The organism is Burkholderia sp. BE17, from assembly GCF_009362305.1.
Classification (GTDB): domain Bacteria; phylum Pseudomonadota; class Gammaproteobacteria; order Burkholderiales; family Burkholderiaceae; genus Burkholderia; species Burkholderia pyrrocinia_C.
In genome coordinates this window covers 57,672-115,342 of record NZ_WHNU01000028.1, presented here as the reverse complement: position 1 = coordinate 115,342, position 57,671 = coordinate 57,672, and the positions used below count along the sequence as shown (strand labels likewise).

Below are 57,671 nucleotides of genomic sequence, written 5' to 3'. Positions count from 1 at the left end.
CGTTCGACGGACTCGGCCCGCTCGCGATCGGTCCGGCTCGCCGGCTCGGTCACGATCAGGTCCGCCGCTGAACCGGCGTGCGCGCCGGCGGGCGCGTCAGGCTCGTCGAGGTCCGAAGACGCGCCGGGCTCGGCGCCCAGCAGCGGATCGACGGGTTGGCTGGCGCCCGGGACCGTCTGGTCGATCGAGCCGATCTCGAACGCGTTGCGCTCGGCCCAATCGTTCAATTCCGCCGACGTGGACAGCGCGGAGCGCAACCCGACCTGCCGCTGGGCCGCCTCGATCGCGCGTTCGTACTGGTTCTGCACCCAGCGCAGCGCCCCGTCGTCGATGCGCTGCTGCGCGGCCGCGCGTTCGATCACCGCCAGCAGCAAGCCCCATTGCGCGACCGAGCCGAGCCAGTAATTGACCCAGACGGCGGCGTGTGCGGCGCCGTCGAGTTTCGCCGCGTTGGCTAGCCCGTCTTGCGACAGCTGCTCGCCCAGTTCGCGCAGCTCCCTGGCCAGCACGCCGGCGCCGAGCGCGCTTTCCAGGTAGCGCAGCAAGTCGTCGCTGCCGTTGAGCAGACGGCTGCCCAGGTGGACCAGCAGCGTTTCGGTCGGCCCCTCGAAGATGCGGGTCAGGCGCGCGTCCCGGAAGATCTGCGGCGCCAGGTTGGTTTCGATATAGCCGCGGCCGCCGAGGAACTGCATCATCTCGTCGGCCGATTGCGACAGCAGCTCGGAGCCGAGGATCTTCGAGATCAGCAGGCAGTCCTCGGGCACCGCGACCCCGAGGTCCAGCTCGGCGGCCAGGTGCTCGACCAGCGCATCGAGCCCGTCGATACGGTGCCGCAGCTCGCCCAGGCGCAGGCGGCTCAGCGGATTGTCCAGCAGCAGGCTGGCGCCGATCCGCCGCCGCGCGCCGTAGCGATGCATCAGCTGCGCACAGCGCTTCATGCCACCCAGGCAGACGGCCGCGATGCCCAGGCGCGCAATGTTCATCGCCTGCTGCGCGACGGACATCCCCTGCCCGATGCCGCCGAGCCGGTAAGCATCGCTGATCCGCGCCCGGTCCAGGTGCAGCGAATTCTGGATCATGCCGCGCACGCCCATCGTCAGCTCCTCGGCGCCGATCCGCACGCCCGGCGTGCCGGGACGCACCGCCAGGCCGACCATCCCGGTGCCGTCGGCCTGCCTGGCGAACACGTTGACGATCCCCGCCCACGCGGACGAGCCGCTCCAGCGCTTGTTTCCGGAGACCAGCCAGTCGCCGGTGTCGAGGCGCTGCGCGCGGGACGTGATCGCGCGCGGATGGGAACCCGCGGCCGATTCGCTCATCGCGAACGCGGCGAGCATCCGGCCGCTCGCGAGGCTCGGCAACAATTCGTCGCGCAACGGCGTCTGCGCATGCTGCATGATCGGCACGATCCCGAGCGTGTTGTTCAGGCCGACGAAGAAAGCCAGCGTCGAATCGATCGCGCCCAATTGCGCGATCACGCGCAACGTATCGCGATGCGTGAGGCCAAGGCCGCCATACGAACGGTCGATCGGCATGCCGAGGAGGCCCTGGTTCCCGAAATCGAGCACGACGTGCGGCGGAATGGTGCGACGCTCGTCGATCGTGCGCGAATCGATCCGCGTGCGTGCGTAATGCCTGAGCCAGTCGTTCAGTGCGTCGACGGTGGCGTCGTCATGCCGCCGGTGCGCGCCGGCCAGCGGCACGTGGGCGGCGGCGGCCGGGCGCGCGGGTGGCGGGCCATCCGGCCGCCCGCGCTCCTGCTGCGGCTGCGGCGTGTGCGCGCCGGCATCGACGTCCCACTGCGCGAGGATCGTCAGCTCGCCGTCGTGCAACTGCGTACGGCACGTGCTGCGGCGCACCTTGCCGCTCGACGTTTTCGGCACGCTGCCGGGCGACACCAGCACGATCGCGCTCGGGCCGATGTCGAGGCGATTCCAGATCGCCTGGCGAATCGCGTCGATGAAGCCGTCGAGATTGCCCTTGCGCTGCGTGCGCTCGACCTCCGCCACGACGATCAGGCGCTCCGTATCGACCCGGTCGTCCATGAAGGCCGCGCAGCCGTTCGGCACCAGTTCCGGCACGCCGACGATCAGCGCGTACTCGATGTCTTCCGAGTAGTAGTTGCGGCCGGCGAGGATGACCATGTCCTTGAGCCGGCCGGTGACGTAGAGCTCGCCGCCCAGCATGAAGCCGAGATCGCCGGTCCGCATGAACGCCTGATCCGGATCGCCCGCCAGCGTGTGCTGGAAGGTCGATTGCGTCTGCTCGTCCAGTTGCCAGTATCCGGCGGCGACGCTCGGCCCGGCCACGCAGATTTCGCCGATGGCCCCGTCGACGCAACCGTCGTTCGTCTGCAGGTCGCGCACGATCACGCGCTGGTCGCCGGCAGGACGGCCCACGCTGACCAGCACCCGTTCGCCCGGGCGATCGAGCGAAGCCGGCGAGACACCCGAGCACTCGCCGCGGATCACCACGGATTGCCGCTGGAGCGCGGCCTGGTCGACGCACACCGTCCGGATCGGCTGCTGCGCCGCGCGGCCGGCGACGAACAACGTCCCCTCTGCCAGCCCGTAGCACGGCCGGAAACTGCCGGCGGCAAAACCCGCGGTGGCGAAGCGTTTGGCGAAGTCCGACAGCGTGCTGGCGCGCACGGATTCGGCGCCGTTATAGGCGGTCCGGAGACACGACAGGTCGAGCGTCGCCAGTTGTTCGTCGGAGATTCGCCGGCAGGCCATCCGGTAGGCAAAGTCCGGCGCCCCCGTCAGATCCGCGCGATATTGGCTGATCGCGCGCAACCACAGGTACGGATGCTGGATGAAGCGTTCCGGGGCCATCAGCACGCACCGGAAGCCGCCGTAGAGCGACGTCAGGATCACGCCGATCAGGCCCATGTCGTGATACGGCGGCAGCCAGCTGACCATCGTGCTCCGCTCGTCGTAGCCGAACCATTCGCGCAGCATCCCGAGGTTGTGCATCAGGTTGCCGTGCGACACCATCACGCCCTTGGGCGTGCCGGTGGTCCCCGACGTGTATTGCAGAAAGGCGGTGTGCGACGGCGGCACGCTGGCCAGCGCGGGCAGGAACGCGATCGCTTCGGCGGCCCCGACGTCGAGCAGCGTGCTGCCGGATGCTTCGGTATCGGCGATCCAGGTCGTGCACCGTTCGAGGTCGTCGGGCGAGCACAGAATCGTGTTCGCGCCGGCATTCCTGACGATGCCGGCGATCCGCACCATATGCTGCCTGTTGCGCGGCGGGTACGCGGGCACCGCGACGGCGCCCGCGTACAGGCACCCCATGAAGGCGCTGACGTAGTCGAGCCCCGGCCGGCACAGAAGCAGGACCCGGTCGCCGATGTCGACCGCATTCTGCTGCAGCAGCGCGGCGACCCGGCGGGCGCGTCGGTCGAGTTCCGCGAAGGTCATCGACAAGGCCTGTTCCTGTTCGGGCGGGCCGCTCAGGAACACGTAGGCGGTTTGGTCGCCGAGTGTGGCGGCCCGGTTCTGGAGCAATTCGCTCAGCGTGGTCGGCAAGGTCGCAGTGGTCATGATGTCGTCGGAAGAAGAATGAAAAAAGCGCGCGGCGGCCCGGCGCCGGCCGGCGCCCATGCGTTGCTGCGGCAGGAATCCCGATGCGGCTATTCGGCGCGATGGAACAGATCGATCATGCGCACCATGCTGTTGAGATGCAGCGCGCGCGGCACCACTCTTTCGCTCCGTGCCGCGTAACGCGCGGTCCATGCGTGGGCCAGCTCGTGCGCGGCGGCGGCATGGCCGCGCACGGCGCGCGCATCGTCCTGACGCGCGTCGAGGCAGGCGCGCGCATGCCGCACGGCCGATCGGGCGAGCTCGCCCGTGAGGATGCCGTGGTGCCCCAGCGCGAGCCGCGATGCCTCCCGCTGCTCGATGACGTCCAGCGAGTGCCGGTACGCGAACAGGTCCTGAAAGACCAGCGGCAACCAGGTGGTGGCGCCGTGAAACTCGCCGAGGGCATCCGACACGAAACCGATGTCCAGTTGCGGGCAGTAGTAGCCGAACTGGCAGCGGCTGTGGCCCGGGAGCGCGATCGCCTCGATCTCCATGCCGCCGCCGATGTCGAGCCGCTTGCCCGGATTGACGGGATAGAACGGCAGCTCGGGCAACGCGGTGAAATCGCCGTCGTCGGGGGGATCCCAGGACTGCGATGCGTGCGCGTCGAGCTGCCGGATGGTTCGGCAGGCCGACAGACTCTGGAACGCATCGAAGGTGTCGGGCGAACCCGATACGTGGACCCACGGCATGCGCGACTTGAGCGTCGTGAGCAGGCTGCAATGGTCGTAGTGCGAGTGTGTGACGAACCAGTAGCGCAGATGCCGGATGCCGCCGAAGTCGCGCAGCACATCGTGAAGCTGCCGCCACACGAGCGCCGTCATGCCGCTCAGGCCGCCCTCGATCAGCGTCGCGGCCTCGTCGTTGACGATCACGTACAGCGGCACGTCCGCCGTGCCGACGAGCGCCAGCCGCGCATCGATCCACCCGGGGGAATCGTTCAGCATGTCGTTCAGCTCCGATAGAGGGCGCAGGCCCAGGTCGCGCCCGCGCCGTAGGTCACCAGCAGGTTGAGCTGCCCGGCCGGCATGCGGCCTTGCTCGCGCGCGAGCGACAACGCGACCGGAAACGCCGCGCTCGCCATGTTGCCCAGCTGGTCGACGGAAATCATGCAGCGCTCGCGGGGCAGCCCGAGTTGCCCGATGACCGCGTCGAGGATGCGCAGGTTCGGCTGGTGCGGCACGACCAGGCCGATATCCGCGATCGTCAGCCGGTGCTTGTCGAGCATCTGCCTGCACGCGTCGACAATCCGCCGCGTCGCGTCTTCGAACATCGGCCCGCCCTTCATCCGGAAATGGTGCCGGCCGGCCGCGATGTCGTCGCCGTCGATGAAGCGCGGGCGGCGCGCACCGGGCGCCTCGGTGATCAGCAGGTCGAACTGGGTGCCGTCGGCGCCGAGCGACAGGTCGACCAGCCCGCGCGCCGGGTCGTTCGTCGCCTGCAGCAGCAGCGCGGCGGCGCCGTCGCTCAGCAGGATCGACAGGTTGCGGCCGGCGTTGCTGGTGTCGATCCGCCGCGACAGGGCCTCGGCACAAATCAGCAGCACGTTGCGATACTGGCCGCTCGCGAGGAAATGGCGCGCGATCTCGATCCCGTAGAGCCCGCCGCTGCATTGCGCGCGGATGTCGAAGCACGGCACCTCCCGCAAGCCGAGCCGGGGCTGGATGTAGCACGCTTGCGACGGATCGTGATGATCCGGCGACAGCGTGTTGACGATCAGCAGGTCGACGTCGTGCGCCGTCACGCCTGCATCGGCCATCGCCCGTTGCGCGGCCGGGCACGCGAGATCCGCCAGGTGCTGACCGGGGGCGAGGTAGCGCCGCGCCACGACGCCGGTGCGCTCGCGAATGAACGCGTCGCTGGTGTCGATCATGCCGGCGACTTCGTCGTTGCCGACGATCCGGTCCGGCAGCGCGTGGCCCATGCCGGCGATCACGAGTCGGGTGCTCATGCGCGCACCTCCTGTTCGGTCAGGGCGGCGACGGCGTCGTCTGCATCGGTCACGACGGTTTCGCCCCAGCGCCACAGTTGCGCGCCGAAGCCCCAGCCGGCGCCCGCGCCCGCGAGCACCACCATCGATCCCGGCCGAATCACGCCCTGCCGGATCGACTCGTAGAGCGCAAACGGCACGGCGGCCGACACGAGGCACGCGCAATCGGCCACGCGTATCACGTACTGGTCCGGCTTGAGCCCGAGCCGCTGCGCCCATGAGCGCACCAGCAGCGCCGACGGCTGGTGGAACACCATCGCATCGACGTCGGCGACGCCGATCCCGCTCCGGTGCAACAGCCGCTCGACGATATCGGGAATGGCGACGGGCATGAAACGCGAGATCGCCTCCTGCGCCTCGGGCTTGAGCGTGAAATACGCACCGAACGGGTTGTCGGCGTCGCTCGCCGCGTCGTCGTCCGCCGTGGCCCGGGCGTGGCGCCACTGGATCGTCGCGAGGTCGTAGCGCGTTCCATCGCTGTGATACGCGGCATCCAGCCAGTCGGCGCCGTCGGGATCGGCCGGCTCGGCGACGAGCACGGCCGCGGCCGCGCCGTCGCCGAAGTTCGTCGACGACTTGGTGGTGTAGTCGACCACTGCCGACATGCGCTCCGACGAGCACACCAGCGCGCGCTTCACCCGCCCCTGCTTGATGAGGTTGGCGGCGAGCTGCAGTTGCAGCACGAAGCTCGCGCATTCCATCTCGACGTCGGCGTCGAGTGCGCGCGTGGCGCCGAGCCGGTCGCGCAGCGCACGCGCCAGCCGTGGCGCGAAACGGCGCCGGCCGTCGGCGTGCGTGACGAACGGCGACGTCATGTTGAACAGCACCAGGTCGAGTTCGGCGGGCGCCACGCCGGCGCGGGCGAGCGCGTCGCGCGCCGTGCGCTCGGCCAGCGCGAGCTCGGATTCGCCGGCATCGGCATCGATCATGTAGCGCGATTCGATGCCCCAGAATTGCCACCATTGCGCCGGAATGGGCTCGACGCCCGCGAACACGGGATCGTCGTTGCGGACCTGGCGTGCCGGCAGACGGCAGGCGAGACTTGCGATTCGGACATTGTGTGCCATCAGACCTCCATCGTGCTGCAGGCGATGCGCGGCCTGAACGGATCCAGCGTCATGGCGACCACCGTCCGTTCATCGTCACGCAACGACATCGAATCCGCGACGCGCGACGCGAGCCACGCGGGCAGCTGGAACGCGTTCGGGATGTCCGCGGTGCCCGTCGGACCGGCGCCGACCTCGACGCGCAGATCGCCCGCCGCGCCGGCGGCGATCGCCGGCCATCCGCTCATCCACGATTCGCAAAACAGCCTGGCGGCGGGCCGGTCGATGCGGCTTTGCACCTCATCGACCATCGCGCGCACCGCGGCGGCCGCATTGACCGGTTCGACGTCGAATCGACCGGTGGCGGGATCGAACCGGCTCTCGAACCGGGCCAGCGACAGCGCGCCGTTCACGCGCCGCGCGGGCAGCGCGTCGAGCGTCGCGAACGGGGGCGAGTCGAGGTCCGCATAGCGGCTGAAATAGCCGCGGTCGCGGCCGGAAGGCGTCAGGACGATCGCCCCCGCGCCGTCGGCGAAGCCGCTCGCGGCGACCTGCTCGACATCCGCGAGCGCTTCCGCGCGAACGACGAGCGCGCGTCGATAGCCGAGCTGCCGGCAATGGCTCTGCGCAAGATCGAGGGCGAGTGTCCAATCCGCGTCGAGCAGGTCGAACACGGCCGCATGGCGCGCGCGCAGGTCGCGTTGCACCGGGTGCGCCAGCCGCGGCCCGGCGATCTCCGGCGCGTCCGCCATCCGGCTGGGCGAAATCGACAGGCTGACGATCAGATCCAGTTCCGACGGCAGGCAACCGGCTTGCAGCAGCGCCTGCCGGGCGGCCTTGACCGCGTAATCGTTGGCAAAGGGTCGTGCTGCGGTCGCTGCGCCCGGCAGCGCCACCGCGGCTCCAAGAATTTTCATAGGGTGATGAGCTCGTTTCGGTCGGTGTGATTCGGCGCACGCAGCGCGCCATTGGGCTCGTGCCTGAGTGCGGCGCGCTGCAACTTGCCCGATCCGTTGCGCGGCAGGCCGCCGGCGTGGTACACGACGCGATGCGGGCATTTGTACGACGCGATCACGCCCTTGACGTGCTGCTGCAACTGCGTCGTCAACGCGTCCGAGCCCTCGATGCCCGGTTGCAGCACGACGTGCGCGCAGATCAGCGTGCCGCCCCATTCGTCGATCTGCCCGACGACCGCGCATTCGGCGACATCGGGATGGCGCAGCAGCGCTTGCTCCACTTCGCCGGGCGACACCGTGTAGCCGGAGGTGATGATCATGTCGTCCGCGCGGGCCTGATAGAACAGATAGCCCTCCTCGTCCAGGTAGGCGGCGTCCCCCGTCAGGTTCCAGCCGTGCTTGACGTAGTCGCGTTGCCGCGCGTCGTTCAGGTAGCGGCACCCGGTCGGCCCCTGCACGGCCAGCAAGCCGATCTGATTGGGCGGCAGGCATCGGCCCTGCTCATCCAGGATCGCCAGGCGGTAGCCGGGCACCGCCTGGCCGAGCGTGCCGGCCTTCGACGCGGTGTCGCCGGTCGACGCGAAGATATGCAGCATCTCGGTCGCCCCGATCCCGTCGATCAGGTGCATGCCGGTCCGCGCGTGCCATGCGTCGCGCGTCCGGGGCGGCAGCGCTTCGCCGGCCGCCACGCATTTGCGCAGCGACGACACGTCGTGGTCGTCGAGATGGTCGAGCATGACCCGATAGGCCGCCGGCGCCGTAAACAGGATGCTGACCCGGTGCCGGGCGACGGCCGCCAGCAGGCGTTCCGGGTTCGCCTTCGGCAACAGCACGACGCTCGCGCCGACGCTGACCGGAAACAGCAGCAGCGCGCCGAGGCCGAACGTGAACGCGAGCGGCGGCGACCCGCAGAAGACGTCGTCGGCGGTGGGCTTGAGCACGTGCTGCGGGAAGCAGTGGCAGGCGGCCATCACGTCGCGATGGAAATGGACGGTTGCCTTCGGCTCCCCGGTCGTTCCCGACGTGAACGCGATGAGGCACGGATCGTCCGCGCGCGTCTCGGCGGCCGTGAAGGCGGCGGGATAGGCGTCGAGCCAGCGGGCACCCGGATCAGTGTCCTGCGTGTCGTAGCGCCGCACCTCCCCACGCCATTGCATGCGCGTGATCGCGGCGTCGAGTTCGGCCGCCAGCGCGGCTTCGCAGATCGCGTGCGTGACCTTGGCCCGGTCGATGACGGTCGATAGTTCACCCGCGCGCAGCTTCGGCATCGTCGTGACGACCACGCCGCCCGCCTTGACGACGCCGAACCACGCCGCCGCGAGCAACGGGTGGTTGGTGCCGTGCAGCAGCACCCGGTTGCCGGCCACGAGGCCGGCATCGTGGACCAGCATGTTGGCGATCCGGTTGCTCGTATCGCGCAATTCGCGATACGACCATGTCACACCCGATTCGGTCCTGATCGCGACGCGATCCGCCCAGCCGCGTTCCTCGACTGCGGCATCCAGCAGCGCGGCGGCGCAATTGAGAAATGGCGGAAACTGCAGCCCCGGTAAATCAAGGAGGAATGTCGGCCAATCCTCGCTCGGGGGCAAGTTCGCGCGGCAAAAGTCGTCCATTGTCAGCGCTCGCAAAAGTGTGAATTCAAAGTTCGCGATCACGGCATGGCACCGGCCGGGCACGATGCCCGCCCCCGTCCCGTGCAGCCTGAATCGCGATGGCAAAAGGGTGTCGTCGAAGCGGCAGGCGTGTGTCATCGACGCGCGACGCAGCGCGCGCCCGGTCGATCACATGACGGCCCGTTGATTCAACTGCAGGTATTCCGGCGCACTTTTCTCGAAAGGCAAACAGGCACGAGGAAAGCCATTCAATCAATTCATCCAAACGAAATAAACTAAGTATTTCGAATTATTTATTAAACAATTTCCAAATCGAAGTAATCGTCTGGAAATCTTGGTGGCATTCTAAATGCACGCCGCGCGCGAAGCTAGATGGATCGTTAAAATCTTTGCGTGAAACCAATACCATTTAAATAAAAGAATTTACAAATTGCACTACTGAATTAAATTATTTATAAATACCGAAACAAAGATCGATCGCTCGGCCGTTTCGCAGGATTCTTCTCATCTACTGCACATGGTCTTGTGACACGGCAAGGCCGGGCGCGCGCTTGCCGTGAGCGTCGCGCTCGTCCGGATGGTCCGCGCCTTCACGCCCCCCTCCATGCGCCCCGTCGCCGGCACGCGACGCGAGCCGCCGAGCAAGCCGCGCCTGCAGCGCATCGAGCAGCACGAACGCGACGGGCACGAGCAGCAGGCTCAGCGCGGTCGACGTGACGAGGCCGCCGATCACGGTGATCGCCATCGTCGAGCGGAACACGTCGCCCTGTGCGTCGAACGCGAGCGGCAACAGCCCGCCCATCATCGCGAACGTCGTCATCACGATCGGCCGCGCGCGCTTGCGGCAGGCGTCGACGATCGCGTCGATGCGCGACAGCCGCTGCCGCTCGCGCGCGACGAGCACGTACTGCACGAGCAGGATCGAGTTCTTCGTGCACAGGCCCATCAGCATCAGCAGGCCGACGAGCGACGCCAGCGACAGGCTGAGCCCGCTCAGCGCGAGCGTCGCGGCCGCGCCGCCGAGCGACAGCGGCAGCGCGACGAGCACCGTCGCCGGCAGCGCGAAGCCGCCGAACAGCAGCACGAGGATGCCGTACACGCACGCGAGGCCGAACAGCATCGCGTAATAGAAGCCGCCGAACAGCTCGTCGAGCGATTCCGCGTCGCCGCTCGCGCTGCGGCGCACGCCGACCGGCAGGTCGCGCAGCGCCGGCAGCCGGTCGACCTGCGCGATCACGTCGCCGAGCGGTCGGTCGGCGAGCCCGACATCGAGCGTCACGTAGCGTTCGCCGTCGCGACGGTCGATCTGCGCGGGCTCGCTGTCCTCGACCAGGCGCGCGACGCTCGCCAGCGGCACGCTGCCGTCGCGCCCCGGCACCGACAGCCGGGACAGCCAGTCGCCCGTGCCGTCCGCCGCATGCACGCGCACCGGCACCTGCCTGCCGCCGACGTCGAGCCGCGGCAGGCGCTCGGGCGTGTCGCCCGCGGTCGCCACCCGCAGCGCGTCGGCCGCCGCGTCGCGCGTGACGCCGAGCGCGGCGGCGCGCGGCCCGTCGAGCACGACGGCGAGCGCCGGCCGGCGCGAAGCCGCCGTCGAGGCGACCGCGCCGAGCCCGGGCGCCGCGCGCAGCGCGCGCTCGACACGGCGCGCGGTGTCGTCGAGCAGGCCGCCGTCGCGGCTCGACAGCACGATCGACACCACCTTGTCCGTCTGCTTGTCGCCGACCGTGAAGCGCACGCCCGGCACCGCGGCGAAGCGGCGCGCGAGCTCGGCCTCGACCTGCGCCTGCGAGCGCGCACGCGACGCGGGCGGTGTCAGCGCGAACGTCAGCACGGCCGCATCGGTTGCGTCGCCCGCCGCGCCGCGCTCGCCGATCGTCGTGTACACCGACGCGATCTCGGCCATGCCCACGGCTGCGCGCCGCGCGGCCTCGGCGGCGGCGCGCGTCGCGTCGAGATCGCTGCCGGGCGGCGCCTGCACGCCGACGACGATCTCCGCGCGATCCTGCGCCGGCAGGAACGCCTTCGGCAGCGCCGCGAGCGCCACCAGCGACGCGCAGACGAACGCCGCACCGACCAGCAGGCAGCGCCACGGCCGCGCGACGCACCACCGCACGCACGCGAGATAGCCGCGCATCGCGCGGCCGTCGTCGTGCGACGGCGGCGCGCGGCGCAGCCCGTACGCGGCCATCATCGGCGTGAGCATCCGCGCGACCGCCAGCGATGCGAGCACGGCCGCCGCCGCGGTCCAGCCGAACTGCTTGAAGTAGCGGCCGATCGCACCGCTCATGAACGCGGTCGGCAGGAACACCGCGACGAGCGTGAGCGACGTCGCGATCACCGCGACGCCGATTTCGCGGGCGCCGTCGAGCGCCGCGACGCGCGGCGGCTTGCCGTCGCCGAGGTGGCGCGCGATGTTCTCGACTTCGACGATCGCGTCGTCGACGAGCACACCGATCACGAGAATCAGCGCGAGCATCGTGAGCTGGTTGAGCGAGAAACCGAGCCATGCCATCGCGAGAAACGCGGGCAGAATCGACAGCGGCAACGCCGACGCCGACACGAGCGTCGCGCGCCAGTCGCGCAGGAACAGCCACACGATCACGACGGCCAGCACGCAGCCCTCGTACAGCGCGGACATCGCGCCGTCGAACACGCGCTGGATCGGCTCGACGTAGTCCGCCACGGCGCGCACCTCGACGCCCGGGTGCGCGCGCCGCAGCCGCTCGATCGCGTCGCGCACGCCCTGCGCGACGCGCACTTCGTCCGCGCCTGGCGCCTGCATCACCTGCACGCCGATCACCGGCCGGCCGTCGAGGAGCGCTGCCTGCGTCGGGTTCGCGGTCGCGTCGCGGATCGTCGCGAGATCGGCGAGCGTCGCGCGCCGGCCGTCGCCCAGCGCCAGGTCGAACGCACCGAGCGCCGCGACGCCCGAGGCCGCCTGCGCCATCCGCACCGACTGCGCACGGCCGTCGATATCGACGCGCGCGGCGGGCGCATCCGCGAGCCGCGCGCGCACCTGCTTCGCGACGTCGCCCGCATCGATGCGCAACCCCTGCAGCGCGACGGGATTCAACGCGACGTCGATCTGCCGGTCAACGCCGCCTTGCCGCACGACCCGCGCGACACCCGGCACCGCGCGCAGCGCCTTGCTGAGCGTCGAATCGACGAACCATGACAGATCCACCGGATCGAGCCGCGCCGACGACACCGCATAGACGAGCAGCACGCGCTCCATGCGCTCTTGCGCGACGACCGGTTCCGGCAGGTCCGGCGGCAGCTGGCCGCGCACGCGGCCGACGGCGGCGCGCACGCGCTCGAGCGCGTCGCGCGGATCGGCCTCGAGCGCGAACTGGACCGTCGTGTGCGAGCGGCCGTCCGTCACGCGCGACAGCACGCGCTTGACCGCGCCGAGCCCGGCCACGCCCTGCTCGATCGGCCGCGTCACGTCGCGCTCGAGCTGCGACGGCGTCGCGCCGGGCAGGCTCGCGTCGATCGCGATGACGGGCGCATCGACGCTCGGCAGCTCGGCGACCGGCAACGCGCGAAAGCCCAGCGCGCCGCCGATGCACAGCAGCGCGAACAGCAGGATCGTCGGCAGCGGCCGGCGCACCGACCATTCGAGAAAGTTCATCGCGCGCCCTCGTTTCCTGCGACGCGCACGGGTGCAGATGCCGATGCAGATGCAGATGCAGATGGGGGCCGCTTTGCAGCGGCCGGCTCACCGTGCTGGCCGGCGTCGCCGCCCGCGACAATCGTCACCGCGTCGCCTTCGTCGAGCAGGCCCGCGCCCGACGCGACGACGCGCGTGTCCGGCCGCAAGCCCGCGAGCACCTCGACGCGGCCATCCTGCGCACGGCCGCGCACGAGCTTGACCGGGTGGACGCGCTGGCGCGCGTCGACCGTCCACGCGTAATGAAAGCCGTCGCGCGCGACCACCGCCGCGTCGGGCAGCGTGAGCGCGCGCGTGCGCCCCGTCACGATCGCGCCGGACGCGAAGCCGCCCGCCTGCAAGCCGGCGTCCGCCGGCAAGTCGACGTAGACGATGCCCGCGAGCGTCGCCTTGTCGAGCACGGGCGCCACCTGGCGCACGACGCCGCGCGCGGTGCCGCCGCCTGCGCGAGCGAGTTCGACGGGCTGCCCCGGGCGAACCGCGGCAAGCGCGCTCGCGCCCAGTTGCGCACGCCACTCGAGCCGGCCGCCGCGGATCAGCGTGAACAGCGTCGCGCCGGCGGCGGGCACCGCGCCCTCGATCGCCTTGCTGGCCGCGATCACGCCGTCGTCGGGCGCGCGCACGATCGCGCGGCGCAATTGCAGCTCGACGCCCGCGAGACGTGCACGCGCGCCGGCCAGTTGGGCGACGCTCACCTTCTGCTGCGTCTGGGCCTTGATCAGCTCCTGCCGGCTGATCGAGCCGGTTTCGTCCAGTGTCCTCGCGCCGTCGAGCTGCGCGCTCGCCTGCGCGAGCCGCGCATTCGCCTCGGCGACGGCCGCGTCGGCGTCGGCACGCTTCACCGCGAGGCCGGCCGTGTCGAACCGCGCGAGCACCTGTCCCTTGCGGACCCGGTCGCCGACGCGCGCATCGACGGCCGCGAGCGGCAGCTCGCCGGGCGCCGTCAGCTCGATCTCGTCATAGGCGGCAATGGCGCCGCTCGCCTCTTCGCGCGTCTCCCAGTCCCGCACGTCGGGCGCGACGAGGCGCACGCCGAGCGCGGCGTGACCGGCGGTGGCGGCATCGGATGAATCGCCGGTTCGGGGCGTGGCCGCGTTTGTGCCCGCGTTAGCGGCCGAATCGGCCGACGGCGCGCTCGGCTGCGACGGTCCGCATCCGCCCGCGAGCATCGCGGCAACGATCGCCAGCGCCGCCGCGCGTGTGGTGTGCCGGCCGTTCATCGCGACGCCTCGCTCGCGACCCGCGTGCCGCTCGCCGTGCGCCCGGCGCTCGCAACGGGCGCCTCGCCCGTCGCCTGCCCATCCTTCGCCACCGGCGCAGCGTGCGCCGCATCCGTCCGGGCGTGTCCATCGTCCGCTGCGCCGACCGCCTGCCAACCGCCGCCGACCGCGCGGTACAACGCCACCCATGCCTGTGCGCGCTCGAGCCGCGCGGACGCGACCGACTGCCGGCTCGTCACGTACTGCCGGCGCGCGGTCTCGACTTCGAGCACGTCGCTCGAGCCCACGCGAAACCGCCGCTCGACGGTCTGCGCGTAGCGCTTGTAGTTCTCCTGCGCGACGAGCGCGGCCCGTTCACGCCCGACCGATGCCTCGACCCGCACCAACGCGTTTTCGACTTCCATCACCGCCTGCCTGACCTTTCGTTTGTAGTTTGCGAGCGCCTCGTCGTAGCGCCCGCGCGCACCTTCGACGCGCGCCGCGCCGGTGCCGCCGTCGAACAGCGGCAGCGTGAGCGTCGGGCCGAACATCCACGGCCGCAGCGTCAACGACTGGCCTCCGCCGGCCTGATAGCGGTCGATCTCGATCGAGCCGGACAGCGACACCGACGGCAGGCGCGCCGCGATCGCCGCGCCGATCTCCGCATTGGCCGCCGCCAGCGTGCGCTCCGACGCACGCACGTCGGGCCGCTGCTCGATCGTGCGCGCCGGCAGCGCGTCGAGCGCACCGCCGCGCGGCTCGGGCACCGTCGCGTAGCCCGCCGCGAGCCGCGTGTCGAGCGCATCGCGCGACAGGCCGGTCAACGCGACGAGCTCGTTGCGGTCCGCCTCGCACTCGGCGCGCTGGCGCGCCAGCACGTCTTCGCCTTCCGCGAGCGACGCCTGCGGCAGCGTCGCATCCGCCGGCGACAGGAAGCCGGCCGTGACGCGCTGCCGCGTCACCGCGTCCGTCGCGGCGCGCGAGCGCTGCTCGTCCTCGTGCGCCGCGACGAGCGATTCGCACGCGCGCGTGCGGAAATACGCGTCGGCCACGTCGGCCGCGACGCTCACGCGCGCGTCATGCCATTCGCCGACGCGCGAGGCGACGCGCGCATCGTCGGCCTGCAGCCCGCGCCGCGCCTTGCCGAACAGATCGAGTTCCCACGACGCTTGTAGGCCCGCGCGCGACGTGTCGAGCTCGCCGCTCTGCACCGACGTCGACTGGCTGACGTCGTTCGACGTCACCGCCTGCGTATTCGCGTTCGACCGGTTGAACGACGCGATGCCGTCGAGTTTCGGCAGCAGGCCGGCCACGCTGGTCGCGCGGCTCGCCCGCGCCTGCCGTATCCGCGCGAGCGCCGCGTCGATCGTCGGGCTGTCCGCCTGCGCCGCGTCGATCAGCGCCGTCAGCGCCGGATCGTCGAACTGCCGCCACCAGTGCGCGAGCGCGACGACGCTGCCGTCATGCGGCAGCGTCGCGTGCCACGCGGCAGGGATCTTCAGCGACGCCGCGTCGGGCGGCCGGTACGTCGGCCCGAGCATGCAGCCGGGCAGGATGACGAGCAGCGCAACGAGCGACGCACACGACGTTAAGCGCATCAGGAAGCCTGAACCGGCGCATCGTCGCGACGCGACCGGATGAAGCCCGCGAGCGCCGCGGCCGTCGCGCCGCGCTGGAGCGCGCCGAGCTCGAACTCGACGCCATAACGCGATTTCAGTTCGACGAACGAGCGAATCAGCGCGAGCGACGTGCCGCCGAACCCGAAGAAATCGTCGTCCGGCCCGATGCCCTTGAGCCCGATCCGCTCGCGCCACACCTGCAGCACGGCGGCCAGCTCGTCGGTGCGCGGCGCGTCCGCGTCCGGTTGCGCGGCCGGCGCCCACGCCGCCGTTTCGGGCGCGGGCAGCGCGCGCTTGTCGATCTTGCCGTGCGCGGTCAGCGGCAACGCGGCCAGCACGACGTAGGCCGACGGCCGCATGTGATCCGGCAGATGCGCGGCCGCGCGCGCCTTCAGGCCGGCTATCGTCGCGTCGGTCGTGCGCTGCGCATCGTGCGCCGGCGCGACGTACGCGACCAGTCGACAATCGCCTTCGCCGTAGTCGTGGCCGCCCACGTGGCACGCATCTAGCCACCCACCCTGCATCAGCGTCGCCTCGATCTCGCCGGGCTCGATCCGGAAGCCGCGAATCTTCAGTTGCTCGTCGGCGCGGCCGACGTACACGTATTCGCCGTCCTCGTCGCGCCGTGCGAGGTCGCCCGTCCGGTACGCACGCACCGGCTCGCCCGTTAGCGGGCAGCGCAGTTGCACGAAGCGCGCCGCGGTCAGTTCGGGCCGGTTCAGGTAGCCGCGTGCGACGCCGTCGCCCTCGACGTAGATCTCGCCCGTCGCGCCGTCGGCGACGGGCCGCCCGTGCGCGTCGAGCAGGTGCAGCCGCAGGTGCGGCAGCGGCAGGCCGATCGGGCTTGCCGCCGCCTGCGTGTCGCGTGGCGTGATCCGCTTGAACGACACGTGCACGGTCGTCTCGGTGATGCCGTACATGTTGATGAGCTGCGCACGCGCGTCGCCGTGGCGCGCGAGCCACGGCGCGACCAGCGACGGCGGCAGCGCTTCGCCGCCGAAGATCACGTAGCGCAGCGCGAGCGGCACGGACGCGCCGCGATCGACCGCATCGAGTTGCCGGAACGCCGACGGGGTCTGGTTGAGGATCGTCACGCGGTGGTGCGCGAGCCAGCGGTGGAATGCGGCCGGCTCCCGCGACACCGCGTACGGCACGACGGCGACCTGCGCGCCGGTCAGCCACGCGCCCCACACTTCCCACACCGAGAAGTCGAAGCCGATCGAGTGGAACAGCGACCACACGTCGGACGCGTCGAATTCGAACCACGCGCGGGCCTGCTCGACCAGGTGCAGCACGTTGCGATGCTCGACCATCACGCCCTTCGGCTGGCCGGTCGAGCCCGACGTGTAGATCACGTACGCGAGATCGTCCGGGCTCGATTCCGGATCGACGTAGCCGTCCTCGGACGCACTCGCCGCGAGCGCGGGCAGCATCGCGTCGAGCGCGAGCGCGCGCACGTTCGCCAGGTTCTCGCCGGGCAGCCGCTCGAGCGTGTCGGACGTGCAGACGACGACTTCGACGCCGCTGTCCGCGACGACGTGCGCGATGCGTTCGCGCGGATAGGCCGGATCGATCGGCAGATAGGCGCCGCCCGCCTTCAGGATGCCGAGCAGCGCGACGAGCATGTCGACGCCGCGCGTCATGTAGAGGCCGACGAGCGCGCCGCGCGCGACGCCCCGTTCGCGCAGCTCGCGCGCGAACGCCGACGCCAGGTGGTCGAGCTCCGCATAGGTCAGCCGTCGCGTCTCGTCGGACGCCGCGATGCGCGCCGGGAATTCGCGCGCACGCTGGGCGAACGCGTGATGCAGCGAGCGGCCGTCCGGACGACGGCGCTCCGTCACGCGAGGGTCGCCTCGGGTCGATTCGGAAACGTGCACTGCAATCCCCCTTTTCAACGAACGGCGGAGCGCCCGGACGGGCGACCGCATCAGGCACCGGATACGCCGATTGAAACATCGGCACATCGCGCTGTCTGTCGCAGAAAAGTGGGACAGTTGCCCGCGGCGGAGCCGTCGTCCCCGCGCCGGCGGCACGGCGGCCATCCAGCGCGTGTCCCGGCTATCCGTTACAGACGCCGCTGCGGCCGGGTGTTTAAATCACGTCGGCATCCGCGGGCCCGTTCGCGCTCGTCACGCACGTTCGCCCGGCGTTCGATCCATCCATCGCGGAGCGGGCCGCCGCCAGGACCGCGTGCCGTGCCATGCTCGTTGCGAACAGGCCCCGGCGCGCAAGCGCCGGTTCAACGTCACCAGGAATTTTTCATGGAGTTCAGCAGACTGTTCACCCACATCGGCGAAGCGATCTCGAGCAGCGGCAGCCGACGCTTTCCCCGGATGATGTACAGCCTGATCTTCGCGGCGGTCCCCATCGACGGGATCCGCCTGTCGGCGCTCGCGGTCGACGGCGATCTCAAGGTGCGCAGCATCGGCGCCGTCGGCGAGACGCTCGCGCCCACCGGTCCGTCGCGCGCCGGCGCAGGCCGGCCGTCAGCGGCACGGACGGCTTCGGGCGGCAGCCATCTGTATGTCGACGACACGCTAGCTTGCCCCGCCCAGACCCACGCGCTGCTCGAGCGCTTCTTCGATACGCACGACGCGATCGCGCCGCCGCCCGGCCCGCAATTCCATCTCGCGAGCGGCCAGCACGACCACTGCTACCTGATCTCGCTGTATCGCGCGAATGCGTTCGACGATTTCTCGCCGCAGGAGCGGACCTTCCTCAAGGACTTCTCGCGCGTGCTGTTCCCGATCGTCGCGAGCCACGTCGCGGCGCTCGATGCCGATACACCGGCCGCCCGTTCCACCGCCGACGCGGCCGCGGCGACGCAAACCGGCCGGGAGCGCCTCGCGCGACGGTTCGCCGAGCGCCTGCGGCAAGCGGGCGTCAAGTTGTCGACGCGGGAGATCGAGGCATGCACCGCGCTGCTCTCCGGCGACACGGTGTCCGCCATCGCCCGGCGCTTCGCGCTGCGCGAAAGCACCGTCGAGACCTACCTGAAGCGCGCGGCGGTCAAGCTCGGCTTCGGCGGGCGTCACGGGCTCACCCGTTGGATGCTCGATGAGGCAGGCGACGGCGGCCCGCCCCGGCTCGAGCGCGCGTCGCCGCTGATCGGCGTCTGACAGGACGTTTCAACAGGCTTCACGGCGATGTTGGCCGGGCGTCGTGCCTGTCGACTTCGACCGATGTGACCTGCGCGACGGGTTGGTCAAGCTCGCCGACGGTCCGGCGTGCCGGCGGCCCCTACCACGTTCGGATTCCGAAGTTCGCGCCGAACCACCGGCACGTGCGCGCGCCGTGGCGCTTCGCGCATCACTCGTGACCCGCGAAAAACTGCAGCGCGCGCGACGCCGACGGCGCCGCCGCGCGGAACAGCTTCGGATGACTGCCGCCGACCTCGACCTCGAGTCGCGCGCCCGGGATCCTGCCGGCGACGAACACCGATCCGCCGCAATGCGCGACCTCGTCGTCGTCGCCCGCGACGACGAAGGTCGGCACGCCGACGCGCGGCAGCAGCGCAAGCATGTCGACCTTGTTGAGCGCATCGCTCAGCTTCGCATACCGGTACATCAGTTCCGCATTCGCATACGGATAGAGCGCCGCGTGCGCGATCTCGGCCGGCACGGTCACGAGCGTCGACGGATCGGCGAACATGCGCTGCAGATCCTGCGCGACGTCGCGCCCTTGCGCGGCGGCTTCCATCAGCCACGCGTAGTTGCGCTGATGTTTCGTGCGCAGCACGTCGTCCGACAGGTTGTAGTCGCCATACCACAGGCTCAGCGACGCCGTCCGCGCCGGCTGCGCGAGCGCCGCCTGCAACGCGACGACGGCGCCGCCGCAGATGCCCATCAGGTGCGCCCGGCCGACGTCGAAACGATCCATCACCGCGAACAGGTCGTCGACCTGCGCATCGACGTCGGTGCGCGCCGCGTCGAACGCGTCGCATGCGCCGAACAGCGTGCGCGTCTCCCAGGTCAGCACGAAGTGGCGCTCGGCGAGCGCATCGAACCAGCGCTGGCACAGGTCGAGCGGCATCCCGCACGGCAACGCGAGCACGACCGCGGACCGGTCGCGCCGTGCGCCCGCATACGCGGACAGCGCGACGCCCGGTTCGCGTGCGATCCGCACGCGCTCGACACCGGCGCCCAGCGCATCGAAATCGAAGTCGTCCACGGCGCGCTGCGCATCGGCCAGCCGTTCCGGCGTGTCGAAGTGGTCGTACCGGTAGTCGAACGCGGCGCTGATGCGCCGGCTCATCAGCAGTTCGAACGACGAAAGACGCGTGGCGCCGTCGGGATCGAACCGCACGTCGCGCGCGCCGATGCAGGCGAACGCGTGCGCGACGATGCGCTGCGCGTCGTGTGCGCCCGACGCCGGGCGATCCGACGGATCGTCGAACAGACACAGGCGAACGGGCCCCGGCAGGCTCGCGGCGAGATGCCGGAACGCGCGGATCGTGCCAGGCACGCGCACGTCGAGGGTCGAGTCGTCCAGTACGGCGGCGGTCGAGTGTTGCATGAAGGGATTCCAGGCGATCGATGACGGAAGAGACGTACCGGCGCTCAGGCCGACACGTCGATTGAAGCACCGCTGCGCGGCGCTGTCTGCAACGGAAAGCCGGGACAACCGCGCGCATTCGGAGCGGCGGCTGCCGCGGCGGCGCGCCCGGCCGGCGCGCGTGCGCCGCCGTCCGTCAGGCGGCCGACGCGTACGGCACGTAATCGTCGAAATCGTCGATCATCCATTTCCTGAGCCCGTGCCGTCCGCTGATGCCGAGCTTGACCGCCGCGCGCTTGATGTAGGTTTCGATCGTGCTTTCCTTCACGCCGAGCGCGTCGGCCATCTCGCGCAGCATCTTGCCCGCCAGCAGCCCGAGGCACACTTCGCTTTCGCGCGCCGACAGCACGACCGACGCGCGCGCGAGCCGCGCCTCGAACTCGCGGCGCAGCGTCTCGCTCCCCTTTGCACCGGTCGCCGGATCACGCGGCGCCCCGCACGCCGGCGCGCCATGCCGCCGCGTCGACGCATGCCACTCGACGAGCGGCAGCAGCGTATCGGCGAAGTTTTTCAGGAACGACATCTCCTGCAGCGAAAAGTCGCGATGCGACAACGTGCGATGCAGCGAGATCACGTAGCGGCGATTGTCCTTGCGCGACACGAGATGGCACTGGAATCCCGCGCCCGTGCCGCGCGGCGGCGTCGCGTCACCGCGCCGCGCGAGCGGGTCGATGTGAATCAACTGCCGATCGCTGGCGGACACGATCCAGCTCACCAGCGGATGCCCGGCCGGGTCGCGCTCGACCTGCTCCGCGGGCGGCACCATCCGCAGGCCGTCGCGGGGCGTGCCGGACGCGCCGAGCGATTGCACGTCGACGACCTTGCCCGCCGGCTCGTTGAGCGTCCATTCGGTGATCCCGGTGATCGCGAGCGGAACCGACCCGGCCAGCAGCGCGTGCATGTCGGATGCGAACCGCTCACTGCCCGCGCTCGAAATCACCTTGCCGAGCTTCGCGAAGACTTCGACCATCTGACTCTCCTTGTAATGCGTGCTTGAAGGCGGCGACGCGACGCCGGCGCGGCTCACGCCGCGCCCGTTGCATCGCCACGCTTGGGGTTCCCGTCAGCTCGACGCCAGGTCGTGCGCGGGCCCGACGGCGGCCTCGGCCTCGGCTGTTTCGCCGCGCACCGCCTGTTGCCACCACTGCGCGAAGCGCTCGACAGACGGCGGCCGGATCATCGTGTAGTGATTGCCGGGACAGCGCCACAGGGCCATCCGCGGCGCGAAGCGCCGCCAGCCGGACAGCACTTCATCGGGCACGAGACTGCGCGCCGGGTCGTCGCAGTCGGCGGCGAGCACCAGCTTCGCGCGCCCGGCATAGACGTCGGCCGGCCGGTACGCGGTGCGCAGCGCCGTCCCGTAGGTGCGCACGATGCCTTGCACGTCGCGCGGCCCGGAGCCGCCGCGGATGATACGGGCGTCGACCATCCCGCGATGGAGCATCGCCCACTGCCCGCGCCGGTCCGCGCGAAACAACGCGTCGCGCTCGATGCCGAGCGGGCGGCCGGTCGCCTGTTCGAGCGCATGCACGAGATTCCACACAACGCTCGCGAACGTGTACTGACGACCCAGCCGGCCGACCGACGCCGGCGCCTCGGTGTCGACGATCGTCAGCGACGCGGGCGGGCGGCCGCCCGCCTGCAGCCGGCACGCGATTTCCAGCGCGACCCAGCCGCCGAACGAGTGGCCGATCAGGTGCACCGGCTCGCGCGCGTCGGCCGCCAGTCGTTCGACGACCGGCAGGTAAGCCGCCGCCGCCGCGGCGACGCTCACGTGCGGCGCAAGCACGCCGTCGAGGCCGCGCGGCTGAAGGCCGTGCATCGGCCAGCCCCGCTCCACCGCGATCGTGAACGGCAGGAACGTCGCGACGTTGTCGCCCGCCCCCGGAATCAGCACGACGGGCGCGTAACCGGGCGTCCCGCGCTGGATCGGCAGGTGTGGGAGATAGCCCGTCTGCGGCGGGTGGGCGGTGCGTTCGCCGCCGCCGTCGGCCGCCGCGGCACGCGCGTCCTCCAACGCATGCGCGATCGCACGGCCGAGCGCCGGCGCGACGCCGCCCGCCGCCGGGTACCGCGCCGGCACGTCGACGACGCGGCACACGCCGGGCTCGAGCCGTGCCGCCCAGCCGTCGGCGCGAGCCGGCAACGTCGCGGCATCCGCGCCGGCACTGTGCAGCGCGAACCAGTGAACGGGCAGCGACAGCGAAAACGGCTCGTAATGCGCGAAGGCGTGATCGAGCGCTGCCCAGCGGTCGAGCCAGCGCTGCAACTGCCCATCGTTCAGGCCGCGCAACGCGGACGGCAGCAGCCCCGCGTCGCGGCACCGGGACGCGATCGCCGCGAAATCCGGCGTCGTGGCGCCGTCGAACAGGTCGCGCGGATCGACTGCGCGCGCACCGCCGCCCGCTTCGCCGTCGAACAGCCGCAGCCATTCGACCCGGCGCAAGTCGCACACGCCCGTGGCCACCCCGCCGCTTGCGACCAGTTCGACGAGACGCACGCTAGGCGGCGCATCGGCGGCCTGCCCGGGCCGGCCGACTGCGTCCACCGCCGCCAGCGACGCATCGGCGATGCCGAGAAACTCGACGGTCTCGTCCCGGCCGGCCAGTTGGGTCGCCACTTCGTAGGCGAGCAGGCCGCCGGACGCCCATCCCGCGAGCCGGTACGGCCCGCGCGGCTGCAGCGCGACGATGCGCTCGAGCAGGCGCGTGGCGAGCCATTCGACCGTCGGCGCCGTCTCGTCCGCAGGATCGGCATCGAGCTCGCATACGCGCCAGCCCGCACCGAGATGCTCGCAGACGTGCCGCGCGCCATCGCTCAAGCGTGCATATCCGGCGATCAGGAAGACGCCGTGCGCGGACGATCGATCCTCGGGCGCGGCGGCCGCGGCCCCGTCATCGGCGATCGACGCGCCCGATGACCAGCATGAAGCAGACACGATGTTTTCTCCGTGTTCGGCGACGCCATGGAGATGGCGTCGTATTGATCGACGATCGTTACTGGCAAATACCGCGAAAATCCAGCGAGATGGCTTCCGTCACCGGGTTTGCAAATCGGCCGCCTGCCTGGAAAGCCAGGAAAAATCGCTCCCGTAAAACGAAACAATTATTCTCATTGAGTTTTTGCTACACACACTTCGGTTGATCACGGTAACAAAAATTGTGATTTTTTGTATCCAACGAAACGTCCGACTTATATGACCAAACTACCAGGCAGGCGATTTCCCGGAATTCAGAACCCGCGTGCGCACCCTGACTTCAGTCGAGCCAGATAATCTTCAGCTTTTTTCAGATTAATTCAACAAAAACCGCCAGCGCATATGAGCGACCGCCTGCGCGGTAATGAATGATCCGACGAGACAATCACCGACCACCGTCATTACCGGGCACGCCCCGAAAACCTTGGAAATCATGACTTTCGGTCGATTGCTTCACGTCATTCAACGATCGTTTCAATCCGCCGTTCCGCCTGACGTGGCCGCCAGACGGTCGCCAGCCGTGGATTCGCTCATTCGCTCCCGCGCGAATGGACGACACGAACAGCATTTCCGATGAATATGACATCGTCATTGCATGGAACACGCCGGAAACAGTCTCCTTGAATATTATCCTAACTGCAATAATCATTATAAGGGGATGAGTTTACCACCAATCCGAAACTTTATTCCAGCGCCAAATCAATTGCCGCAACCAAGACAAGTTGCTAATCTTTGCTCGCCGCAATCACGGAATAATTTACTGATTTGAAATCATTTCAAAATTTATTCAACCATCCAAAAACATGAAAACGACACTCTAAAACACGCCATTACCCGGTGCGCGCCTGAAATAACGTCAGCACACCCGCGCCGGCCGAGTTTCTCTGCAGCCATCCCGTTATGAATGCGTCACCACGGTGACACGCCGCGGGATATTCGCGATGCATCGCTTCAAATTCCGGTCAATCAACGCGCGATTCGTCATGCGCATCCCTTCCGCTGAAACGGCGCCATCCGTAATCGCCGCGCGTTGCCTTCGATCCTCAAAACAATTCCAAGCGTTGGAGCAGAGCATGAATCACGATTTCCGAGACGAACCCACGCCGCGTCGCGCGTTCCTCGCCGACATGGCCAAGCTCGCGGCAGCCGGCGTCGTTGCCGGCTGGACGCCGATCTATCAGGTCGCGGCACACGCGGCGTCGGCCGGCGCGACGCCGCCCGGCTTCCCGGCCGACATCCCGCTCTACAAGCAGGCCTTCCAGAACTGGAGCGGCGAGATCGTCGTGCAGGACGTGTGGACCGCCGCGCCGCGCTCCGCCAACGACGTCGTCGCGACGGTCAACTGGGCGCGCGCCAACGGCTACCGGGTGCGCCCGCGCGGCCACATGCACAACTGGTCGCCGCTGACGCTCGATCCGGGCGCCGCCCCCGCCAACGTCGTGCTGGTCGATACGACGCAGTCGCTGACCGCGGTGTCCGTCGATACGTCGGCGCGCCCGGCGCGCGTCACCGCGCAAACTGGCATCTCGCTGGAGACGCTGCTCGCGAAGCTCGAGGATTACGGGCTCGGCTTCGTCGCCGTGCCCGCGCCGGGCGACATCACGCTCGGCGGCGCGCTCGCGATCGACGCGCACGGCACCGCCGCGCCCGCGGTCGGCGAAACCCTGCAGCCCGGCCACACCTACGGTTCGCTCAGCAATCTGGTGCTCACGCTGACCGCGGTCGTGTTCGATCCCGCCAGCCGGCAATACGTGCTGCGCACGTTCCAGCGCAGCGATCCCGACATGGGCGCGTTCCTCACGCACATCGGCCGGGCGTTCGTCGTCGAGGTCACGCTGATGGCTGGCCCGAACCAGCGGCTGCGCTGCCAGAGCCGTATCGACATTCCGGCATCCGAACTGTTTTCGGCGAACGCCGGGCAGGGTCGCACTATCGCGTCGTTTCTCGACCAGGCGGGCCGGCTCGAGGCGATCTGGTTTCCGTTTACGACATGCCCGTGGCTCAAGGTCTGGGCCCCGACGCCCAGCAAGCCGCTGCTGTCACGCCCCGTCACGCAGCCGTACAACTACCCGTTCTCCGATTCGATTCCGCAATCGCTGTCGGATCTCGTCAAGCGGATCATCATCGGCGGTGAAGGCGCGCTGACGCCGCTGTTCGGCCAGACGCAATACGCGATCACGACCGCCGGCCTCGCGCTCACGCTCAGCGCGGACATCTGGGGCTGGTCGCGCACCGTGCTGCAGTACATTCGTCCGACGACGCTGCGCGTCACCGCGAACGGCTATGCGGTGCTCGCGCGGCGCGCCGACGTGCAGCGCGTGGTCAGCGAATTCGTCCAGTTCTATCAGAACCGGATCGACGCGTACAAGGCGCGCGGCGAATATCCGATAAACGGTCCCGTCGAGATCCGCATCACGGGGCTCGACAAGCCTGCCGATGCGGGCGCCGGCGCGGCGGTCCCCACGCTGTCCGCGCTCAAGCCGCGGCCCGACCATCCGGAATGGGACGTCGCGGTCTGGCTGGATATCCTGACGCTGCCGGGCACGCCGGCCGCCGAACGCTTCTATCGCGAGATCGAGCAGTGGATGCTGTCGAACTACAGCGGCGCGTACGCGACGGTACGTCCCGAATGGTCGAAGGGCTGGGCCTACACCGACACCGCCGCATGGCAGGACGACACGATGCTCGCCACCACGATCCCGAATCTGCAAAGCGCGGGGCAGCCTGCCGCGAGCAACTGGGAGGCGGCGCGTGCGACGCTCGGGCGCTACGACCCGCAGCGGGTCTTCAGCTCGCCGCTGCTGGATCGGTTGATGCCGTAGCGGGAACGGCGGACGGAAGGCGCTGCGCGGCCTGGTTCGGCTGGGGCGCAGCGCCTGCGGCGTAGCGGCGGGTGGTGGTGCAATGGAGTCGACCGCCATTCCCTGATCGGCGGGCGGCGGATGCAGGTCGGAATCCGTTTCAGGTCGTCGCCGAGCAGCACGACGTCTGCCGACGCGATCGCGATGTCGACGCCACGTTCGCCCATCGCGATGCGGGTCGAGCCGGCCTTGATCGCCAGCACGTCGTTCAGCCCGTCGCCGACGACGAGCGGCTGCCGGCCGGCGCCGATCTCGCGCATCACGTAAGCGAGCTTGTCGTGCGGCAGCGCCTGCGCGACCACCGTGTCGATGCCAGTCTCGGCCGCGACCTTGCGCGCGACCGCCTCGCGGTCGCCCGTCAGCAGCGTCTGCCGTTCGAGCTCTAGCCTCCGCTACTCGACGAGCATGGCGGCGTCATCGTCCCTTCGTCTGGACCGGCCAGCCTTTCGTAGACATCTTTGAGCCATAATTTATGGCAACCGAGTCGGTTCGTGTTTTCGTTGGTACAGTGTAGTGGTCAACTAATCCCGGACACTGCGTTAAGTTTCCGGTCGGCCCGGTCGCACCGAACAGCGCGATGGTCTTTTTCTCGGCCATCAGGTCACGCAGCCTTCGCCAACAAGGCTTTGATGGCCGTTTCGGTATCGGCGATGACAGCCTTCACTGCGTCCAGGCCGAAAACCGTGCCTTCAACGCGCACCACTTCAACGTCGGTCAGGCCGATGAAGCCAAGCAGGTGCAGCAAATAGTTGGTCTGGAAGTCGAACGGTGCCCAAGCCCCTTCCGAGAACACCCCGCCTGTGGCGGTGACGAGATAGACCTTCTTGCCGGTCAGCAGTCCTTTCGGCCCGGCGTCGCCATAGCTGAAAGTGACGCCGGGCCAGGTGACATGATCGAACCACGCCTTGAGTTGTGAGGGCGGACCGAAATTCATCATGCCCGAACCGAGCACGATCACATCGGCGGCCTTCAACTCATCGACGAACGTTTGGGCGACATTCACCGCCTCGACCTGTCCCGGCGTGCGATCCTCCGGTGCCGTGATCCGGCCTTGGATGTAGGCCGGCGTGATATGCGGCGGCGGATTCGCAGCGAGGTCGCGCACGGTCAGCGGACCGCCTGTGCGGACCTGGATGCCTTCGGCGATTTCGGTGGCGAAGCGGGTGGAAAGACTGTCGGCCCCGCGCGGACTGGACGTAACAAGTAGGGTGTGGCTCATGACGGCTCCTAGGTATAAAATAAGAACCAAGTAATTAATTGGTTCTGACTTATCAATCTATACAAAGGATGGTATGGTCCCTTTCGCTTCCCCACAAGAAGGCACACGCATGTCACCTAGTCACATCGAGCCACCTACCGATATGCCTGCACCTGACGCTGGCGGCTGTCTGGCAACCCGTGAAATCCTGGATCGCATCGGCGACAAGTGGAGCCTCTACATTGTCGCTATGCTGGCCAATGGCCCCCGGCGCTTCAACGAATTGAAGCGCGGCATCGACGGCATTTCCCAGCGGATGCTGACACTGACCTTGCGCGGGCTGGAACGTGACGGACTGTTAACGCGAACGATGTATCCAACGATTCCTCCTCGCGTCGATTACGAACTCACTGAAATGGGAAGAACGCTGTTGAAGCCTGTCATGGCGTTGGTCAACTGGGCGAGCGAGAATCAAGTCGCCATTGCCGAGGCACATAAACGTTTTGACGAGGAGCCGGAGCCAGATCAGGTCTTGATTCAGGGCGTTGTCTACCAGCGTCGATAAACCAGTCGAGGCCGTAGGCTGGTGCAAACACAGCGGCGAGATCAAACTGCCGGCTCGCGTTGGGATCTGTCCCGACGCGGGTCTTTCTTGTGGGGCGAAGGCACTGCATTCTCCGACCTATCCAACCAAGAGCCGGCCACGGCCGATCGAAAAAGTCGCATAGCATGACTTGGGTGTCCGCTCCGGGGGGGCCTTGATTTTGGTGCGTTTTACAGGTGTAGGACCATCTAGCGGCGACAAGGCTTTGCGGTCCACCCCCAAAATAAAATCCAATCAAATCAGGCACTTCCTGACTGGTCTTTCTGCTCTTCCTCAATACCTCCTCGCCGGGGCCCAGCGGGCGTAGGGATGCATTCGCCAGCTCGGTTTGGTCTGTTTGGCGGCGATAATAAAAATTATCGTGGGTAACTCTTTAGATATCGTCTGGAATATGGTTATCTAACGTTATAAATGTATGAAATAATTTGGTCGGTTTGACTCAATTCGCCCACCATGTCCCGTCCTGCCGCAGTCACCGCCGAACAGATCCGCTCCGCCGTGCTCACGATGCTCGTCGAGGCCGGCGACGCCGCGCCGGCCAGCGGCACGCGGTTCCGCCAGATCGTGTCGGTCCGCAAGCTGCGCGCACGGCTCGGTGCCGGCGACCCGGCGACGCTCGCTCGGGCGCTGAATGCAATCGAGGCGGAGGTCGTCCGCGCTGGACTGGCCGAGATCGCGATTCCCGACCTGCCGCCCGACATTGCCGAGCTGATGTGCGCACTGTGGCAAGCCGCCGTCGCGGTGCAGCTCGATGACGTTGTCCGGCTTAAACAGGCGGCCGACGCCAGCGTCGCCTCGGCTGAGGCAGCTCGCACCGATGCCGAGTTGCGCGTCGAACTGCTGCGGCAGGAAGTCCAGTCACTACGCGCGACCGTCACCACGCGTGACGCCGAACTGGCCGATCTGCGGGCGCAACACGGGGTACTACGGGATCGCTCCGCCTCCCTTGAAGCGCAAGCTGCCGAGCGCCAGGCCGCCCTCGACACGCTGGGGGCCGAGCATGCTGATCGCGACCGTGTGCATACTGCGGCTCTCGAGGCCGCCCAGCACCGGTATGAAGCGCTGTCGAAGCAATTGCTGCAGGAAACCGCGCATCAGCGCGAGGCGCTGAAAAAAGAGCACGCGCATGCGGTGTCGCAACTGAAATTCGCCGAGCGCCGGATCGCAGCGCTGGAAGGCGAACGCGATCGGCTCGACAGCGAGGTCGTGCGTGAACGCGAGGCGCGCCAACAAGCGGTCGGCGAGGCACTGGCGCTGAAAGCGGTCAATGCGCAGCAACACGCCCAGCTCGGCGACCTGCTGCGCGACATCGCGCCGAAACCAGCGCAGACCGCCCGCGCAGGCCTTGCAACGGCAAAACGCGCCACGGGTAGCGCATCGACGAAGCGCAAGGGAAAATGACCCGGCCCGCCGCTTGCCCGATCGCTGACCTCTCATGAACTTCGCCGACTGGATCGATACCGGTGCGACGCCACCGCAGCGTCTGCCCAACGGTCTCGATGCCGCCATCGCTTACGTGAGCGATGTGCTCGGCCAAGTCGTCTATCTGCGCTGGACGCTGACGCTCGTCAAGCGGCGCTTTCCGTCGCTCGCCGATGCGAAGGTCGCAAAGCCGGCCGTGATGCGGCTATTGCTCGATCAGTCGACCGCGGTCGAATACTGGGATCGCGGTCGCGCACGGGTCGTGTCGGTCGACGACGCGCCGGCATCCGAAGCCGTGCTGACACGCGTGCTGCACGCGCATGGGCGGCGCTTCAAGTTCGGCGAGGTGGCATTACTGGCGATCACGAGCGGTGAGTGGTTTCGGGAGTCGGCGCCGCTGGTTGGCGGCGTCCCGCTTGCGTTACGGCCATGGTTCGCGCGCGCGGGGCGCTTTGCCGCCGTCGCGAGCGCAACCAACACGCTCGGCGTCGGCGATGACGCCCAGGCGACCGCGCTGTTCCTGCGCGACCGGGCCAGTCGGTCGCCCCATACGGCACGCGCCTACCTGACCGAGATTCGCCGCCTTGCGGCGTGGTGCATCGCGCACGAGCTCGGGCCGTTGTCCGACCTGACGCGACACGATTTGCTCGAATACAAACGCATGCTGCACCGTCCTTCGCAGGACGTTGCTGACGATGCGCAACCTGAAGGCCGACTGTCCGAGGCGACACAGGCTCGAGCGCTCGCGGTCGTCGCCAGCCTGTTCCAGTACTGGACCGAAACCGGTTACCTGACGGCGAACCCGGCCGCTGGCCTGGTGCGAGGACAACGGCGGCATGCCGGTTTCGCCCCGACCCGCATGCTGTCAGCTGCGCAGTTGGGCGCTTGCGATGCCGAGGTTGACGCGGTCGATCGCGACGTCGAGCCGCTGATCGCGGCGCGACGCCGGGCGATCTGGAGCCTGTACCGCTTTGCGGGCGTACGGCTGGTCGAGTTGGCCTGGTCCGACGCACGACAACTACCCGTACTCGACGTCGACTCCAATGGATGCTGGACCTTGCACGTGTGCGGCAAAGGACAGAAACCGCGAGCGATTCCGTTGCCCGCGGGTTGCGTCTCGCGTCTGCAAACCTATCGACGGTTGCGGGGACTGCCTGAGCAGCCGGAACCAAGCGAACACGTGGCGCTGGTGCATGGCCTCAAGGGCGGGACGCTGCAGAGTTCGGGGCTGTATGACGAGGTCAAGGCGATCTTTCGGGCGGCGGCCGCGCGACTCGACCCGACCGATCCGCCGAGTGCCGCCACGTTGCGGCGGGCGTCGCCGCACTGGTTGCGCCATGCCTATGCCCGCACGCTGGTCGTCGACCGGCAGGTGCCGCTGCCGGCCGCGCAGGCACTGCTCGGCCATGCGTCGATTCAGACCACGGCCGGCTACGCAAAAACGGATCTGTCGCAGTTGCGCGCGTTCGTTGATCGCGCGTTCGATACCGATTAGGGTTCGGTCGCCAACGGAGGAATCGGCGATTGCAATCCTTCTACGGCGAAGCGATTCAGTTTGTCGAGCGCCGTCAGGTAACAATGCGTCGGTATGCTCGCCAGTTGCTCGTCGTGAAGCACCAGGATCCGCTCGATCACGACTTTGTCTCGATCGAGCATGACCCAGGTTTCACCGCGCTCGGCGCGCGCGATGCACCGAGCCAGCGCAGCTTCCGCGCGCTGGAATTCGGCATCGTCACCGGTCGCCGGCGTTTCCTTGCGCAGATAGAACGCCGTATAGACGGCCTTCAGCAAGCAGACCATCAAGTCGACATTGGCATGGCCCTTTGCGATGGTGGCCAGCGCGAGATGATGTTCGAGCGACAACGCGCGGGTCCGTGCGAGCGGGAGCGGCAACAACATTTCTTTGCTCAACGGACGGTGTCCCGAACGCCGGGCGGACTTTCGACTCATGGCGGCATAGCAAAAGACAGGAGCCGCGTATTATGCCCCGACCATTTACGCGGACTCCTGCCAATTTCATCCGCGTGCCTCGCGTCCCGCCATCGGCATGCCGATCGCAAGACTGGGCATCAGGCGATGCGCGTAGTCAGCGACCGGGAATTCGAACGTGCCGCGCAGGTTGATGCCTTCCAGATACGTCGGCGCGATGCGCCGCAGATAGTCGGGTAGCACTGGCGTTTGTCCGAGTGTCTCGATGCGTTCGATCGCCTGCTGCATGTGCATCGTGTTCCACGCCAGCACGGAATTGGTCAGCAAACTCAACGACGACGACACGGCCATGAGCGTATGGCGGTGCCGCGTGAGCTCGACGGGAATCTTGCCCTGATGAATCGCACGCTGCACGGTGTGCACCGCTTCGCCGCGATTGAGCACATGCTGCAGTTCGGCACGGAACGCCGGCAGCGTGAAATAGTCGATCAGGTAGATCGACCGGAACAAACGTCCCAGCGCGACGCCGCCGTCGTACAACGGCAGGCCGCGTGCGGCAGCCCCGAACCGCGTCAGCGCCTGCACGGCCGTACAGTGCCCGCTTTGGATCGAGGCCACCAGCCGCACGAAGTCATCCCAGATTACCTCGATGGCTTCCAGTTGGACGTCGCGATCGACGACGGCGGCCAGCGCTTCGGGCACGCTCATGCTGACCGGAACATGCAAACGCCGGTCACGCAAATGCGCCAGCCGCGGGCACAGATCGAATCCCAACCCGCGGGCCACCGCCATCCCGAAATCCGTATATCCGTGCGTGTCGACGGCCAACTGAGAGACGTCGTCGGTGCCTTCCTGGCGGATGGCGCCTTCGATGGCCACGCCGGCCTGCCGCTCGTTCAGCACGATCGGCTGGTCGTAGAAGATACCCCACCGATCGCGCACGTGGGTGTAGACGCCGATCGACGCCGTGCGCCGCCGCGGATCGGCACGTGCCTGCCAGACCGTACGGGTCGTCTCGAGCGACATCATGTCGGACGACGCGAGATCCGCGCGCCCCCAGTGCGCTGCGATCGGGTGGCGGTGCATGAAACCAAGCACGGCATCTGCCGCCTCTCGCAGCACGCGCTCGTCGGCGACGCGATGCATCATCTGACGGATCGCGCCGGCCGACAATTCCGGCACCATGCGCGCGACTTCGGCGGCCGACATCGACGTGCCGTGCGCGAGCACGGCCGCGTAGACCATCAGTAGCTCGCTGCGCGCACGAGGTTCGCGGCCCAGCAGCAACCAACTGAACCGCGTCTCGCTATCGATCTCCAGGAGGATGCGCGGCAACTGGCCGTCCGGATGAACATTGAAGATCGCGCGGCGCAGCGCCTCGACAGCGGGCTCGGCTCGCTGGGCCGACATGGGATCGAGATGAATCGCCGTATCGACCCGAACCTCACCGCGCGACACGGCTTGCGCCAACCGTTCGAGTCCCTCACTCAGGTGCTCGCAGACCGGCTCGATATACTCTTTGGGGTCCTGCGAAAGTTTCAGATGACCGTAATAGTGGTTGCGCTGCGCCTTCCAGACGTCGTCGGGAATCAGCAGAGTCGCCCGACTGCGGAAGGCAAAACTGTGTTCGACAAAGACCGAGCCGTTGCGTAGCGCAACCCGCAACGCCGACAAGGTCGCCCATTCGAACGCGAGCAACGCCTGCACACGGTCCTCGCCCGTCACGATCCGTTGCCAGGCGCGCCCGACCGGCACCAACACATCGACCGGCAGTTCACGTTCGCCGCAAACGTAGATTGTCCGCAGCACCTCCAGCGCGTCTGTAACCGGATGCGATGTTTCGGATGCAAATGGCAGCGTCAACAATTTCGCAAGCATCGCGCGCGTGACGCGCTGTTTGGTCAGCAGTTGCGCGCGCACCAGGCTCGCGCGACTCGGACCGCTTTGCGCGAGCGTCGTGTCAGCCAGTTGCACGAGGCGTTCGATCAGCGCGTCGTGCGCCAGGGTGACGTCGGTCGCAAGCGCTTTGACCGCCGTCGCGAAATCGCGTAGCTGCGCTTTCAGGTCGGGCCGCTTCGCGTCGACCTTGCTGCCCGCTTCGTTGACCATCTTGCGTTGCCAGCGGGCAAGCATCCACAGCAACTGATCGGTGGCGACGCAGAGCGCATAACGCATGAAACACGCAGCCTCCAGTCGGCGGATCGGCTGCCGGACGCGCTTGCTGACGGACGGCGGGCGGTTGGCGCAGCGTCGCGCGTAGTGCCGCACCACCGCCTCGTTGCATTCGGCCGGCCAGCTGCAATGCACACTGAGCTTGGTCAGGCGTTCGATCTTGCGAAACAACTCGCCCATCTGGTTCGTCGAGTTCCGCAGCGGCACGGACCAGAGCCACTGCTGCAGACTGGCGCCACCCGATTCCGGCCGCGGCAACAGCATGCCCCATTGATCGAGCGCCGCGGCGCCGAACGTTGCCTCGAGGCGGCGGGTCAGCGCAGTCTCGACGTCCTGCACCGCCTGCACGATCAGTTGCCGCAGCGCACGGTTGTGGACGATCAGAACCCGATGCTCGTACAGCCATTGTTTGAGGTCGAACAGCGCCGTGCTGCGATCCTGCCGTCCCGATAGCCGTTCCTTGAGCCAGCGAACGATGTAGCGCCGCTGGTGCTCGGCCATCGGCTGGAATCCGAGTGCATCGTAAGCAAGCCTCTGATGGTCGGCGAGCGTGTCGGTGCGGTTGTCGTACAGCGCGCGTAACGTACCCAGGTCAGGCGGCTCGATGCCGAGTTGCTCGCCGAGGTGCTGCCACAGTCGTTTGGGAATCTGTTTGTAAGCGTCGAGCGTACGGCCGGTCATCCGCACGAAGCCCAGATGCAGTGCCACTGCCAGCCGATAGAGGTGCGAGCGGCGGCCATCGATCAGGGCACGCTCGCGGGCGGAAAACGTGAAGAAGGTATTGAGCTCGAACTCGGTCAGTTCATGCGGGAAGTGCCGCATGCCGAGGTACGCCAGCCGCCAGTGATCCATCGCTCGCACTCCCGCGCGAAAAACGGACTGTGCAGCGTAGCGGGAAAAAATCCGCGAAGCAATCGGGTACGCGCAAAACGAATATCTGGCCGCTGCCTCAATTGGTAACGCCTAACAAGCGCGCCTGCCGCGAGCCCCTATGGTGCGGCAAGCGGCTCGCGAGTGACGGCAACACAATTGCGGCCGAAGGCACGTAATACGCTCCTACGACAACAACTTGTTGACCTACTATCACTTCCCTCCAAAAAAATGGTCGCGGTCGCCTGACCGGCTTGGCGTCGCCCCGATGCAGAGGATCCGAAACTGGCAGGACCTCGTCCTCTACCGGCAGGAGGGAAATTCAAGGACAAACACGTTCACAGCAACCGATAGGGCGCTGATCGAGCACCACCAGCAGGAAATGGCACAAGTCGGGTTGTTGATCCAAGCCAGAGCGACCTCGTCGCGACTACTGCTCCGGCTGGGTTCCAGAGCCGCAATGACCGGCTGGCCGCTCTGGGCGGAGCCAAATGAGACTACGTATTGGCGAAGTATGCTCGGTGTTGATATTTGCTCACCAGCCGAACGATGGTAAACCCTAGTATTCGGGGGCGCACCCGTTTTGATATGTTCATTTCGCGGTGCTCATTTATGCCGCTTAAAAACGTAAAATTGTAAATTCGGGCGCGGCAAATGACGATTTCCCGGATGCCGGCAATTTTCTAGAAATATCAAAGACCGAGAGAATCTGGGGGCAACATGCGTCATCCGAATTCTGAGCTTGCTCGGCGCCCGGGCAAGAAAGCCGTGCGCCAGTTCATCCGAAGCGCCACGGCTCTGGCGTTGCTCCTCGCAAGTGCCGCTGCGAGTTCCGGTTCTATCAGCTACACCTATGACTCCTTGGGCCGGCTGACGAAGGCCGTCTTCAATAACGGTTCCAGCACCACCACTGTCACCTACAACTACGACGCGGCGGGTAATCGCACGTCGGTTTCCACCACGTCCCCATAGCGTCGTTTCGCATCCCGCGGTCTTGCACGCTTCGCTCTTAGCTATTTCGTATTCCATATTAACGTGATATTCACGGGGGACGTTATGTCCAGGCTCTCGCGCGCCGCTTTCCAGAACACCGTCAATCTTTTCGTTTTCGTCGGTTTGACGGCGTTCGGATCGATTAGCTTTGCCGCTCCTATTCAAACCGTTTTGCCGCTGCCGAAAAAGGCAGGAACGGATTGGATGTTGGGTGCGCAACCAACTGCGCCGAGGTCTGCGAAGCACTACGTTGGAAATGAGCTTCCTCCCACCGGCGTCGGGCAGCCGGTGACCTTCGTGAGCGGGAAGCCAGTGATTGCCTATTCGCCGGAGCGCCTCTCGGCGCTCGCCAACACACCGGGACCGGGCAGAAACGCCGCCAACCTATTCCCAATCTCGGGTCGGGATTGGGAGCAGTCCCGTGCACGTGTCGTTCCGCCATCGAAACTCAATCAAGGAGCGACGGTCGAAACCAAGACCATTGCCCCGTCAACCCGCAGCACCCGCGCGAATGTGCTGAGCGCCGGTGGCAATGGAAGTCCGCAAGGCCCGGCCTCGATCTCCGAGCTGGCGCGCGCGCTGAACTACAACCCAGATGTCATCTATCAGTACGTTCACAACAACGTCGACGTGTATCCGATTTATGGTACCCAGAAGGGTTCATTCGGCGCCGTACTCGACAATCAGGGGACCGTCTACGATCAAGCCATGTTGATGGTCGATCTCCTTCGAGCGTCCGGTTATACAGCGAGCTTCACGACGGGGGTGATCAAGTACACGGCCGCGCAATTCAACTCACTTTACGGTGTCGATACGTCAAATGTCTGTGGAGTGCTGAATCTGTTGGGCAAGGGGGGAATTCCCATCTATGCGGCGACCGCGGTGAATCCGGGGCAGTGTCCAGGTAACACGTCGGCACTGGTTGATGTGTCAGTGGGGCACATCTGGGTGAAGACGGTCATCAACGGTACAACCTACTATTTCGATCCGAGCTTCAAAACCCATTCATTCAAGACCGGCATCAATCTCGCCAGTTCGAGCACGACAGGCTACGACGCGACGACGTACCTGAATTCCGCAAAGAACGGGGTGACCATCACCGCGAATTACGTACAGAACATCAATCGCACAAATATTCGGAACAACCTTACGACCTACGCCAATAACCTCTCTGCGTATTTGCGAGCGAACATGCCGACGGCTACCGTTGACGATGTCGTGGGGGGAAAATCAATCGATCTGATCTACGGGGCCATCCCGCATTACACGTCACCGCCGTTGCAAAACACGGCTTATGCACTTCAGGATCAGACGGATGTTCCGATATCCATGAAGGCGACGTTGCGGATCCAATATCAGGGAATCGACCAGACCTACACGTCGGACGCGATCTATGGTCATCGGCTGACCATTACGTACAACTCAGCCAATCAGCCGATCCTCACACTCGACGGTGCTGCGGTTGGCAGTCCTGGCACAGCCCCTCCTTCTGGTGCTTCGACAGCTATCTTGATGTGCTCGGGAATGTGTTGCAGCAAGCGGACCCGCTATTCAACGTCACGCAATTCGCTTACGACGGACAAGGACGGCTGATCACCAAGATTTTGCCCCAGGGGAATGGCTTCTCATACACGTACGATGATGCATCCTGTGCGAGCTCGGAGAAACGCTGTACGCAGAACGTGAAGTCGATCACGCAGTTCGCACCGTCCGGTTCCGGTCTCGCACCACTCGTTCGAAACTTCACCTATGAGAGTGCATACAACAAAGTTGCAACGGAAACCGATGCGCGTGGCAATGCCACGACGTACACCTACGCGCCCTGGGGCGACATCGCGACCGTAACATCGCCGGTTGATGCGAGCGGGGTAGCACCGTGGACAGCCTACGATTATTACTCGTGGACACCTACGGGCTTTCCTACGATGTATCTGTTGTGGAAGACGACCGTTAAGACGAGCGCATCGAATTCCACCGCGACGACGAGGACCTATGATTGGGCGCACCACGAAGTACCGGCGACCTCGACAGTCGACGCCGGCTCTGGAACGCTGAATCTCACGACTACCTACACCTACGACGACATCGGCAACCTGACCGTAGTGGACGGGCCGCGCACCGATGTGGTCGATACGTGACAACGAGCTACGACAGTGAACGGCACCCAACCGTCGTGACGGATGCGCTCGGGAAGCAAACACAGACGACTTATGACGCCGACGGTCGCCCAACTGCCGTCGCGCGGCAGATCGGCACCCAGTGGTTGACGAGCTGCTCGCGTTACAGCGCGACAGGGAAAGTCATCCGGGCCTGGGGTCCGTCGCTGACGGCGTCGGCGACGACCTGCCCAGCCGAGGCAGCGCCGGTCCCGATCACGGATACCGCGTACGACGATCTGGATCGCCCGTATCAGAAAACGGAGTACCTTGCGGCCGCAGACGGCGGTAACCGGGTCACCACAACGGTGTATAACGTCGACGACACCATCAACACGATTCAGAAGGCGACGGGTACGGCGCAACAGCAGAATTACGTGCAGTACACCTATACGCCGAACGGCAATCTCAACTCAAGCGCCGACGCGAAGAACAATCTGACCGTCTATTCATACAACGGCTTCGATCGCCTGACCAACCGGTACTACCCGCTGCCAAATACACCGGGTTCCGCGAACAGCAACGATTACGACGGCTACACCTACGACGCGAACGGCAATGTGTCGGCCATCCGCAAGCGTAGCGGCGACACGATCACCCAGACTTGGGACAATCTGAATCGCTTGACGGCACGCACTTATCCGAACAGTGCGAGCAATGTTCAGTTCGGGTATGACCTGCGCGGGCTGCGCACTGCGTCCCAATACGCGAACGGAAGCTACGCGGTTTCCTATGCGTGGGACAACGCAGGCCGGCTGCTCAACACATCGGCGGGTGGAAAGACGCTCAATTTCCAGTATGACGCTGCGGGTAATCGCACGCAGACAACGTGGCCCGACGGGTTCAACACGACCACCAGCTACGATGCGCTGAATCGGCCGAGCGTGATCAAGGAGAACGGAAGCGCGGCGCTCGCGACGTACAACTACGACGACCTGAGCCGGGCAACCACGATCACGTTCGGAAACGGGACATCGGTTCAACGCGGGTACGATAATCAAGGCGGGCTCTCGACGCTGACGAACGCGTTGACGGCAGCTGGCGATCAGGTGCAGTACACGTACGCGCGCAACCAGGTCCTCGACGTGACCAGCGTCACGCCGAGCAATCTCGCGTACCAGTGGGGTGGCGGGACCATCGGCACCCAGAGCTACACCGCGGATGGCCTGAATCGCTACACAGCTGCAGCCGGAAATTCGGTCGGATACGACAACAACGGGAATGTGGCGAGCTACGGTGGTTGGACGTACGCCTACGATCTCGACAATCGTCTCGTATCCGGAACCACTGGATTATTTTCAACGGTCAGCCTAGCGTACGACGCGGAAAATCGGTTGCGCCAGACGGTCGAGCCCAATGGCCTCGGCAGTCTCACGACGAATATGCTGTACGACGGGACGAAGCTCGTTGCCGAATACGATTCGTCAAGCAACGTGCTGAGGCGTTACGTGCATGGCTCAGGCGTGGACAACCCGCTCGTCTGGTACGAGGGCTCGGGGACCACGAGCAAGAATTGGTTCTACACGGATCAGTTGGGCAGCGTTGTCGCGACGGCAGATGGAACTGGGGCCAAGACGGCGGCCTATACCTACGGCCCGTTTGGCGAGCCGAATGCGACGAGCGGTACGCGGTTCCGATACGCGGGACAGCAAATAATAGGGGCGCTCGGACTGTATTACTATAAGGCGCGCTTCTATTCGTCAACGCTTGGTCGGTTTTTTCAGACGGACCCAATTGGATATGCTGACGATCAGAATTTGTATGCATATGCGGGGAACAATCCGGTTAATCGTGTCGACCCAGGCGGGTTGACGGGGACTGTCGTGGGATCCGACTCTTTGGATCTTGCACAAAGGGGCCTTCCTTTCACCGGTCCTCCGGGGGGATTCTATATTCACCCGATCACAGGGGACGTTCGGTACTATGACTCAAATGGCAATGCTTCAGCGGACATACATTTCAGTCACCCGCATGAGGGGATGCAACCGCACGGTCATAACTGGGGACCCGGGTTTGACCGAAACGAAGGACTTGAAATTTCCCCGCTGCCATATTAGGAAGATATTTTTGGAAACCTGTTAAACCTGGTAAACATCGTTAATGTAGTATTTGCGAGGCTAAGATAATGAGCGAAAGAGATAAAATTAATCGGCTGATTGAAAATAGCGATCTTGTTATTAAGGTATACGGATATTGGCCATCTTTTCACGACTCCGAGGTCGTGGACTTTGGAATCCACACCACGAAGATTGAGGAGAAGTACGTTACAGATATTAAGATCACGATTCTTCATCGGGGCCAGGACAATCCGCAGTGGAAACGTGCGGGACCAACATGTTGCATTGAGATTTCATGTAGAAACGTCTCAAACGTTGACTTAAAATTGAACGACATTGCTGGGGGAAACTGGATTCAAGAGCTAAACATAACTGGAGCGGGCGATGTAGGTGTCGATTTGGAACTCGTTCCCTTGGCCGGTCTTGATTTGCGTCTGAAATGTGAAGTTATTGAGGTGGCTGGTATATATCCCGTCCCACTATAAATTGACTGCCGTGAGCGTCAACAGAACTCCCTTGCCGTCGTCGGCAATGCTCCGAGCAATTCGGTCCTGTCGACGAGCTTGCTCGCGATCAGGTGCCGCACCTTTCCCTCCGCCTGCCATACGCCATAGACGGCGAGCAGCGCGGCTGCCGAGTGTTTCCTTCCGATACGTTTCCAGCTGTTTGGGCCACAGGATCACATTCACCTGGCCTGTTTCGTCCTCGAGCGTCATGAACAGCACGCCATTGGCCGTGCCCGGTCGCTGCCGCACCGTGACCAGTCCGCACGCGCGCGAGCTGCCCGTTGTGCAGCGTCGCCAGCTGTTCGGCCGACTGCAGGTGGTGATCGCGCAGTATCGCCAGCGGATGCCGGCCGAGGGTGAAGCCCATCGCGCGGTAGTCCGTCACGATCTCCGTTCCCTCGGAGGCTGATGGCAGCGCCGGCGCCGCATCATCACGTTCCGTGCCGTGCAGCACGCCGTACGCCGGTTGCCGCCCGCGACCGTGCGCAGCGCGCGAGATCAGCGACGTCGACGAACGGCAGTACCTGTTGCGAGCTCGGTGCGGTCGGCCACGTCTTCTATGCTGCGCAGCAGTGAAAGGCCAAACCCCGCACCGGTGCCGTCGCCCCTTCGATTGCGGAATGCCACACGCTCACGGTGACGTCGACCCCAGGTACGGCTCGTGCGAAGAAGCAAGCGGATCACTGTGTCGCGATGGTGCGCGCGGTGGGGGGGCGGCGCAACGGACCGCGAGGCCGGACGGGCCCAGGGGCTCGCGTATTCGATCGCTGCACGTGCGGTACCAACACATTGTCATTCCTGCACGCGGCGACACGGCGACGCCCTTACACGATCCGTTTGGGCGTATCCATTCGGACGCGACGCAGGTCAGCGGATAGCGGTTGCAGACCGATGAACTGCAGAAGCCAGAGGCAACACCCATGGCATTAACACTGGGGCTTCCCTGCGGTCGGCATGTCAATCAGCATCATCTTGATTATAAAGCGTATTTCTCAGGGGCCTGACCGCAAGCCCTTGTCGGAGCTAGATCGCCATACATCGGTAAAACGCACCAAAATCAAAGGGACCCCGCTCCCTGAGCCAAATGGGACGCCTCAAGGTCTCGCCATCGACGCAAACCAATGACGCTTAATGGCCGAGGCCGTGTAAAAACGCACGCAGAACGTCGCGAACGAGAAAACTGGTCACCGACGTGGCATCGTGGATCGACGCAAACCTTGCTTCGCGCCGCAGCGAGCAATCGCGAATCCAATCTCGCCGATATCTCGACTCTTTCAAGAGTGTTAGTCAACGCTTGCGTACAACCGAATCGAGCACGAAGCTGGTCGTCATGTTTTGCACACCGTCCATCGCACTGATCGTCGCCCAGATGTCGCTGATGCGTTCGTGCGTGGCGGCCTCTATCTGTACGAGCAAATCGACCTCACCGCTGAGAACCGCGCAGTCGCGCACCTCGGCGATCCGCTCGAGTGCGGCCAGCACGTCGGCGCCGCGCATCCGGTCCTTGCGGTAGACGAGCATCACGGCACGCACGGGTGCGGCATCGTCGGGCAACGCGAGCCGCACCGTATAGCCTGCAATGATCTTCAGCGCTTCGAGCCGGTCGATCCGGTTTCGGACCGCCTGCCTGGACAGACCGATCCTGTCGGCCAATACCGCGAGCGGAATCCGCGCATCGGCGCACAACGCGTCGATTATCTTCTGGTCCAGGCCATCGATCTTCATTCGCCGAACCCGGTATGCCGGGCGCCGAGTGCATCGACCGCGTCGCGCAATGCCGCGATGTGGCCCGGGCCGATTCCGCAACACCCGCCGACGATCTGTGCACCGAGCGCAAGCCACTGCTCCGCCCATCCTGCGTAGCCGGGCGGATCGATGTCGCTGCGCAGGCCGTGGAGTTCCTCGTTCGCGCGCGCATCGGCGCGCTGCGGCGGAAACGCGTTCGCATAGGCGCCGACCGCCAGCGACGTCCCCGTTCGCGCGAGCGTGCGCTGCACCGTCTCGATCGCCGCACCCATCGCCTCCGGCTGGCTGCAGTTGAACAGCAGCGCGGCCGCGCGCGCGGACACGGCGGCGTCGATCGCTTCGTCGAGCGTCTGTCCCGATCGCAGTGCCGGCGTGGCGCCTGCTTCGATGTCGTCGTGCAGCGTGAACGAAACCCACAGTGGCTTCGGATTCTCACCGAGCGCTCGCCTGACCGCGCCGATTTCGTCGGTCAGGCTCTGCGTCTCGGCCAGCCACAGGTCGACGTAGGGATCGAGCCCGTCGACGAGCGTCGCCAGAATCGCATCCGCGCGCGCCGCGTCAAACAGGTCGGGTCGGTAGGAACCGCCGGTCGGCGGAAGCGATCCTGCGACGCGCACGGGTCGCCCTGCACGGTCCGCCGCTTGCCGCGCGAGTTGCCCGGCAAGGACCGCGAGCGCGACACCGTCGCGACGGAACCGCTCTTCGCCGATATGGAACGGCACGACCGCATAGCTGTTCGCGGTGATCACGTCGGCACCCGCCGCGATGAACGCGTCGTGCGCGAGACTGACGTAATGCGGCGCTTCCATCAGCGCGAGCGCCGACCACTCAGGCTGCCTGAACGGCGCCCCGATCCGCGCCAGTTCGCGCCCCATGCCGCCGTCGAGTACTGTGATGTCATGCATAGTCCGTGCTCCGTCGTTGCAATCCGCGCATCGCGTGCCCGAATCGATTCAAAGGTCGGCGCGGCGCGCGCGAGACGTCGATCAAGCGTGCGCGCTGGTCCGTATCAGATCTGTTCTAACGCCTGCGCGACATCGCTTTTCAAATCGTCGATGTGCTCGATGCCCACCGAATAGCGGATGAAATTGAGCGGAATGTCGGCAGCGCGCATTTGCTCCGCCGACATCGTGCCGGCCCACATGGATGCCGTATGGATCGCGAGCGAATCGACGCCGCCGAGATTGCCTGCATTCAGCGGCAGGCGCAGCGCCTCGACGAAGCGCTGCGCTTCGCAGAAGCTTCCCCGCACACCGAACGCGACCACGCCGCCGAAACCGCGCATCTGCCGGCACGCGAGCACATGCTGCGGATGGCTGCGCAGGCCCGGATAGAACACACGCTCGATCTTCGCGTGCGCTTCGAGGAATTCGGCGAGCGCCTGAGCGTTCGCATTGATCCGCTCGACTCGCATCGGCAGCGTGCGCAGCCCGCGCAGCAGCAGCCACGCGTCCATCGGCGACAGCACCGCCCCGAGCGTGATGTGCGTATGCCAGATCTGCTCGGCGAGCACGCGGCTCGTGCAGATCACGCCGCCCGTCAGGTCGTGATGGCCGCCCAGATACTTGGTCGCGCTGTGCACGACGATGTCGACACCGAGCCGGTGCGGCTGCTGGTTGATCGGCGACGCGAACGTGTTGTCCGCGAGCGTGAGGATGCCGCGGGCTCTGGCGATCTCGGTCACCGCGGCGATGTCGGTCACGAGCAGCAGCGGATTGACCGGCGACTCGAGCACGATCAGCCGCGTGTTGGGCCGGATCGCACGATCGAACGCGCCCACGTCGGTCTGGTCGACGAACGTCACCTCGACGCCGAACCGGCGCAGCATGTCGTCCAGCATTTTCGTGGTGCTCATGTAATGACGCGTCTGGCCGACGACGTGATCGCCGGCCTTCACGACGCTGAGGATCGCGGTCGCGATCGCGCCCATGCCGGATGCGGTGACGAGCGCGGTCTCGGTGCCCTCGAGCTCCGCCATGATCGCCTTCACGCGCTCGTGAACCGGATTGCCGTAGCGGGTGTAGTTGCGCGGATGCTGCGGCACGCTCGACATCTCTGCGAATTCCTCACTGCCGGCTGCCTTGAACACCGCCGAATAGTGGATCGCCGGCGCGACCGACTGCTCGTCGGTCACGTCGCGGTCCGCCGCCAGCGCCAGCGTTTCAAGCTTGTATCCCATGTCGTCCTCGGATGGTTCGTTGTGTCGCGTTCATGCGGCGCCCGTCAGGCACGCACGCTGCCCAGATGGCGATTCAGCAGACCTTCGATGCGTTTGAGCACGGTCGAAAGCACGGCCGTGATGCCGACGTACACGATGCCGGCCAGCATCAGCGCGTCGGTCGTATAGGTTTCGATCGAGATGCGTCGCGCGACACCGGTCAGGTCGAGCACGGTGATCGTGCTGGCAAGCGCAGTCGACTTCAGCTGCAGCACGATCTCGTTGCCGAGCGTCGGCGCGACGATGCCGATCGCGCGCGGCACGATCACGAACCAGGTGAGCATGAAGCGGCTCATCCCGAATGCGAGCGCGGCCTCCTTCTCGCCGGCGGGGACACCGGCGATCCCGCCCCGGATGTCTTCCGCCATGTAGGCCGCGAGATTGAGCGTCAGCGCGCACAACGCACACGAGAACGATCCGCCGACCAGCAGCCATAGCGGCGACGCACGCACGATCGAGAACTGCGCGAGCCCGTAATACAGCACGAAAATCTGCACCAGCAGCGGCGTGCCGCGAAACACCGACATGAACAGGCGGCTCGGTGTCGACAGCCACCGGCACGCCGACGTGCGCGCGACAGCCAGCGGCACCGCGAGCGCGAACGCAAGCGTGCATGACAGCACCAGCAGCGCGAGCGTGATCCATATGCCGCGCGCGACGTCCGGGCCGGACTGCACGATGAGGGAAAGAATGTCGTTCATCACGTGGTCCTCGTCAGGTACGTTTTGCGTAACCGCGGCCCGCGATGCGCTCGAGCCACGCGAACACGGGGTTTGATGCGGCGAGAAAGCCGAAATAGACGATTCCGACCGTCACGTAAAAAACGAACGGCTGCTTGGTGAACTGCGCGGCGATATTGGCCTTGCGCAACATGTCCTCGAGCCCGACGATCGACACCAGCGACGTGTCCTTCAGCAAGTTCTGCCACATGTTGTTCAGGCTCGGCAGGCAGATGCGCCACGCCTGCGGCAGGCGCACGTACCACAGTGTCTGCAGGGGTGTCATTCCATACGCGCGCGCGGCCTCGATCTGGCCGACCGGCACCGCGATGAACGCGCCGCGGAACATCTCGGACGAGTAGGCGCCGAACACGACGGCGAGCGCGATCACTCCAGCCGAGAACGGGCTGACGACGATGGCGCCATCGAATTGCGCGTTGAGCACATGCGACAGCCCGAAGTAGCAGATCAGCAGGATCAGGAACTCGGGAATGCCGCGCAGGAAATTGGTCAGCGCATAGGTCGCATGTCTGAGCCACCCCAGGCTCGACAGCTTTGCCGATGCGCCGGCGATGCCGAGCAGCATGCCGACGCACAGCGCGGCGACTGCGAGCTCCAGCGTGACGAACGCGCCAGCCGCGATCTGCGCGCCGTAGTTCACCAAGATGTCCATCGTAAAATCGCTCCTTGTGAGCCCGGATCGCGCAGACCGCCATCCGGCGACTGCGCGGTCCCGATGCGCGGTTATTGCGGCGCGATGCTGAACGGGAAATAGCGCTTGTTGGCTGCGGCGAACGTGCCATCCGCCTGGACCTGCGCGATACCCTTGTCGAACAGCGCCTTCAGCGGCGCGTCGCCCTTGCGTACCGCGATCGCCGTACCGTCGCCGAAGATCTCCGCATCGGCAATCGGCTTGCCGACGAAGTCGAAGCCTTCCTTCCTGCCGGCCTTCGTCAGCCAGTCGTACGCGACCGTGTTGTCGGCGAACACCGCATCGACGCGCCCGGCCTCGAGATCGAGCCACGCCTCGTCGAGCGTCTGATAGACCTTCACGTTGATCCCCGACTTGCCCGCCGGCAGGCGGCGGCGCAGATAGGATTCGTGCGTCGAGGCCGTCTGAACGCCGATCGTCTTGCCGCGCAACGTGGCGGCGTTGTCCGTGATCCCCGAGCCCTGCTTCGCGACGAGTTGCACAGGTGCCGTCGTGAAAATGCGCGAGAAGTCCACCGACTGCTCGCGCTCCGGCGTCTTCGACATCTGCGCGAGCACCGCATCGATCTGCTTCGCCTTGAGCGCCGGAATCAGCGCGTCGAAATCCATCGTCACCCACTGGCACTTGACCTTCATCGTGTCGCACATCTTCTTGCCGATGTCGATCTCCATGCCCTGCAGCTTGCCGGATGCATCCTTGTATTCGAACGGCGCGTAATCGGCGAGCGTACCGATCCGCACGACCTGCTCGGCATGCGCGACCGATCCGAGCAATGCCGCGCCCACGCACAGCAACTGAAGCAGCTTCTTCATGGTTTCCTCTCCGGTTGACAACGAATCCGCATCAGATGATGCTGGACAGAAACTTCTGGAAACGCGGCGACTTCTGGCTCGCGAACACCTCATCGGGACTGCCGTCTTCCTCGATTCTTCCCTGGTGGACGAACACGACCCGGTTCGCGACTTCGCGTGCAAACCCCATCTCGTGCGTGACGACGAGCATCGTGCGTCCCTCGTCGGCCAGCGAGCGCATCACTTTCAATACTTCGCCGACGAGCTCGGGATCGAGCGCAGACGTCGGCTCGTCGAACAGCATCACGTCGGGGTCGGTCGCGAGTGCACGTGCAATCGCGACGCGCTGCTGCTGGCCGCCCGACAGCTGGTTCGGATAGTGTTCGCACTTGCCGGCGAGCCCGACCCGTTCGAGCATCGCGATCGCCTTGTCGCGTGCGTCGCGCTTCGGCACGCCGAGCACGCGCGCCGGCACGAACATCACGTTCTGCAGCACAGTCATGTGCGCCCAGAGATTGAACTGCTGGAACACCATCGCGAGCTTGCGGCGCACGCGCATCACCTGCTGCGCATCGGCCGCGACGAGCGCGCCGTCGCGGCCCGCCGGCTTCAGCGCGAGCGTTTCGCCGTTCACGCAGATCCGGCCGCGGTCGGGCATTTCCAGCAGGTTGATGCATCTGAGGAACGTACTCTTGCCTGACCCGCTGCTGCCGAGGATCGATACGACCTCGTGATTCCTCGCGGTCAGCGAGATGCCCTTCAGCACCTCGACACCGCCGAACGACTTGTGAATATCCTCGACCACCAGCGCGTCCGCCGCCGGTTTGCATGCAGGAATTGCTGCTGGCATCCTCGACTCCTTCTTCGATACGTTGCTCACCACACCGCTCCGGTTCGCGCCGCGCCGGCCCGCCAGGCGCCGGCGCTTGCGCATCAGCTCGACAGCCGCCGGTTGCGTCTGAAGCACACCACCTTGGGCTGCGTCATTTCCGTCATCGCAAACCGAACGCCTTCGCGGCCCAGCGACCCATGCTTGAATCCGCCGAACGGCATGCCGTCGAAGCGGTAATCGGACGAATCGTTGATCATCACGCCGCCCGCCTGCAGTCGCTCGGCCGCGCCGAGCGCCACCTCCAGCCGGCTGGTGAACACGCCTGCATGCAGGCAGCTCTCCGACGCGTTGGCCGCATCGAGCGCCTGCTGCAGGTCGGTGAATTTCTCGATCGTCACGACCGGCGCGAACACCTCGTCGGCCCATACACGCGCGTCGTGCGGCACATCCGCGAGCACCGTCGGTTCATACAGCGCCCCGCGTCGGCGATGACCGCTCAGCACCGTCGCACCGCACGACACCGCTTCGTCGACCCAGCGTTCGACGCGGATCGCCTGTTCCTCGCCGATCATCGGCCCCATGTCGGTCGCATCGTCCAGTGGGTCGCCGACGACCATCCTGCCGGTCAGCTCGACGAAATACCGGACGAACGGCTCGTATGCCGCCTCGGCGACGAAGATCCGCTGTGTGCCGATGCAGTTCTGTCCCGCTGCCCAGAACGCACCCGACACGCAGGATTCGGCGGCATCCTTCAGGTCGCAATCGGCCATGACGATCACCGGCGCATTTCCACCGAGGTCCATCGCGACCTTCTTGAGTCCCGCATCGCGCGTGATGGCCTCGCCGGTCTGCGGGCCACCGGTAAAGGTCACCATCCGGATCCGCCGGTCGCGCACCAGCGCGGACGCGATATCCGCGCCGCCGTGCACGATCTGTAGCGCGTCGCGCGGCGCCCCGGCTTCCCACAGGACCTCGACGAGCGCCTGTGCGGACAGCGGCGCGAGTAACGAGGGCTTCAGGATGACCGCATTGCCGGTCGCGAGCGCCGGCCCGAGCTTGTGTGCGACGAGGTTCAGCGGGTCGTTGAAGGGCGTAATCGCGAGAATCACGCCCAGCGGCTCCAGCGTGTAGTAGCCGCTGCGATCCTCCGAGCCGGGATACCCGTCGAACGGGATCGTCTCGCCGTTGAGTCGTTTCGCTTCCTCGCCCGACAGGCGCAGCGTGTTCACGCAGCGCGCGACTTCCTTGCGGGCCTGCCGCAGCGGCTTGCCCGCTTCGAGCGAGATCGTGCGTGCGAATGTCTCCGCTTGTGCCTCCACGCTCGAGGCTGCGCGAAACAGGAGGTCGGCCCGCTGGCTGCGCGGCATGGTTGCGGCTGCACGCGCGCCGCCGAGCGCGCGCTCGACGAGGAGCGGTGCCGCATCGGCTCGCGACAGACGAACCTGGCCGACGATCGAGCCGTCATACGGCGACCGCACATCGGCTACGCCGGCTCCCGTGCAGTCGCTCATCACCGCATCGCGCGCGCTCATGCGGCCACCTCGTGCGAGGCCGCGCCAATCCTGTCCGCCAGTTCGATCAGGTCGGAGAGGATCGCGAACGCCGTTTCCTCGCGCCCGGCACCCGGCCCGCTGATCGTCACGCCACCGAGCACGTCGGTGTCGAACGTGATCGCGTTCGTCACGCCGCTCGCGGCCAGCAACGGATGGCCGGCCGGCAGCTTGCGCGGCTCGACGCTCGCGGTCACGGTGCCGTCCGGATGGCGGGTGGCAGAACCGATCAGCCGCCACGACATGCGCTCCGCCGCCGCTGCGCGCACGTCGTCCTCGGTCAATTCCACGATGCCGCGGCACGTCACGTCGCCACGCTCGAGGCCGGCATTCCACAGTGCGTTCGCCAGAATGACGACCTTCAGCTGTACGTCCGAGCCGTTGACGTCGGCCGCCGGGTTCGCCTCCGCATAGCCGCGCTGCTGCGCATCCCGGATCGCCGCCTCGAAGCTCGCGCCGGCCTCGACCTCGCCGAGCACGTAATTCGACGTGCCGTTCAGGATGCCAGCGAAGCCGCGGATGTCGCAGCCGCGCAGCGAGGTCGCGAGCTGCCGCAGCACCGGCGTGCCGCTCATCACCGTGCCCTCGTACATCACACACGCACCCGATTGCGCGGCGATCCGCGCCAGTGCCGGCTGCGCGAGCGCGATCGGCCCCTTGTTAGTCGTGATCACGTGCTTGCCGCATTCGAGCGCGGTACGGCAATGCGACAACGCGGGCTCACCGGTGTTCGGATCGGTAAAGGTCGCCTCGATGACGACATCCACGTGCTCCGACGCGATGGCCTTCAGCACCGCACCGAGACCGACGTCCGGCGACACCAGCGTGCCGGGATCGCGACGCAGCGCTTCGGCATCGACGCCCCGCCGGACGGTTTCGTCGAGGACGTCCAGCGCGATACCGCGAGGATTCGTCGCGATCCCGAGCCGCAGGTCGGCGACCATCGTCACCGATACGTCGAGTCCCGCCGCCCCCAGCATCGCGCGCTTCTTTTTGAGCAGTTCGACCAGTCCCTGATTGACTCCGCCGAAACCGACCAGTGCCAGTTTGAGTTCCATCTCGATCATCTCCTGTTCATTGACTACACGACACAGGTTAGTTATGCGAATCGATTTTCAAATTATGCGTTTCGCCCGATTCTGGTAGTCATCCATTGCGGTTTGTCATGCGGGACCGGCGGATCGCCCGTTCCCGCGCGAAACAGGTACGTCAGGCAGCCGGCGGTTCGTCGTCGCCGTCCTTGTCGACCGGCACGAACAGCCCGACCTTGACCGCACTCAGCACGACATTCGTGTTGATCCGGCGGATCATCGGGTTGCTCTGCATGATCCGCGCGGACAGCCGGTCGTACGCCTCGACGTCGCGTGCGGTGATGATCGCGATCAGGTCGACGGAGCCGGTCACGTAGTAGATCTGCTGGATTTCGTCATGCGCCTTCGACCACTCGCGGAACCTGGCGACAGTCTCGTAGTTTTCGCGTTCGATCTCGATTGCCGCAATGAACGTCATCGGCCTGCCGACCGCAGCGCGATCGACCACCGCGATTTCCGCCGAAATGATCTTTTCGGTACGCATGCGCTTCAGCCGCTTCTGCACGGCCGAGGTGGACAGACCGATCCGTTCGGCAATGGCGTCCGCCGTCGCGGTGCAATCGCGCTGTACGATATTCAGGATCTTGCGGTCGAAGGAGTCGAGTGCGTCGGTCATGGCGTGGCCTGCCGGAGAACGGGTACTTGCGTCAAAGATAAAAAGGGCGGGCCGATCTGAGCCCGACCAGATGCCGGACACGGTCGAACGCGGTAACCAGCGTTTCGCGCCACTGCGCGACTGGCCCGCGGATGCATACGGGTTCGAAATGGATCGTGTCCACACCTGCGGGAATACGGAACGGGCGCTCGATGCCATCGTCCGATTCGGTCACGAGTGCGGTGCCGTCGACTTCGGTCAGGCTCATCAACAGATGGGCGGGTGCAGTCGCACCCAGCAGGTCGCGCAGAGGCGACTCGTTCGCGGACAACTGCTCGAGCAGCGGCAACTCGTACGCGCCGGGCCACCAGGTGTCGTCCTCGTCGAGCCATGGGCCGACGCCCGGCATTCCGACCATCTCGAGGATCCGGTTCGCACCGAGATGCGCATAGGCGCGACACCGGCAGGCCCCATCGGTCGAAGAGCGCGCCAGCCAGCCGCCGACGCTCGGGACAGGGTCCGTCAACACGACGTTCGCAGGCTTCAGTTGGCCGAGCATTTCAGCCGCGCTTGCAGCGGATCGGTGCCCTTCGCAGGACCTCTGTGCGTGATCCGGGACGATGCTGCACACCCACTTGGGACCATCCTGCAAGGCGGCCGGAACGTCGCCGGCCCGGACTTGAGCGGTTCGCCTGCGGGCGTGTTCAACGATGACGATTGGCGTGTCCGGCATATAACTGTCTCGTGCTTGCGGGGCCGCGTCGTAGAGATCCTGGCGCACTTCGTGGATTGGTAACGATGTTGGGGGCTGAGGAAATAATATCGCGGGGATGCGACCAAAAAAATCTCAACAGCCATGAATTTCGACGCAAAGCGTCGAAAAACGTGGACAGCCGGACGTTTGGCATCCATCCGGGGTCTCGGCAGGTCCGGTGACGGGTGCGGGCGGGAAGATGACAACATCCGCGAGCTGGCCACCACGCTCCGCGGGCGCCCGATGGCGCGAGGCAAATCTGCTATCGGCCATGGGGGGCTCATACCGCGAAGCAACCCCGCCGAGCACGGTGATTGCTTGAGCATCGGATCGCCGAGAAAGCCCGCGATCATGAAGGAGACGGGCCCGGCGTCAGTCGCCGATATCGGCTCACGCCGGCTGCCACGCTCAGGTATCCGATGAACGGGGCCTAATGGTAGGCGACCGAACGAACACGCGCAGCGGCGATGAATTGATGCCTTATTCCATTGATTTGCATCGATACGCTGAGCTACACGCCTTCCTGCAGTTGCAGACCCACGATGCCCATGACTACGAGAGCGATGCAGATCAGCCGCCCGACGAAGGCGGGCTCATGGAACCAGACGATGCCGACCAACGCCGTTCCCGCTGCCCCAATGCCTGCCCATACGGCGTAAGCGTCTCCTAGCGGGAGGACGGTCAATGTGAGACTCATTAGCCACACGCTCAGTACGGCCGCCACGATCGATACCCCGCCAGGCAGTACTTTTGTATAGCTCTCAGACAGCTTCATCGTCACGGAGAAGACGACTTCCAGCAAGCCGGAAACTACAACGATCGACCAGGCAGCAAGCGGACTGGAGACGACAAACATGGGCCCCGCCTTCAGGTTGGATGTGGTCGACAGAGCGTATCAAAGTATTTCCTCTCACGGAAATCGGAATCGAAGAAAGCGGCTGACTGGCCAGTCGCGGATGTTATTTTTCACATGACGCCGAACCCGCCAAGAGGCCTCAACTCAAATGCCAATGCCAATGCCATGGACGACCGGGATTCCGGAGTGACAAAGTTAATTTTCTCTACGCCAGTACCTGTTCTTCATGTCGACAATACTCCGCCACGAATTGTCTCCGCCGACCTAGCTTCCCGCTTTCGATCTGCACGAATCATCTCGCTAGCGCGCTCAGCGATCATCAGCGTCGGCGAATTAGTATTGCCAGACGTGATCGTTGGCATGACCGACGCATCGACGACTCGCAAGCCGCTCACGCCGCGCACGCGAAGCCGGGAATCGACGACCGAGCCCGGATCGTCCGCCCTTCCCATCCGGCAGGTTCCAACCGGATGAAAGATGGTTGTTCCGACGTTGCCGGCTGCATACTGCAACTCCTCCTCAGTCTGGAATTGAATGCCGGGCAGTATTTCCTGCGGGCGAAACCGCTCGAGCGCGGGAGCTGCAACAATGCGCCGGGTCAGCCGCAGCGCGTTGGCCGCGACGTGGCGGTCTTCCTGAGTCGACAGATAGTTGGGCGCAATACTCGGTGCCATCAGCGGATCATTCGACGTGATGTGCACGCTACCCCGCGACGACGGCCGCAATTGACAAACGGACGCCGTAAATGCGTCGAACGGATGCAGCGGTTCGCCGAACCGTTCGAGCGACAGCGGCTGCACGTGGTACTGGACGTCGGGGCGCGTCAGCGTTTTATCGTTCGGATCCGACTTCGCAAACACGCCGAGCTGCGATGGCGCCATCGCCATCGGCCCGCTTCTGAACAGTCCGTATTCGAGACCGATCATCAGCTTGCCCCACCAGTGAGCACTGAGCGTGTTCAAGGTCCGCACACCTTCTACCTTGAATGCCATGCGCAATTGCAGATGATCCTGCAGATTCTCGCCGACGCCGCACAGATCTTCCACCACCTCGATTCCAAGCTTCGCGAGACGCTCGGCGTTCCCGACTCCCGACAATTCGAGCAATTGCGGAGAATTGACCGCACCGGCACACAGGATCACTTCACGCTTTGCCTTGGCAATGCGCGGTTCGTCGCCGAGACGAAACTCGATTCCGGCGCAGCGCTTGTTCTCGAACAGGAGTCGTCGGGTCTGCGCGTTCGTCAGAATCGTCAGGTTCCCCCGCTTCGCTACGGGTCGAAGATAACCTTTCGATGCATTCCAGCGAATGCCGTGCTTCTGATTGACGTCGAAATATCCGACGCCGGTGTTGTCGCCGCGATTGAAATCGTCCGTTGCGGGTATGCCGGTCTGCTCAGCGGCTTGCGCGAACGTTTCGAGAATGTCCCATTTCAGCCGCTGCTTTTCTACGCGCCACGGGCCGCCGGCGCCATGAGCATCGCTTGCACCGCCGTGATAGTCCTCGCTCTTCTTGAACGTTTCGAGCACCGAGTCCCATCGCCAGGACGAATCGCCCGTCATTCGCGCCCATCCGTCGTAATCCTCTCGCTGACCGCGCATGTAGATCATGCCGTTGATCGACGAGCACCCACCCAGAACCCGGCCTCTCGGATACGACAGCGCCCTGCCGTTCAATCCCGCCTCGTCACGGGTCTTGTAACGCCAGTCGGTCCGTGCGTTTCCGATGCAATAGAGATACCCCACCGGAATGTGAATCCAGTGGTAGTTGTCCTTCCCGCCCGCCTCGATCAGCAGCACGGATACGTCATCGTCCTCGCTCAAGCGATTCGCGACCGCGCAGCCAGCCGTACCCGCTCCGACCACGATATAGTCGAACTCGCCAACCGATTGCGGCGCGCGGGCTTCGTTGATCTCTCCTGCCGACATCTTGCCTCCTGGATTATTTGCATGACATCTGCGCGTCGTTCCGGACACTTGCCTCCACCAGGGCAGATCCGATCATCGCCGGCGCAGGCAACGTCAGGTCAACACCTGCCTCGCGACGGATCGGGAACGCAACCATTCCATGGTGATCAGCAGCAGACTTGAGAAGACGATGAAAATGGACGCGAGCGCAGCGACCGTGGGCGTGATGTTTTCGCGAATCCCGATGAACATCTGAAGCGGAAGCGTTCCCTGAGTCGGACCGGCGATGAACATCGTGATCACGACGTCGTCCAGCGACGTAGCGAACGCAAACAGCGCGCCGGAAATCACCCCTGGCGCAATGATCGGCAACGTAACGGCAAAAAAAGTTCGTACCGGCGATGCCCCCAGGCTCAGGCTGGCTCGCACATAGTTCTGGTTGAAGCCGGCAAGCGTCGCATTGACCGTGACCACGACGAACGGCGCGGCGATCACCGTATGCCCGAATATCAGTCCGGCATACGTTCCGGCCAGTCCCCATCGTGCAAACAGCAGGTACATCCCGACGCCGGTGACGATGACCGGGACGATCATCGGCGAGATCAGGATGGCGACCAGCAAACCCTTGCCCCTGAACGACGCCTTGTTCAATCCCAATGCCGCCAGCGTTCCGAGGACGGTCGCAACGATCGTCGCGATCGGCGTCACGATGAAGCTGTTTGCGCCGGCACGCGCCCAGTCCGTGGACGTGAACAGATTGTGATACCACCTGAACGAGAATCCGTGTATCGGATAGACGAGAAATGAGTTCTCGTTGAACGAAAGCGGAATGATCGCCAGGATCGGCAAAATCAAAAACAGTAGCACCACGACATTTGCCGATCGCTGTGCGTAATGCCATACGATTTCCGGCGTCGACATGTAGGGCGCGAAACGCGGCACGTGAGTTTTCATGATGCTAAGCCACCTTGATTTCCGAACCGACGATCCTTCGATAGAGTGCGAAGAGCACCAGCGTCACCAGGAGAAGGACCGCACCGAGCGCGCAGGCCATCCCCCAATTCAGGGCCACGTTGGTGAAATACGCGATGTAGTAACTGACCATCTGGTCGCCGGCGCCACCGAGCAGCGCGGGGGTGATGTAGTAGCCCAGCGAGGTAATGAATACCAGCAACCCGCCCGCGCCGACACCGGGAAGCGTCTGCGGCACGTAGACTTTCCAGAATGCCCCGAATGGATGACTGCCGAGAGAAATGGCCGCTTTCGTGTAACTCGAAGGAATCGACTTCATCACGCTGTAGAGCGGCAGGATCATGAATGGCAGCAAGATGTGCGTCATCGCGATCAACACCCCCGTCCGGTTGAACAGGAGCGACAGGGGCGTCGAAATCACCTGCAGCGCCATTAACGCCTTGTTGACGAGGCCCGCCCCCTGGAGAATGACGATCCACGCCGAGATCCGCACGAGAATCGATGTCCAGAACGGCAGAAGCACCAGGATCATGACGAGATTCGCCTTTCGAGCCGGCAGAATCGAGATCCAGTAGGCAAGCGGATAACCCAGCACCAGCGCCGCAAGCGTCACAAGCCCGCTGATCACGAAGGTCCGCATGAACACAGCGCGGTATGCGGACGCGCCGTTCTCGACCGGCACGATGCGGCCGTCCGAGTCCTCACGATAGTCGATCGTGGCAAGGAGATACTGGCTCGTGTAACGGGACGATACGGTCGCGATCGCCTGCCAGTAGCTCGTATCGGCCCAGCGTGGGTCGACTTCGATCAGCCGCTTTTGCATATCCTGCGCGGAAATCGCCACATCGTTATCGGTGAAGGGAAGCGCGCTGGTCGTCTTGTAAAACAACGACCGGAACCCATCCTTCAGGCCGTTCAGCCGACCAGCCGCGGTACCGGTATCGTTGTCTCCACCGTTGCTCTCCACGTCGAGCACCAGTGCACGGTAAGCCTCGGCAGGAACGGGTGACTTGCCATCCCAGTGGCGCAATGCCGAGGTCGTCTTCGGCAATGCGTCGACCACCTCGGGACTTTGGACCGATCGAGAAATCATCGATGCGACCGGCATCACGAACACAAGCAGGATGAACAGAACGAGGGGCGCCACCAGTCCTAACGCCACTACCTCCTTTCGAAACTGAACGGCTCGCAGCGACCGCTTGAGTTGGCGTGTAACCGCCGTCGCCTGGTTGCCGACGTCAACGGACGCCACATTCAGTGCGCGCACCGTCGTCCCGTCTGCGAGCCGAAGCTGGCAGCGGTCGCCGTTCCTTGCAACGACCGTGCCGCTCATCCGATTGTTGTCGCCGATGAAATTCGCGACGAAGAGATTCGTCGGTGATTCGTACAAGCGATCCACGGTATCGAGCTGCTGAATCACGCCCTGGTCGAACACGGCAACACGATCGGACATCGTGAGTGCTTCACTCTGGTCATGCGTGACGTAGACGAAAGTCAGCCCGAGCTCTTCGTGAAGCGCCTTCAGCTCGAGCTGCATGTGTTCGCGCAATTGTTTGTCGAGCGCGCCGAGGGGTTCGTCCATCAGCACGAGCCGAGGGTTGAATACGAGTGCTCGTGCCAGCGCAACGCGCTGCTGCTGACCGCCGGACAGCTGGCTGGGCATCCGTTTGCTCAGCTTATCCATGCCGACCATGTCGAGCGCTCGCTTGACCCTTGCCTCTCGTTCAGATGACGGCATTTTCCGAACCTTGAGCGGGTATTCCAGATTCTGCGCGACCGTAAGATGAGGAAAGAGCGCGTAGTTCTGGAACACCATCCCGATATTGCGTTTATGCGGCGGGATCCGATTCAGCAGCTGGTCATCGAGCCAGATCTCGCCATCGGTTGGATACTCGAATCCTGCGAGCATCATCAGACAGGTCGTCTTTCCTGAGCCGGATGGGCCGAGTAAAGTCAGGAATTCGCCCTTTTGGATTTCAAGGTTGAGATCCTTGACGACTAGCGTCTCGCCGTCGTAAGTTTTTTTGACGTGACGAAAGCTCACAAGAGCCTGGGTCGGATCGTGCATGGCTGTCTCCAATGTAAGAATATTCACATTCCGCCGTAGCCTTGCGCACGTCGGCTGTGTGTCGCGTTGATTCATCCGGCGAACCACCGGCACGACTGTCTCGTCGTCGCGACGTTCGCTTTGCACCGCGCTTCATGCGGGAATGCTCGACTCGTCGCGCGACTCGACAAGACCCGCAACTAGCTGGGCAAATACTCTTCGGACCAGCTATCTCCGATCGCATGTCGGGCAATCAGTGTCTCGATCTCGACATCGCTGTATCCGAACTCGCGCAGGACGGAATACGTCGATGCGCCGAATTTTTCAGCTGGTGCCAAGGCGCGAATCCGGGCATGGCACGGACGAATCGCGAAGGGATCGAGTTGCGTGACACATCGGCCGCTAGGATGATTCGCATAGACGCTGAACGAGTAGCTGCCGTTGTCGATACCGGGACGATCGTCGCTAGGCCGGCTGTTGTGCCGACGCAGATTGACGATGTTGTCCGGCACCGCCGCCGCGATATTGGCGGCCTGCAACCTGATCTGCCAAGACGTGGCGGACGCGGTACCAAGCGCGGACGCGAGGAATGCAGCCGGATCCTTGGCTGTCGCAATTCCGGCCAGACCTTCGACTCGATCCAATTCGTTTAACTCACTTTCGCTGGTGTCCACATAGATCCAGTCGTCCGCGGCCCGGAAGAATCGAGACATCGCGCCGTAGCCGCTCACCTCGCGACCGGACGGCTCGTCAAATGGTGGGCGATTCGCATAGTCGTACGCGAACGGAAGCTGCACCAGATTGCCGAGTGCCGACAGGGAGGTTCTCGCGCGCCCGACTTCGCCTGTTTTCGCCTTGCGGTAAAGCGCGGCAGCCACACCTAGCGCAGCCGCGAATCC

At 65.5% G+C, this 57,671-nt stretch carries 45 protein-coding genes and 1 pseudogene (2 of these 46 cut by a window edge); 11 read left to right on the top strand and 35 right to left on the bottom strand.

Annotated elements, in window-relative coordinates:
* The 10 genes from GD429_RS23560 to GD429_RS23515 form a co-directional block, all read right to left on the bottom strand.
* A protein-coding gene (locus GD429_RS23560) for an AMP-binding protein (RefSeq protein ID WP_152860407.1) crosses the window boundary here: on the bottom strand, positions 1–3,545 show its 5' portion. The gene continues 283 nt to the left of window position 1, outside the view; only the first 3,545 of its 3,828 coding nucleotides appear in the window; it begins with the start codon at positions 3,543–3,545; the stop codon falls past the left edge of the window.
* A gap of 89 nt (positions 3,546–3,634) precedes the next feature.
* Positions 3,635–4,531 (bottom strand): MBL fold metallo-hydrolase, encoded by an 897-nt coding sequence (locus tag GD429_RS23555; protein ID WP_152860405.1) that lies wholly within the window; start codon positions 4,529–4,531, stop codon positions 3,635–3,637.
* Between the two features lie 5 nt (positions 4,532–4,536).
* Positions 4,537–5,535: a ketoacyl-ACP synthase III gene (locus GD429_RS23550; protein ID WP_152860403.1), complete on the bottom strand. Its 999-nt coding sequence runs from the start codon at positions 5,533–5,535 to the stop codon at positions 4,537–4,539.
* Entirely contained in the window at positions 5,532–6,641 is a 1,110-nt protein-coding gene (locus GD429_RS23545) for a 3-oxoacyl-ACP synthase III family protein (RefSeq protein ID WP_152860401.1), read from the bottom strand. The genes GD429_RS23550 and GD429_RS23545 overlap by 4 nt, the downstream gene beginning before the upstream one ends.
* Positions 6,641–7,537, bottom strand: a complete 897-nt coding sequence (locus GD429_RS23540) for a hypothetical protein (protein WP_152860399.1) — start codon at positions 7,535–7,537, stop codon at positions 6,641–6,643. The genes GD429_RS23545 and GD429_RS23540 overlap by 1 nt, the downstream gene beginning before the upstream one ends.
* Entirely contained in the window at positions 7,534–9,192 is a 1,659-nt protein-coding gene (locus GD429_RS23535) for an AMP-binding protein (RefSeq protein ID WP_152860397.1), read from the bottom strand. The genes GD429_RS23540 and GD429_RS23535 overlap by 4 nt, the downstream gene beginning before the upstream one ends.
* Positions 9,193–9,700: 508 nt before the next feature.
* Positions 9,701–12,826, bottom strand: a complete 3,126-nt coding sequence (locus GD429_RS23530) for an efflux RND transporter permease subunit (RefSeq protein WP_152860395.1) — start codon at positions 12,824–12,826, stop codon at positions 9,701–9,703.
* The gene (locus tag GD429_RS23525; protein ID WP_193727176.1) at positions 12,823–14,085 is read right to left on the bottom strand and encodes an efflux RND transporter periplasmic adaptor subunit; all 1,263 of its coding nucleotides are present in this window, start codon (positions 14,083–14,085) and stop codon (positions 12,823–12,825) included. Before GD429_RS23525 ends, GD429_RS23530 begins: the two co-directional genes overlap by 4 nt.
* On the bottom strand, positions 14,082–15,662 hold the full coding sequence (locus tag GD429_RS23520; protein WP_152860391.1) for an efflux transporter outer membrane subunit: 1,581 nt from the start codon (positions 15,660–15,662) through the stop codon (positions 14,082–14,084). Before GD429_RS23520 ends, GD429_RS23525 begins: the two co-directional genes overlap by 4 nt.
* Entirely contained in the window at positions 15,662–17,524 is a 1,863-nt protein-coding gene (locus GD429_RS23515) for an amino acid adenylation domain-containing protein (RefSeq protein ID WP_321574813.1), read from the bottom strand. Before GD429_RS23515 ends, GD429_RS23520 begins: the two co-directional genes overlap by 1 nt.
* Before the next feature lie 420 nt (positions 17,525–17,944).
* On the opposite strand from GD429_RS23515, the gene GD429_RS23510 reads away from it, so the two are divergent.
* Entirely contained in the window at positions 17,945–18,802 is an 858-nt protein-coding gene (locus tag GD429_RS23510; RefSeq protein ID WP_152860387.1) for a helix-turn-helix transcriptional regulator, read from the top strand.
* Between the two features lie 190 nt (positions 18,803–18,992).
* Here GD429_RS23510 and GD429_RS23505 read toward each other — a convergent pair whose 3' ends face one another.
* From GD429_RS23505 to GD429_RS23495, 3 genes are all read right to left on the bottom strand, one after another.
* Entirely contained in the window at positions 18,993–20,198 is a 1,206-nt protein-coding gene (locus GD429_RS23505; RefSeq protein WP_152860385.1) for an alpha/beta fold hydrolase, read from the bottom strand.
* Between the two features lie 175 nt (positions 20,199–20,373).
* Entirely contained in the window at positions 20,374–21,207 is an 834-nt protein-coding gene (locus GD429_RS23500; RefSeq protein WP_152860384.1) for a helix-turn-helix transcriptional regulator, read from the bottom strand.
* A 93-nt stretch (positions 21,208–21,300) separates the two neighbouring features.
* Complete coding sequence (locus tag GD429_RS23495; RefSeq protein ID WP_321574812.1) at positions 21,301–23,175, bottom strand: alpha/beta fold hydrolase; 1,875 nt, start codon at positions 23,173–23,175, stop codon at positions 21,301–21,303.
* 1,112 nt (positions 23,176–24,287) lie between these two features.
* Between GD429_RS23495 and GD429_RS23490 the strand changes: the two genes are divergently transcribed.
* Complete coding sequence (locus GD429_RS23490; protein WP_152860382.1) at positions 24,288–26,036, top strand: cholesterol oxidase substrate-binding domain-containing protein; 1,749 nt, start codon at positions 24,288–24,290, stop codon at positions 26,034–26,036.
* Here the strand turns inward: GD429_RS23490 and GD429_RS23485 are convergent.
* Together GD429_RS23485 and GD429_RS23480 are read right to left on the bottom strand one after the other, a co-directional pair.
* A complete protein-coding gene (locus GD429_RS23485; protein WP_227791731.1) occupies positions 25,982–26,437 on the bottom strand; it encodes an HAD family hydrolase in 456 nt (151 codons plus the stop codon). The genes GD429_RS23490 and GD429_RS23485 overlap by 55 nt on opposite strands.
* Before the next feature lie 239 nt (positions 26,438–26,676).
* Positions 26,677–27,294: an FMN-dependent NADH-azoreductase gene (locus GD429_RS23480; protein ID WP_152860380.1), complete on the bottom strand. Its 618-nt coding sequence runs from the start codon at positions 27,292–27,294 to the stop codon at positions 26,677–26,679.
* A 109-nt stretch (positions 27,295–27,403) separates the two neighbouring features.
* Between GD429_RS23480 and GD429_RS23475 the strand changes: the two genes are divergently transcribed.
* From GD429_RS23475 to GD429_RS23465, 3 genes are all read left to right on the top strand, one after another.
* Positions 27,404–27,838: a winged helix-turn-helix transcriptional regulator gene (locus GD429_RS23475; RefSeq protein ID WP_152860378.1), complete on the top strand. Its 435-nt coding sequence runs from the start codon at positions 27,404–27,406 to the stop codon at positions 27,836–27,838.
* Between the two features lie 492 nt (positions 27,839–28,330).
* On the top strand, positions 28,331–29,278 hold the full coding sequence (locus GD429_RS23470; RefSeq protein WP_152860376.1) for a DNA-binding protein: 948 nt from the start codon (positions 28,331–28,333) through the stop codon (positions 29,276–29,278).
* Positions 29,279–29,312: 34 nt separating this feature from the next.
* The gene (locus GD429_RS23465) at positions 29,313–30,794 is read left to right on the top strand and encodes a tyrosine-type recombinase/integrase (RefSeq protein ID WP_011875870.1); all 1,482 of its coding nucleotides are present in this window, start codon (positions 29,313–29,315) and stop codon (positions 30,792–30,794) included.
* Here the strand turns inward: GD429_RS23465 and GD429_RS23460 are convergent.
* Together GD429_RS23460 and GD429_RS23455 are read right to left on the bottom strand one after the other, a co-directional pair.
* On the bottom strand, positions 30,791–31,210 hold the full coding sequence (locus GD429_RS23460; RefSeq protein ID WP_306415730.1) for a hypothetical protein: 420 nt from the start codon (positions 31,208–31,210) through the stop codon (positions 30,791–30,793). The genes GD429_RS23465 and GD429_RS23460 overlap by 4 nt on opposite strands.
* 105 nt (positions 31,211–31,315) lie before the next feature.
* The gene (locus tag GD429_RS23455) at positions 31,316–34,252 is read right to left on the bottom strand and encodes a Tn3 family transposase (protein WP_152860374.1); all 2,937 of its coding nucleotides are present in this window, start codon (positions 34,250–34,252) and stop codon (positions 31,316–31,318) included.
* A 738-nt stretch (positions 34,253–34,990) separates the two neighbouring features.
* Here GD429_RS23455 and GD429_RS23450 point away from each other — a divergent pair.
* From GD429_RS23450 to GD429_RS23430, 5 genes are all read left to right on the top strand, one after another.
* Entirely contained in the window at positions 34,991–35,242 is a 252-nt protein-coding gene (locus GD429_RS23450; protein ID WP_152860372.1) for an RHS repeat domain-containing protein, read from the top strand.
* Positions 35,243–35,326: 84 nt separating this feature from the next.
* A complete protein-coding gene (locus GD429_RS23445) occupies positions 35,327–36,856 on the top strand; it encodes a transglutaminase domain-containing protein (RefSeq protein WP_152860370.1) in 1,530 nt (509 codons plus the stop codon).
* Positions 36,857–36,945: 89 nt separating this feature from the next.
* A complete protein-coding gene (locus GD429_RS23440; RefSeq protein ID WP_415748954.1) occupies positions 36,946–37,401 on the top strand; it encodes a hypothetical protein in 456 nt (151 codons plus the stop codon).
* Positions 37,398–39,476, top strand: coding sequence for an RHS repeat-associated core domain-containing protein (locus GD429_RS41655; RefSeq protein ID WP_193727175.1), 2,079 nt, complete (start codon positions 37,398–37,400; stop codon positions 39,474–39,476). Before GD429_RS23440 ends, GD429_RS41655 begins: the two co-directional genes overlap by 4 nt.
* 68 nt (positions 39,477–39,544) lie before the next feature.
* Positions 39,545–39,961: an Imm50 family immunity protein gene (locus GD429_RS23430; protein ID WP_152860364.1), complete on the top strand. Its 417-nt coding sequence runs from the start codon at positions 39,545–39,547 to the stop codon at positions 39,959–39,961.
* Here GD429_RS23430 and GD429_RS42110 read toward each other — a convergent pair.
* On the bottom strand, positions 39,956–40,192 hold the full coding sequence (locus GD429_RS42110; RefSeq protein ID WP_415748953.1) for a hypothetical protein: 237 nt from the start codon (positions 40,190–40,192) through the stop codon (positions 39,956–39,958). The genes GD429_RS23430 and GD429_RS42110 overlap by 6 nt on opposite strands.
* On the opposite strand from GD429_RS42110, the gene GD429_RS42105 reads away from it, so the two are divergent.
* A complete protein-coding gene (locus tag GD429_RS42105) occupies positions 40,191–40,391 on the top strand; it encodes a hypothetical protein (RefSeq protein ID WP_193727174.1) in 201 nt (66 codons plus the stop codon). The two genes, GD429_RS42110 and GD429_RS42105, sit on opposite strands and share 2 nt — an antisense overlap.
* A gap of 878 nt (positions 40,392–41,269) precedes the next feature.
* Here the strand turns inward: GD429_RS42105 and GD429_RS23420 are convergent.
* From GD429_RS23420 to GD429_RS23345, 17 genes and pseudogenes are all read right to left on the bottom strand, one after another.
* Positions 41,270–41,707, bottom strand: a complete 438-nt coding sequence (locus GD429_RS23420; protein ID WP_152860362.1) for an Lrp/AsnC family transcriptional regulator — start codon at positions 41,705–41,707, stop codon at positions 41,270–41,272.
* Positions 41,704–42,633 (bottom strand): homocysteine S-methyltransferase family protein, encoded by a 930-nt coding sequence (locus GD429_RS23415; RefSeq protein WP_152860360.1) that lies wholly within the window; start codon positions 42,631–42,633, stop codon positions 41,704–41,706. The genes GD429_RS23420 and GD429_RS23415 overlap by 4 nt, the downstream gene beginning before the upstream one ends.
* 104 nt (positions 42,634–42,737) lie before the next feature.
* Positions 42,738–43,907 (bottom strand): trans-sulfuration enzyme family protein, encoded by a 1,170-nt coding sequence (locus GD429_RS23410; protein ID WP_152860358.1) that lies wholly within the window; start codon positions 43,905–43,907, stop codon positions 42,738–42,740.
* A 44-nt stretch (positions 43,908–43,951) separates the two neighbouring features.
* Positions 43,952–44,647, bottom strand: coding sequence for an ABC transporter permease (locus GD429_RS23405; protein ID WP_152860356.1), 696 nt, complete (start codon positions 44,645–44,647; stop codon positions 43,952–43,954).
* Positions 44,648–44,660: 13 nt separating this feature from the next.
* Positions 44,661–45,338, bottom strand: coding sequence for an ABC transporter permease (locus GD429_RS23400; RefSeq protein WP_152860354.1), 678 nt, complete (start codon positions 45,336–45,338; stop codon positions 44,661–44,663).
* A 71-nt stretch (positions 45,339–45,409) separates the two neighbouring features.
* Complete coding sequence (locus GD429_RS23395) at positions 45,410–46,189, bottom strand: transporter substrate-binding domain-containing protein (protein WP_152860352.1); 780 nt, start codon at positions 46,187–46,189, stop codon at positions 45,410–45,412.
* A gap of 31 nt (positions 46,190–46,220) precedes the next feature.
* A complete protein-coding gene (locus GD429_RS23390) occupies positions 46,221–47,018 on the bottom strand; it encodes an ABC transporter ATP-binding protein (protein WP_021157537.1) in 798 nt (265 codons plus the stop codon).
* An 83-nt stretch (positions 47,019–47,101) separates the two neighbouring features.
* The gene (locus GD429_RS23385) at positions 47,102–48,532 is read right to left on the bottom strand and encodes an aldehyde dehydrogenase family protein (RefSeq protein ID WP_152860350.1); all 1,431 of its coding nucleotides are present in this window, start codon (positions 48,530–48,532) and stop codon (positions 47,102–47,104) included.
* Positions 48,529–49,608 carry a homoserine dehydrogenase gene (locus tag GD429_RS23380; RefSeq protein WP_152860348.1) on the bottom strand — a complete coding sequence of 360 codons (1,080 nt, stop codon included), beginning with the start codon at positions 49,606–49,608 and terminating at the stop codon, positions 48,529–48,531. Before GD429_RS23380 ends, GD429_RS23385 begins: the two co-directional genes overlap by 4 nt.
* A gap of 151 nt (positions 49,609–49,759) precedes the next feature.
* Positions 49,760–50,338 carry an Lrp/AsnC family transcriptional regulator gene (locus GD429_RS23375; protein WP_321574809.1) on the bottom strand — a complete coding sequence of 193 codons (579 nt, stop codon included), beginning with the start codon at positions 50,336–50,338 and terminating at the stop codon, positions 49,760–49,762.
* Complete coding sequence (locus GD429_RS23370; protein ID WP_152860346.1) at positions 50,289–50,969, bottom strand: hypothetical protein; 681 nt, start codon at positions 50,967–50,969, stop codon at positions 50,289–50,291. Before GD429_RS23370 ends, GD429_RS23375 begins: the two co-directional genes overlap by 50 nt.
* Before the next feature lie 532 nt (positions 50,970–51,501).
* Positions 51,502–51,846: a DMT family transporter gene (locus GD429_RS23365; protein ID WP_152860344.1), complete on the bottom strand. Its 345-nt coding sequence runs from the start codon at positions 51,844–51,846 to the stop codon at positions 51,502–51,504.
* Between the two features lie 224 nt (positions 51,847–52,070).
* Entirely contained in the window at positions 52,071–53,774 is a 1,704-nt protein-coding gene (locus GD429_RS23360) for a GMC family oxidoreductase (protein WP_152860342.1), read from the bottom strand.
* A gap of 93 nt (positions 53,775–53,867) precedes the next feature.
* Positions 53,868–54,707 carry an ABC transporter permease gene (locus tag GD429_RS23355; protein WP_152860340.1) on the bottom strand — a complete coding sequence of 280 codons (840 nt, stop codon included), beginning with the start codon at positions 54,705–54,707 and terminating at the stop codon, positions 53,868–53,870.
* Positions 54,708–54,711: 4 nt separating this feature from the next.
* Positions 54,712–56,058, bottom strand: coding sequence for an ABC transporter permease (locus GD429_RS41240; RefSeq protein WP_415748955.1), 1,347 nt, complete (start codon positions 56,056–56,058; stop codon positions 54,712–54,714).
* Between the two features lie 246 nt (positions 56,059–56,304).
* Positions 56,305–56,793, bottom strand: a pseudogene (locus tag GD429_RS41235) (ABC transporter ATP-binding protein); the annotation flags it as partial.
* Positions 56,794–56,972: 179 nt separating this feature from the next.
* Positions 56,973–57,671: the end of a CoA transferase gene (locus tag GD429_RS23345; protein ID WP_152860335.1), read on the bottom strand. Its footprint extends 1,800 nt past the window's final position; 699 of the gene's 2,499 nt are visible here — the last part of the coding sequence; its start codon lies off the right edge, out of view; it ends in the stop codon at positions 56,973–56,975.

What these genes read in the sequence shown, in the direction of transcription:
- GD429_RS23520 (WP_152860391.1), bottom strand. Translation starts at nt 15,662, where the DNA reads ATGCGCTTAACGTCGTGTGCGTCGCTCGTTGCGCTGCTCGTCATCCTG.
- GD429_RS23420 (WP_152860362.1), bottom strand. Translation starts at nt 41,707, where the DNA reads ATGAAGATCGATGGCCTGGACCAGAAGATAATCGACGCGTTGTGCGCC.
- GD429_RS23365 (WP_152860344.1), bottom strand. Translation starts at nt 51,846, where the DNA reads ATGTTTGTCGTCTCCAGTCCGCTTGCTGCCTGGTCGATCGTTGTAGTT.
- GD429_RS23410 (WP_152860358.1), bottom strand. Translation starts at nt 43,907, where the DNA reads ATGGGATACAAGCTTGAAACGCTGGCGCTGGCGGCGGACCGCGACGTG.
- GD429_RS23400 (WP_152860354.1), bottom strand. Translation starts at nt 45,338, where the DNA reads ATGGACATCTTGGTGAACTACGGCGCGCAGATCGCGGCTGGCGCGTTC.
- GD429_RS23480 (WP_152860380.1), bottom strand. Translation starts at nt 27,294, where the DNA reads ATGAGCCACACCCTACTTGTTACGTCCAGTCCGCGCGGGGCCGACAGT.
- GD429_RS23455 (WP_152860374.1), bottom strand. Translation starts at nt 34,252, where the DNA reads ATGGATCACTGGCGGCTGGCGTACCTCGGCATGCGGCACTTCCCGCAT.
- GD429_RS23355 (WP_152860340.1), bottom strand. Translation starts at nt 54,707, where the DNA reads ATGAAAACTCACGTGCCGCGTTTCGCGCCCTACATGTCGACGCCGGAA.
- GD429_RS42105 (WP_193727174.1), top strand. Translation starts at nt 40,191, where the DNA reads ATGAACAGCACGCCATTGGCCGTGCCCGGTCGCTGCCGCACCGTGACC.
- GD429_RS23555 (WP_152860405.1), bottom strand. Translation starts at nt 4,531, where the DNA reads ATGCTGAACGATTCCCCCGGGTGGATCGATGCGCGGCTGGCGCTCGTC.
- GD429_RS23540 (WP_152860399.1), bottom strand. Translation starts at nt 7,537, where the DNA reads ATGAAAATTCTTGGAGCCGCGGTGGCGCTGCCGGGCGCAGCGACCGCA.
- GD429_RS23465 (WP_011875870.1), top strand. Translation starts at nt 29,313, where the DNA reads ATGAACTTCGCCGACTGGATCGATACCGGTGCGACGCCACCGCAGCGT.
- GD429_RS41240 (WP_415748955.1), bottom strand. Translation starts at nt 56,058, where the DNA reads ATGAGCGGCACGGTCGTTGCAAGGAACGGCGACCGCTGCCAGCTTCGG.
- GD429_RS23490 (WP_152860382.1), top strand. Translation starts at nt 24,288, where the DNA reads ATGAATCACGATTTCCGAGACGAACCCACGCCGCGTCGCGCGTTCCTC.
- GD429_RS23445 (WP_152860370.1), top strand. Translation starts at nt 35,327, where the DNA reads ATGTCCAGGCTCTCGCGCGCCGCTTTCCAGAACACCGTCAATCTTTTC.
- GD429_RS23385 (WP_152860350.1), bottom strand. Translation starts at nt 48,532, where the DNA reads ATGAGCGCGCGCGATGCGGTGATGAGCGACTGCACGGGAGCCGGCGTA.
- GD429_RS23510 (WP_152860387.1), top strand. Translation starts at nt 17,945, where the DNA reads ATGGAGTTCAGCAGACTGTTCACCCACATCGGCGAAGCGATCTCGAGC.
- GD429_RS23450 (WP_152860372.1), top strand. Translation starts at nt 34,991, where the DNA reads ATGCGTCATCCGAATTCTGAGCTTGCTCGGCGCCCGGGCAAGAAAGCC.
- GD429_RS23475 (WP_152860378.1), top strand. Translation starts at nt 27,404, where the DNA reads ATGTCACCTAGTCACATCGAGCCACCTACCGATATGCCTGCACCTGAC.
- GD429_RS23550 (WP_152860403.1), bottom strand. Translation starts at nt 5,535, where the DNA reads ATGAGCACCCGACTCGTGATCGCCGGCATGGGCCACGCGCTGCCGGAC.
- GD429_RS23360 (WP_152860342.1), bottom strand. Translation starts at nt 53,774, where the DNA reads ATGTCGGCAGGAGAGATCAACGAAGCCCGCGCGCCGCAATCGGTTGGC.
- GD429_RS23380 (WP_152860348.1), bottom strand. Translation starts at nt 49,608, where the DNA reads ATGGAACTCAAACTGGCACTGGTCGGTTTCGGCGGAGTCAATCAGGGA.
- GD429_RS23395 (WP_152860352.1), bottom strand. Translation starts at nt 46,189, where the DNA reads ATGAAGAAGCTGCTTCAGTTGCTGTGCGTGGGCGCGGCATTGCTCGGA.
- GD429_RS23370 (WP_152860346.1), bottom strand. Translation starts at nt 50,969, where the DNA reads ATGCCGGACACGCCAATCGTCATCGTTGAACACGCCCGCAGGCGAACC.
- GD429_RS23405 (WP_152860356.1), bottom strand. Translation starts at nt 44,647, where the DNA reads ATGAACGACATTCTTTCCCTCATCGTGCAGTCCGGCCCGGACGTCGCG.
- GD429_RS23535 (WP_152860397.1), bottom strand. Translation starts at nt 9,192, where the DNA reads ATGGACGACTTTTGCCGCGCGAACTTGCCCCCGAGCGAGGATTGGCCG.
- GD429_RS23500 (WP_152860384.1), bottom strand. Translation starts at nt 21,207, where the DNA reads ATGGTCGAAGTCTTCGCGAAGCTCGGCAAGGTGATTTCGAGCGCGGGC.
- GD429_RS23545 (WP_152860401.1), bottom strand. Translation starts at nt 6,641, where the DNA reads ATGGCACACAATGTCCGAATCGCAAGTCTCGCCTGCCGTCTGCCGGCA.
- GD429_RS23430 (WP_152860364.1), top strand. Translation starts at nt 39,545, where the DNA reads ATGAGCGAAAGAGATAAAATTAATCGGCTGATTGAAAATAGCGATCTT.
- GD429_RS23470 (WP_152860376.1), top strand. Translation starts at nt 28,331, where the DNA reads ATGTCCCGTCCTGCCGCAGTCACCGCCGAACAGATCCGCTCCGCCGTG.
- GD429_RS23530 (WP_152860395.1), bottom strand. Translation starts at nt 12,826, where the DNA reads ATGAACTTTCTCGAATGGTCGGTGCGCCGGCCGCTGCCGACGATCCTG.
- GD429_RS23415 (WP_152860360.1), bottom strand. Translation starts at nt 42,633, where the DNA reads ATGCATGACATCACAGTACTCGACGGCGGCATGGGGCGCGAACTGGCG.
- GD429_RS23505 (WP_152860385.1), bottom strand. Translation starts at nt 20,198, where the DNA reads ATGCAACACTCGACCGCCGCCGTACTGGACGACTCGACCCTCGACGTG.
- GD429_RS23525 (WP_193727176.1), bottom strand. Translation starts at nt 14,085, where the DNA reads ATGAACGGCCGGCACACCACACGCGCGGCGGCGCTGGCGATCGTTGCC.
- GD429_RS23390 (WP_021157537.1), bottom strand. Translation starts at nt 47,018, where the DNA reads ATGCCAGCAGCAATTCCTGCATGCAAACCGGCGGCGGACGCGCTGGTG.
- GD429_RS42110 (WP_415748953.1), bottom strand. Translation starts at nt 40,192, where the DNA reads ATGACGCTCGAGGACGAAACAGGCCAGGTGAATGTGATCCTGTGGCCC.